Source organism: Halomonas sp. HNIBRBA4712 (genome assembly GCF_043558675.1).
GTDB lineage: Bacteria > Pseudomonadota > Gammaproteobacteria > Pseudomonadales > Halomonadaceae > Vreelandella.
Genome location: NZ_JBIFXR010000001.1, coordinates 1 through 55904 on the forward strand (window position 1 = coordinate 1; position 55904 = coordinate 55904).

Consider the following 55904-nt stretch of genomic DNA (forward strand, 5'->3'; position numbering starts at 1 on the left):
CCTTCGAAGAATCCCCCGTGGCCCCAGGCTGCGGGGGATTTTTCATGCGTGCGTGGAAAGTGTCGTGCGTGGAAGGCAGGTACGGGAAAGGGATTGTGTGCAGGGTGTGGGAGGGCGCTTCAGCTCGCGACGGGGGGCCCCGCCAGGGCACCTGACGGTGCCATTCGCGCGCTGAAGCGCCCCCCCACAGGAGAATCCTGCTGTGGGCAGGCTCCTGCCCGACCACCGGCGGCGCATCGCTGGCTGACACCTGCTCCCACCCTTATGCTCTGAACGATTCACGATTCACGATTCACGATTCACGATTCACGATTCACGATTCACGCCCTCACACCTTCTCACCACTCAATCCGCTCACCCGCCCAGTCCCAGAAACTACCCGTATCCTCTGGCGTGCGCTGATCGATAACGCTCAACAGGCTCTCGGCGACGAAAGCGGGGGTGAAAAGTTTGTTCTCAGGCACCCGGGCTTGAAACGGTTTGGAGAGCGCGGTATCGGTGGTGCCGGGGTGCAGGGATAACACGATGGCGTTCTTGTTGAGCCGGCCAAGCTCGATGGAGGCGGTCTTCATCAGCATGTTGTGCGCCGCCTTGCTGGCCCGGTAACTGTACCAGCCGCCAAAGCCGTTATCCCCGATCGACCCGACGCGCGCCGATAAACTGGCCACGATACAGGGGTGCGATCCTTTCACTGCGTTATGGAACGTCGCCAAAAGCCGTACCGGTGTGGCGGCGTTGACGTGCATGACGTGGGCGAAGGCATCGGCGTCGAACTGCTCGAGCCGCTTTTCCGGTTGGATATCGTGTGTATCGTCGTGAAGCACGCCCACGGCGTTGAAGAGAAAATCAAGCCTGCGCTCGCCGAGTGTTTCTTTCAGCTTCTCAAGGCCCTCCTCGGTTGTCACATCCGCCGCCAGCGCGGTCACGCGAGTATCCGATCTATCTATCGCGCGCCGACTAACGGCAATGACGCTGCCGACTTTGCTCGACGCGAGAAGCGCCTCGATAACGGCGTGGCCAATACCGCCGCTAGCGCCGGTTACGACCGCGGTAAAATCCTTCGGTAAGTAGTCGAGCATTCGGCGCTCCCTTTCAGAACGTGAGTGTTCCCAGTGAAGCGGCTTGGGCAGGGTTTGTCTATGTTTACAAGGGACGTCTGGTTTTACGAGGGGCGTCAGGCGGAGGTATTGAGACGGCTGGAGGGAGCCTTGTTTCGACCATTGGGCTGGTAAAGCGTTTTTTCAGCGATTTGCTGAATGTAGTTCAGCATATCCTGATTGTGCTGCATGCGCATCGAGAGCATCTCGCCGGTCAGCGCGTTCATGCGCGCGGCGCGCTCGGTTTTATCGAGAAAATGCGTCCAGCTCTGTTCACACTGGGCATCTGCCGCGGCCTCGAAAGCGCCGTTAGCATCGTCGTCGTAGCCCAGCCGCGTTTGAGTCGAGCGGCGCAGGGTTTCCATTCGATCCAGCGCGCTCAACAGAGTCTGTTTGGCGTCGGCGGTGGTTGCCAGCGCCTCGCCGTCGATTTCACCCTTCGCCAGCTGTGCCTGCTCGCTGGACAGCAGCTCGAGAAGCTCATCCAGACGCTGGTGCTGTTCCGAAAGCAAACGGGAAAGGCTCATGGTCTCAAGACTCTTTTAGCTGAGCGATCAGGCTGTCGGCGATACGGTCGGCGCGGATTTCAAGACGCCCTTCACGAATGGCGTCGCGAATCTCTTCCACCCTGGCCGTATCGATATCCTGGGAGTCGTCCATGTGCATCTGGCTCAGGCGCGTGGACTCGCGGGCGGTATGGCCTTCGGGTGAAGGGCGAGCACCGCTAACTTTTTGAGTGTCGTCGCGCTGCTGTGCCTGTTGGGTACGTAGCAGCGGATTCAGATTGTCAATTTTCACGTGAGAGGCCTCGTCGTCAACGTTAAGGCGCGTTAAACGCCCAAGCTCCATGCCGTTATATAGGGTATCGGCGCCATTCTGGAGGACTTTAGACGTTGACTCAAAAATCTACGGTCGCGACACCGTTGCCGGTAATGCGTGCGGTCACGAGCTCGCGGGTATCAAAACGCACGCGAATGCGCGCATCGAGCGCACCCCCTTCGAGCGCCTCCCCTTCACGCGTCACGCGAAAGCCAGCGCCCTGAGCTATGACCGTCACGCGCTGACCGCGTTCCACCATTTCCGGCGCCTGCAGCGCATGTGCCTGAAAGGCATCGCCGCTGCGAATGGGGCGCTGGGCCACCATGCCGATAATCGACTCTTCGTTGGTCAGCGCGTTGTTGGCCAGGTCGCCCAGATTACCCTGGCGGTGGGTGATCATGGCGCCGGTGATCAGCGTGCCGCGCGCGATATCCTGGGCGGCGACCACGTAGCTGCCGATCACGTCCACCTGCGCCTGCAGATAGCGCACCTGACGACGCGCTTCGCCGCAGCGTACGCCGACCGAAACCCGCCCCAGCGGTGCCTGGCTTGCGTTAGGAAGAAACGGCTCCGGCGCGACGCAAACGGGTAAATGAGGCGAAGGTGGTGATACGTCGATCGCCACTTCCTGCCCCAACGTCTGCGTCTGCTGATAAAGAAAATACTGTACCGCCTCGATGAGCGCCGTGTCATCAGCGCTTGCCCTGGCACTGCCCGCCAGGCAAAGCGCCAGGAAGAGTGCCAGCTTCATGACAGGTAACGCACGCCAAGGCGTGAGGAGCTTCGAACGGGGCATGAAGGCATCGCTTGAAAAGAAAAAGAAGGAGGCCGCCGGAAGCAGCGGCCAGTGAGCAAAATGTTAATGTAAAAGGCAATACCGAATCATGCGAAATGATGGGTTAAAAGGCATTTGTTCCATGCTTTAGGCTGAGAGCGCCTTGCCTATCATGCACCCTCAGAAATATCCGAATTATCTTTGCTTCCCGGCAAGCGGAGGACGCATGTTCGACCACCTGGAGTCTGCCTTCAACTTTCATCAGCGCGCGCTGGGCCTTCGTCAGGCGCGCCACGAAGTGCTGGCGGCCAATATTGCCAATGCCGATACGCCCAACTTCAAGGCGCGCGATATCGATTTTGCCAGCGAGCTCAAAAAAGCAGTCGATGCCGGATCGTCTGCCCAGCAGCGCGGCGGCGTATCGCTTGCGCGTACCTCCGAGCGTCATATCTCCGCTCAGGGGAGCGCTTGGCAGAGCACTAATACGGACCTTCTTTATCGAGTGCCCGACCAGCCCAGTCTCGATGGCAACACCGTCGACATGGATCGCGAGCGCTCGCAGTTCGCCGACAACGCTGTGCGCTACCAGGCGGCGCTGACGATGATGAACAGCCGCATTCAGGGTCTCAAGAACGCGATGCAGCCGGAATAATCCGGCTCAGGAGCCATAAACCACCATGTCGATGTTTTCAGCCTTTGATATCGCAAGCTCCGCGCTGAGCGCCCAAGCGCAGCGGATGAACGTGACCGCCAGCAACATGGCCAACGCCGACAGTATTGCTGGCCCCGATGGCGAAACCTACCGCGCCAAACAGGTGATGTTCGAAACCCAGGCACAGAACAACCGCTACGGCGTCGGCGGCGTGCGCGTCACCGACGTCGTCGAGGATGAGTCTCCCCTACGCCTGGCGTATATGCCAAACCACCCGGCGGCGGACGACGAAGGGTATGTCGCCAAGCCCAACGTCGAGCCGGTGCACGAAATGGTCAACATGATCTCCGCCTCGCGCTCCTACCAGGCCAACGTCGAGGTTTTCAACACCACTAAACAGATGATGATGCAAACGCTGTCACTGGGTGAGGGCTGAACATGAATACCTTTGATCCCAATGTATTGAACGCCATCAACGGCACTGGCAACGGCGCGCAACTGAAGCCTAAGCAGTCCGAAGAGCTGCGCAATAGCTTCATGACGATGCTGGTTACCCAACTGCAGAATCAGGATCCGCTCAATCCGATGGACAATGCGGAAATGACGTCGCAGCTCGCCCAGATCAATACCGTCAGCGGCATCGAGCAGCTCAACGCCACGCTTCAGGGTATCACCAGCCAGATGGAAGCCAACAAGGCGCTTCAGGCAAGCAGCCTGATCGGACAAGGCGTGATGGTGCCGGGTAGGCAGATCATGCTCGAACAGGATGGGGACGGTGTGCCCTACTCCACGCCGTTCGGTATCGAGCTTTCCCGGCCCGCCGCCAATGTGCAGGCCACGATCACCGGCCAGGGGGGCGAGGTCATTCGACGTTATGACCTGGGAGCGGTGGACGCAGGCGTTCAGTCGTTTAGCTGGGATGGCCGAAACGACCAGGGGATGGTGGTAGCGAGCAACCGCTACACCGTTCAGTTGACAGCGACCGATGGCGAAGGTGAGGCGATCGAGGCAGCACCGCTCAACTACGCTCTCGTCAATAGTGTCACGCCCAACAAGGGTGGCGATGTAAGGCTTGATCTGGGAGCGATATACGGCCAAGTCAGCCTGAATGATGTCAAACAAATTCTTTGATTTAGCAGTACTTAACGCTTCCAGGAGAACGAAATGAGCTTTTCACAAGCATTGAGTGGTCTTAATGCACAGTCACAGAACCTGAAAATTCTGGGCAACAACATTGCAAACTCCCAAACTGTTGGTTTCAAGAGTTCGAGCGCCATTTTCGCGGACGTCTTCGCCGGCGCTAACGGTCAAGTGGGATTGGGGGTCAAGATAGCCGATGTGCGTCAGGACTTTACCGCTGGAGATCTTGAGTCCTCAGGGCGTACGCTCGACCTGGCGGTCGCCGGTGAGGGATTTTACCGCGTTCAATTGACGAACGGTGAAACTGCTTATACCCGCAATGGCCAGTTCAGTCAGGATAACCAAGGGTATCTGGTAAATGCGTCTGGTCATCAGTTAACGGGCTATGGACTGTCGGATCCCGATGACCCTTTCTCTCCAGTGGTCGCAGGAGGTGCGCCTCAACCTCTTCAAATAGCGGCTGATGATATACCCGCTAATGCAACTGCAAGCGTAACGGCAACGTATAACCTCAACGCCAGTACGGTGGTTGGCCAAGGCGATGCCAATAGTCCAGTGCAGTCCGCAAGCATTGTTGGCGGTAACGGTCAGGAAATGAACGTTAATTACCATTATTCCAATAGTTACACTACTTACGATTCGCTGGGGAATAACCATACCGTATCGACCTACTTTCTCAAAAGTGCTAACAACCAATGGATAGCGCAAGTTGCGATTGACGGTAGAATCGACGGATTTTCCCGTGCGGTCGGCCCTAATGGGGGGGCGAACCAAGGGGCAGTCACCAATTATGGGAACAACGCCTTTGCGATCGACTTCACCAGTAACGGTCAGCTACCGCGTAATGCCGATAATGAAGTCGCCGCCATTCGTCCGGTTAATGGTATTGCCGTAGGCGGCACGGCTGGTCAGGGCGCGAGTCTCGCCACGATCAACTACCAGCCAGGCGGTGGCGCGGCAGCGGTCGAGTTTACTATCGACCTGGAGGGCACGACGCAATTCAATAATAACTCCGTGCAAAACACCTTGACTCAAGATGGCTATACCTCGGGAAGCTTGGCCGGTCTGGAGATCACCCGTGAAGGCCGCGTAATCCGCACCTATACCAACGAAGAGCGTCGCGATGCCGGTCAAATCGTACTGGCGAGCTTTGCCAATAACGAAGGCCTGCAGTCCATCGGTGACAACGCCTGGCGTGAGACCAACGCCTCGGGTATCGGCATCATCGGCACCGCCGGGGCGGGCGTTTTCGGTACGATCGAGTCCGGGGTCCTCGAGAACTCCAACGTCGATCTGGCCAAGCAGCTCGTGGACACCATCGTTGCCCAGCGTGCCTACCAGGCGAACTCGACCTCCATCAGCACCCAGGACGAGCTCCTGCAGACCATCATCAACCTGTGATGACAGCCGCCAGCGGGAGGGAGTAGCGCGTGGATAGAATGCTGTATACCGCCATGAGCGGAGCGAAGAACGCCATGGACCAGCAGTCGGTGGTGACGAACAACCTCGCCAACGTCTCGACCACGGGCTTTCGCGCCGAGCTGCAGGCGGCGCGCTCGGTGCCCGTGCTGGGCGCGGGGCCGCTCGAGACCCGCGTCTCGGCGGTCACCACGACGCCGGGCAGCGACTTCTCCCAGGGGCCTATCGAGTTCACCGGCCGCACGCTGGATGTGGCCTTGCAGGGCGGCGCCTGGCTTGCGGTACTCGCCGAGGACGGCAGCGAAACCTACACCCGCCGCGGCGATCTTCAGCTCGACAGCGACGGCGTGCTCTTGAACATGGGGCGGCCGGTAATGGGCGAAGGCGGGCCCATCGCGCTGCCCCAGGGGGCGCAGGTGTCGATCGGCGCCGACGGTACGATCAGCGCCATTCCTCAGGGGGAAGGCCCGAACGCGCTGGTGGACGTTGGCCGCATCAAACTGGTCACCCCGGATGAAGCGGCGCTTACGCGTGGCGACGATGGTCTTTTTCGCGCACCGCCGGGCGAGGAAGGTGAACCCGGCGTACTCCCCGCCGATGAAACCGCCCGGCTGGTGAGCGGAGCGCTGGAAGGCAGTAACGTCAGCGCCGTGGACGCCATGGTCTCGATGATCGACGTACAGCGCCGCTACGACATGCAGATGCGCGTGCTGGGCAATGCCGACGAGAACGCCCAGCGCGCCAACAGCATGCTCTCACTCCAGGGCTGACCCCAGCCGCCCGATTAAAGGACAGACACCATGATCAAGTCGTTGTGGACGGCAAAGACCGGCCTCGAGTCGCAGCAGACCAAGCTCGACGTCATCTCCAACAATCTGGCCAACGTCAGCACCAACGGGTTCAAGCGCTCGCGGCCGGTGTTCGAGGACCTTCTCTACCAGAACATGCGTCAGCCCGGCGCTCAGAACAACATTCAGGACCGTCTGCCCTCGGGCATGCAGGTGGGTACCGGCGTGCGCGCCGTGGCGACCGAGCGCCTGCATACCCAGGGCGGGCTTGAGCGAACCGATAACTCGCGCGATCTCGCCATCAACGGTGAAGGCTTTTTCCAGGTGCTGCTGCCCGACGGTACGATCGGCTATACCCGCGACGGCGGCTTCCAGCTCAACGAAAATGGCCAGATGGTCACCGCTAACGGCTACCCGCTGGAGCCGGCGATTTTCCTGCCGCCCAACGCTCTGTCGGTCGCCATTGGTGAAGATGGCACGGTCAGCGTTCGCCAGCCCGGTGTCGCTCAGGACACCGACGTGGGTCAGATTACCCTGACGTCGTTCATCAACCCCACGGGGCTCGAGAGCATCGGCGGCAACCTGTACTTGGAAACCGGTGCCTCCGGCGCGCCGAACCAGGACATTCCCGGCAACAACGGCGCCGGGCGGCTGTTCCAGGGATTCGTCGAAACCTCCAACGTCAACGTGGTGGAGGAGATGGTTGCCATGATCCAGACCCAGCGCGCCTACGAAATCAACAGCCGCGCGATCTCCACCAGCGACGAAATGCTGGCGCGGCTGAGTCAGCTCTAATCCCATGGGCCAGATCGTAAACCCGGGTCGCTCGATGCCGCTACAAACCGTTTTTTTTCGTCGCCTGGCGCAGCTCGCCGTGGCGCTCCTGGTGCTGCTGGTGGCCGGGTGTGCCCAGATACCGCGCGCTTCGGTGGTCGGCGAGCAGGAGTACATCAACATCGTCGACCGCCCCCCGGCGGTGGCCAACGGCGCCATCTATCAGTCGCGGCGTGGCTACCACCCGCTGTTCGAGGATCGCCGCCCGCGGGCGATCGGCGATATCCTGACCATCGTGCTCAACGAACAGGTCAGCGCCAGCCAGAACTCCCAGTCGAGTGCCAACCGCAGCGGCTCGAGCTCGCTCGATATCGCCCAGATTCCGGAGATCATCGACTTTCTCGAGGACTACGGTTTCGACGTCGCCGGCGACAACATTTTCGCCGGCAGCGGCAGCACCCAGGCGAACAACACCATGACCGGTACGATTACCGTCTCGGTGCTGGAGGTGCTCAACAACGGCTACCTGCGGGTGCGCGGCGAGAAGCAGATCGCGATCAACCAGGGCACCGAGTTCATCCGCTTCTCCGGCGTGGTCAACCCGCAAACGGTGACCGCGGCCAACACCGTGCCGTCCAACCAGGTGGCCGATGCGCGCATTGAGTACGTGGGCGATGGCTACATCAACGAAGCGCAGCACATGGGCTGGCTGCAGCGCTTCTTCCTCAACGTGTCGCCGTTCTAGGCGCTTGAGACGAGAGTGATGATGACGACATTCAACCTCAAGCGCCGGCTCAAGACCGTGGCGCTGGTCGCGCTTTGGCTGGTGGCGGGTAGCGCCCAGGCCGAAAGCGTGCGTGAGCTTGCCAATTTTGCCGGCGTGCGTGACAACCAGCTGGTCGGGTACGGGCTGGTGGTCGGCCTCGACAGCACCGGCGACCAGACCACCCAGGCCCCGTTCACCAGCCAAAGCCTGACCAACATGCTCTCGCAGCTCGGCGTAAGCGTGCCGCCGGGCACCAACCTGCAGCTGCGTAACGTCGCCGCGGTCATGGTCACGGCGGACTTGCCGCCGTTTGCTCGCCCGGGCCAGCGTCTGGATATCGTCGTCTCCTCGATCGCCAACGCGCGAAGTCTGCGCGGCGGCACGCTCTTGATGACGCCGCTGAAAGGCGCCGACGGCGATACCTACGCCATCGCTCAGGGCAACATGCTGGTCGGCGGCGCCGGCGCTCAGGCTGGCGGCAGCAGCGTGCAGATCAACCAGCAGGCGGCCGGGCGCATTCCGAACGGTGCGCTGGTCGAGCGCGAAGTAGCGCTCAACCTGGGGGCCAACGGCGGGCTTCTGGAGCTTCAGCTGAACACCCCGGATTTCGGCACCGCCCAGCGCGTGGTCAGCGCGATCAACAGTGAATTCGGCCAGTCGGTCGCCTACGCGCGCAACGGCGGCGTGATCGCCCTCGACGGGCCGATGGACGCCAATTCGCGGGTCAACTTCATGGCGCGGGTGGAGAGCGTGCAGGTCACGCCGATGGATGCGCCGGCGCGGGTGGTGCTGAACTCGCGTACCGGCTCGGTGGTGATGAACAGCGCCGTCACCCTGCGCCAGGCCGCCGTCGCCCACGGCAACCTGTCGATCGTCATCGATACCCAGTTCGGCGTCAGCCAACCCGCGCCGCTTGGCCAAGGCAACACCGTCGTGGTGCCCAATACGGATATCGATATCAACCAACAGGAAGCGTACCTGCAGATCGTCGAGGGCGCTCAGTTGAGCGAGGTGGTCAACGCCCTGAACGCACTCGGCGCCACGCCCCAGGATTTGATGTCGATTCTCGAAGCGCTCCGGGCCTCCGGGTCGCTGCGCGCCGAGCTCGAGGTGATTTGATGAGCGTCAACAGTCCGGCCAACCAGCTCGCCTTCGATATAAAAGGCTTTCAGCGGCTTCAGCACAATGCTCGCCTCGACCCGGAAGCCGGCGCCCAGGGGGCGGCCCAGCAGTTCGAAGCGCTGTTCGTGCAGATGATGATGAAGAGCATGCGCGACGCCATTCCCTCCGGCGGGCTTTTGAACAGCAGCGCCGGCGATACCTACCAGCAAATGCTCGATCAGCAGTGGTCCCAGGTCATCGCCGAAAAAGGCGTGGGCCTTGCCGACGTGCTGGTCGAGCAGCTCACGCGTCAGGGCGCGCTCAAGGGCAGCGCGCAAAACGATGACGAGCTTCAGGCGCTGATCGCCGGTATCCCCCGCGGCACCCCCCGCGTGCTGGACGACCCGCTTCAGCCCGGTGGTGGCGTAGGAGAGGAGAGCGGACGCTTCCTGCGAGAGCTCGAGGCGATTCGCCAGGGCCGAGTAGCGCCGGAGCAGACTGGCGGCGCACAAACGCCGTTGGCGAGCGCCGCGACCGCGCCGATCATCAATCCCAACGCGCCGGATCATGTGAAGCGGTTTCTGAGTACGCTGGCCGCGCCGGCCCAAGCGGCCAGCCGGGCCAGCGGTGTGCCTGCCGAGCTGATTCTTGCCCAAGCGGCGCTCGAAACCGGCTGGGGCCGCCACGAAATCGCTACCCATCAGGGCGGCAACAGCCACAACCTGTTCGGCATCAAGGCGGGCAGCCGCTGGCAGGGTGCGACCACCGATATCGCCACCCACGAATACCTCAACGGCCAGCGTACCCGCATGGTGGATACCTTCCGGGTGTATGACTCCTTCGAGCACGCCTTTACCGACTACGCCAGCCTGATCGGCAACAACCCGCGCTATAAAGGGGTGGTCGATGCTCCCAATGCAGAACAGGCCGCGCGCGCGCTGCAAAGCGGCGGCTACGCCACCGACCCGCGCTACGCCGAAAAGCTCGTCGCGATCATGAACACCATGGGCCCGCTCCCGGCCGGGCCGGAATTTCTCGCCGACGCGCGCTAACGCCGTTAAAGCTTTTTAACGAGCCGCCGATAAAAGAAGCATCGGCTTGAGGATTGAACCATGAGCATGTTTTCGACCGGCCTGAGCGGCCTGAACGCGGCGCAGCGAGCGCTGGGCGCCACCAGCAACAACATCAGTAACCTGTTTACGCCAGGCTACAACCGCGAGCTGCCCAAACTGAGCGAAACCGGCGTAGGCGGCGGCGTGCGCGTGGACGCCATCGAGCGTCAGTTCAACACCTACGTGGCCAACCAGCTGAACAACGCCAGAACTCAGTCGAGTGCGCTCGAAACCTACAGCAACCAGGTCAGCCAGATCGATAACCTGCTCGCGGATCGCGAAGCGGGGCTTTCGCCGCTGATGCAGGACTTCTTCTCATCGCTGGACGCCTTGGCAAGCGCGCCCTCGGACCCGGCGGCGCGCCAAGGCGTGATCGGTGCGGCAGATACCCTGAGCGCGCAGTTTCGCTCCTTCGATGGCTATCTGCAGGACATGCAAAGCAACATCAATGGCCAGATTCGGGATGAAGTTACCCAGATCAACAACACCGTCGATCAGATCGCCGATTTCAACCGCGAAATCTCGCTGGCCCGCGCCCGCAGCGGTGAAGCGCCCAACAGCCTGCTCAATCAGCGCGACCAGCTGGTCGCCGAGCTCAACGAGCGCATGGATTTACGGCTCAACGTGCAGGATGGCAAGTCCTATAATATCAGCCTGCCTAACGGCCAGCCGCTGGTGACCGGCACCGCGAGCTTCAAATTGGAGGCGATTCCGGCAGAAAACGACCCCCAGCGTACGGTGATCGGTTATCGAAACGGTACCAATAAAACCACCGTGCTCGATGAGGCCACCATTACCGGCGGTTCGCTCGGTGGACTAATGAGCTTTCGCGCTGAAACGCTGGATCGTACCCAGAACCAGTTGGGCCAGATAGCCGTATCGCTGTCGGTAGCCTTCAACGAGCAGCATAAGCAAGGGATCGACTTGAACGGTGAGCAGGGCGGCGACTTTTTTTCGGTTCGGGCGCCTCAGGGGTTTGCCCATGATAAGAACATTGGCTCGGCCGAAGCGACGTTGAGCTTCGATGCCGACAATATCGCCGAGCTGAAGGCGGTTGATTACTCCATAAAGTTTGACGGCGATGTACCCGTCGTGACTCGAAAGGATAATGGCCAAACGGTCGAGAGCGACTGGCAGAGCGGAACGCTCGCCTTCGGCGGTATCGAAATGACGTTCAGCAGTCAGCCCGCCAGCGGTGATCGCTTCGAGGTTCAACCCGTACGCCGCGCCGGCGCGGGGATGGAAACCGCCATTCGCGATCTGGACCGGATCGCGGCAGGCGAGGAAGACGCCAGCGGCGACAACCGCAACGCGCGCAAGCTGCAGGATTTACAGAGCGACAACATCGTAGGCGGGCGCGCCTCGCTCAGCGGTGCCTACGGGGCACTGGTATCGGATGTTGGTAACCGTACCAATATCACCCAGGTGAATCTGGAAGCGCGTCAAGGGCTGACCGATCAGCTGCGCGCGGTCCAGCAGTCCGAGTCCGGGGTGAACCTTGACGAGGAGGCGGCCAACCTGATCCGCTATCAGCAGTTCTACATGGCCAACGCTCGGGTCATCGATACCGCGGGCACGATCATGGATACCATCTTGAACCTGCGCAGCTAAGGGAGGCACCACCATGCGTATCAGCAGCGTCACCATGTTCGAGCAGAGCTCGGCCTCCATCAACCGCCAGCAGGCCGATTTCCTCAAGGTCGGTCAGCAACTGGCCAGCACTCGCAGAGTCGTGAATCCGTCGGACGACCCCCAGGCAGCCTCGCGCGCGGTCGGGGTGTCCCAGTCGATAGCGCTGACCGAGCAGTACACCAATTCGCGCGTGTCGGCGCGCACGTCGCTGGCCCAGACCGAAAGCGTGCTCAACAGCGTCGCCGATGTCGTTACGCGGGGCAAGGAACTGCTCATTCAGGCCTCCAGCGACACGCTCAGCGATGCCGACCGCCAGTCGATCGCCAGCGAACTCAAGGGCGTTTACCAGACGCTGGTCGGTCAGGCCAACGCCACCGATGGCAACGGCCGCTATCTGTTCGGCGGCAATCGAGACAATACGCCGCCGTTTGCCGCCAACGCCCAAGGTGCGATGCAGTATCAGGGCAGCGACAGCGTTCGCGAGCAGCGTATCGATGGCTCGCGCAATATGCCGGTAGCCGAAAGCGGCCGCTCGGTCTTCATGAGCGTGGCCAGCGGCGCGGGTTACATCGGCGAAGCGGTGCGCGGCGACGGCGAGCGCAACGCCGGCAGCGTCGTTTTCACCGGCCCGCAGGTCAGCGATGCCAATGACGAAGGGTACGGCGACGATTACCGTATCGTCTTCGGCGGCGAGGCCGAGGCCCCAACGTTGAGCGTTCAGCGCCGGGTAGAGGGCGAATGGGCGGAGGTGCCCGACCAAACCAATATCGCTTACACCGGCGGTGATGCGCCTCAGCGCCTCTCCTTCGGCGGGCTGAGTATTACCCTGAGCGGGCTGGGTGAAAACGCAGATGAAATCAGTCTCAGCCAGGCCAAAAACGGCCAGCGCCAGCCGGATCTGTTCAAGACCATGGAAAGCGCCATTCGCGTACTCGACCAGCCGGCCCAGAGCCATGTTGAGAAGGCTGATCTTCGCAACACGCTCAGCACCGCCATGCGCGATCTGGACAACGCCTTCGACAATGCGCTCACCGTGCGCGCTTCCGCAGGCGCCAGGCTCAACGAGCTCGACGTCATCGACTCGGTGGCCAGTAACCGCATGCTCAACTATACCCAGACCCTCTCGGATCTGGTCGATGTGGACATGGTCGAGGCGATTTCCGAGTACAGCCTGCGCCAGGTCGGGCTTCAGGCCTCCCAGCGCACCTTCGTCGATATGGGCAAGATGTCGCTGTTCAACTATATGTAAGGGCGGCGGTTTTATCGCCATGGGCCACCGCACGCGGTGGCCTTTTTTGTGCCCTGATCAGATGTCCGCCATCGTCTCGATCAACCCCTGCATGAACGCCAAGCCCTGGCTGAAAAGCGGCTGCAAAAAGCGGCCAATGTCGGTCATCAGCACCATCAATAGCACCAGCCCCACGGTGAGCGAGGCGGGAAAGCCGATGTTGAACACGGTGAGCTGCGGTGCGGAGCGATTCAGAATGCCCAGCGACAGGCTGATGATCAAAAGCGAAGCGACTAGCGGCAACGCGAGCAAAAGCCCCGAGGCGAAAATGGTACCAGCGTAGCGCGCCAGTAGCTCGAAGGCGTTGGGGTTCAAGCCGGCAAACCCTACCGGCAGCGTCTGAAAGCTCATGACCAGCGTTTCAAGCACCATCAAATGGCCGTTGAGCGCCAGAAACATCAAAAGCGTCACCATGTAGAGAATGCGCGAGAGCACCATGATGTTGGTGCCGCTGGAGGGGTCGAAGAAGCTGGCGAAGGCCAGGCCCATCTGCAGGCCGATGAACTCGCCGGCTGCCTGCACCACCGCAAACACGATGTGCATGACCAGCCCGATGGCGAGCCCGATCACGATCTGCTCGACCATGATGCCGAAACTCGCCCAGGAGAAGATCGGCGCCTCGGGCATGGGCGGCAGCAGCGGCGCGATGGTGATGGCCACCAGCGCGGCGAGCCCCGCCTTGGCCTGGTTGGGAATGCTCGAGTGCCCCCACAGCGGCGCCACCGCCATGAACGAAGTGATGCGCACGAAGGGCCAGAAAAACAGCGTCAGCCAGAGCTGGAGCTGGTCCGAGGTGACCTCGACCACGCTACATCACCATTTGCGGGATATTGACGAACAGACGGTGGGTGAAGTCAGTGATCAGCCCGATCAACCAGGGGCCGGCGAGCACTAGCACGGCGAACACCGCCAGAATCTTCGGGATGAAGGTCAGCGTCATCTCGTTGATCTGGGTCGCGGCCTGAAAAAGGCTGATGATCAAGCCGGTGAACAGCGCCGCCAGCAGTACCGGGGCGCCCATGAACAGGGTCAGGCGCATGCCCTGGTAGGCGATGCTCATTACGGTCTCGGGGGTCATGATCGCTCCTTGAGCCGAGGGTTAACCTGCGTCAAAGCATGTAGAAGCTTTCGGCCAGCGAGCCGATTAAAAGCTGCCAGCCATCGACCAGCACGAACAGCATCAGCTTGAACGGCAGCGAAATGGTCACCGGTGGCACCATCATCATGCCCAGCGCCATCAGCGTGCTGGCGACCACCAGGTCGATGATCAGAAACGGAATGAAGATGGTGAAGCCGATCTGAAACGCGGTCTTGAGCTCGCTGGTGACAAACGATGGCAGCAGCACGCGCATGGGCAGATCCTCGGGGCCCTGCATCGGGCCGACATCGGCCAGGCGCACGAACAGCGCGAGATCCGGCTCACGCGTCTGCGCCAGCATGAACTCGCGAAAGGGAATCTGGGCGCGCACCAGAAACTCCTCGAAATTGATCGTCTCGTTGGAAAGCGGCTGCCAGGCCGTGTCGTAAACCTGCGAGAGCACCGGCGACATGATGAAAAAGGTCAGAAACAGCGCGATGCCCAACAGCACCTGGTTGGGCGGCGTGGACTGGGTGCCCATGGCGGTGCGTAGCAGGCTCAGCACGATGATGATGCGCGTGAAGCTGGTCATCATCAAAAGCATCGCGGGCAGAAACGCCAGCGAACTCAGCAACAAAAGCGTCTGCAGCGACAGCGACCACTGCTGGCCGCCGCCTTCCAGAGGCTGCGAGACGATGCCGGACGGCAGCTGCTGCGCCGCGACGGGCACGGCCAAGCCAAGCAGTATCAGCGCCAGCGGGATGAGTCGCAAAAGCACCTCGAGGCGCCGCGTATGAAAAGGGAGCCGAAAGCGGGGCATGGCATCTCTCATGACGATGATGAAGGAGGCTCGGCAGAAGAGGCGGTGCGCTTGGAAAGCGCGCCGGCCAGGCGTTTCGAGAAGCCGGCGGAGGCGCGTGCCTGCGGAGCCGGGCGATCCGGCGGGGCGGGCCGTTCGTGCAGTCGCGTGATGCGACCGCCGCCGACGCCCAGTACCAGCCAGGTATCCTCGATCTCGACCACCACGACGCGCTCGCGCCCGCCCACGGCGGTCGAGCCGACTACCTTCAGCCGGGCGCCGCTGTCGAAGCGCTTTTGCTGCACGCGCTTCAAGAGCGCCGTGCAAGCAATGATGATCGCGATCACCAGCGCCAGGGCCGCGGCGGTCTTGCCGAGCGCGGCCATACCGATCAGGGCGTCGGAACCCAGCGCATCGACCGCGCCGGTCTGGCTGGTGGGGGCGGCGACACTCATCGGTTGAGCTTGTGGATACGCTCGGAGGGCGTAATGATTTCGGTGATCCGGATACCGTACTTGTCCTCCACCACCACGACCTCGCCCTGGGCGATCAGGTAGCCGTTGATCAGAATGTCCATCGGCTCGCCGGCCAGGCCTTCGAGCTCGATGACCGAGCCCTGGGCAAGCTCTAAAAGCTGCTTGATGGTGAGTTTGGTGCGGCCAAGCTCGACGGTGAGCTTGACCGGAATGTCCATGATCATTTCCAGATCGCGCGACGCGCCCACCGGGCTTTCACCGCTGAGCGGGCGAAACACGTCGTCGCTCGCCGCTTTTGCCGCCGGGGGCGCGCTCGGCGCCGGCGCTGGCTCGTTGCCTGACTGCTCGGCGGCCTCCTGCTCGGCCATGGCGGCCGCCCAGGGGTCCTCTTCGCCTGCTGGGTCGCTGTCGTCGGCCTGCTCGGCCATGGCGCTGGCCCAATCGTCGTCGGATATGGATGGATCGGGCTTTTGGGGATCAGTCATGCGTTGGTTCCTTGGCTTGGCGTCGCGGCGGGCTCTTGACGAAGTCCACGGACGGGGCGTTGTTCATGGCGCCGTGATCGATCATGTGGAGCACGCGCAGCGCGCGATGCTGCTGTTGGCTGCCGTATTCGCACTCCATGACCGGCACACCATCGACACTGGCGGTCACGGTAGGCGGAATCTCCATGGGCAGCACGTCGCCCTTTTTCAGCCCCATCACCTGAGCGATGCGGCTGGGGATGCTGGCGAACTCGGCGACCAGTTCCACCTCGGACTGGCGCAGTTCGCCCGCCATGCGTCGCGTCCAGCTGCCGTCCTGGTCGTGGTTACTGTCGTTGATCGGGTTGGCGAGCAGGTCTCTGAGCGGCTCGATCATGGCGTAGGGCATGCAGATCTGAAAGCTGCTGGAGAGGTTGCCCACGTCGATATTGAACTTGGTGTTCACCACGATCTCGTTGGGCGAGTTGGTGATGTTGGCGAACTTGGACTGCACTTCGGAGCGCAGGAAGTTGACCTCCAGCGGGTAGACCACCTTCCAGGCCTCCTGGTAGGCATCGATCGCCAGGTTGAGCACGCGCTGAATGATGCGCTGCTCGGTATTGGTGAAGTCGCGCCCATCGGATTTGGTCACAAAGCGGCCGTCGCCGCCGAACAGGTTATCCACCACCATGAAGACCAGGTTGGGCGGAAAGACTACCAGCGCCGAGCCGCGCAGCGGCCGCAGGGAAACGATGTTCAGGTTGGTGGGCACCGGCACGTTGCGCGAAAAATCGCTGAAGCTTTGATAGCGCACCGACTCCACCGTGATATCGGCGCTGCGGCGAATCAGGTTAAAGAGCCCGCTTCGGAAATGGCGGGCAAAGCGCTCGTTGATGAAATCCAGTGCGTGAAGGCGCTCGCGAATGACCCGGTGCTGGGTGGCCGGGTCGTAGGGGCGAACGCGATCGTCTCGTGAGGCCGACGAGCCGCTGCTTGCGGGCTCATCGTCTCCGCTGACGCCCTTCAACAGGGCGTCGATTTCTTCCTGGGACAGTAGATCGTCCTGTGACATGAACGGCTCCCGCGCCCGAGGTTATTGCACGATGAAATCGGTGAACAGCACTTCCTGAAGATCCAGCGGCGGCTGATTCTCCGTCAGCGGCACGGTCAGCCGGTTGATGATCGCTTGGGCCAGCGCCTCCTTGCCCTCGGTCGAGGTCAGCTCGCTGGCCTGCTTGCCGGAAAGAAGAATCAGAAGGCGGCTGCGCACCTGAGGCATGTGCTCTTCGATGATCTTTTTGCTCTGCTCGCCGCCGACGCGCAGGGTAATCCCGGTGTACAAAAGGCGCGACCCATAGCGGTCATCGGCCAGGTTGACCGTGAACGGCTCGATACGGGTGAAAACCGGCGGCTCAGGTTTGGCGGTTTGCTGGGTCTGGCCCGCTTCGCCCTCGTTTGAGTGGCCGAGCACCATATAGACCGCAGCGCCCGCGCCCAGTAACGAAAGCACGACCAGCGCGATCATGATGTAGAGCAGTTTTTTCGACCCGCCGCTTTTTTCTGCCATGGAGTGTTCCCGTGATGCTTGCGTCTGACGCGTGCCCTGCATTATGCCTAACGCGCTCAGTGCTTAATAAATGAACAGGCTCAACGGGTGAGCCTATCTTTTGGTTTAGCTATTTAATCCCGCTGCCACGACATTCGGCTTAGGCGTAGAGGTCGACCCGGCCATCCAGCGTCAAGCGCACCGGCGTAGCCAGGCCGCCTTCGATAGGCTCGCCGGCGTCATCGCCGGGTGCCCGCCCATCGCTCCGGGCGCCACCGCGGGCGTTGGCGAAGGCGCCCTGCTCACCGGGGCGGCCCTGCTCGCCTACCGAGGTCTCACCGAGTGAAATTCCCTGCTCGGCCAGCGCTTCGCGCAGCTGAGGGATGGCCTGTTCGACGATCTGGCGTACCTGGGCGTGGGCCGAGAAGAACTGCGCTTGGGTGTGCTGCTCGCCCACCTTGAGCGTGATCGTCAGCGGGCCAAGCTCGGCGGGGTGCAGCTCGAGCTTGACCTGCTGCTCGCCGCCGCGCTGGGTCAATTGAATCAACTGTTGGCCGAGCTTCTCGGGGAAGGCGGAGCTGGCGAGCGGCAAGCCGGGGGTGTTCGCCGCCGGTGCTGAAGCGGCGATGGTCGGCGCGGTGGCCGCTAGCGTCTGCTCGCCGTTCGCGCCGGTTTGGCCAAGCGCGCCCTGGAGCGCGCTGGTGCTCACGCTCGAAGTGAGAGTGGCGGGCAGCGGGTCCGCGTCCAGCGGCTCGCTGTTTGTCGTGGCGGCGCTGGCGTAAAGCGACATCAGCGGCTGAGTGCTCCAGGTTGGACGCTCGCTGGCGGACCACGCGCTGGCGCTTGGCTCTGTGCCGCTACGCAGAGCGCCCGACTCGGGGCGAAGACCCTCAAGTGCGCTCAATAGACGCGCGGCGGCATCGCCCAGGGCCGGGGCCCTGGACGATGCAGCTGCCGCCTCGGCGTTCGCCGGGCCGGTAAAGGCCGCCACCAGCGCCAGCCGCGCCTGTACGTCGAGCAGCGCATCGTCAGCGGGGAGTGCGCTTTGAAAGTCGATACCGCTTTCCTGCGCACGTCGAGTCTGTTCATCGGCCAGTAGGGCTGGCTCGTTAAGGCTTGGTGCCGAAGCGGCCGGTATTTGATCGGATTCGGCGCGTGTCAGCAGCTGTGCAGCGCTGGCGAGATTTAATTCGGGTGGGGCGGCCGCGCTCGAAAGCGCTTGCTCTGTCGCGTGAAAGAGGGCGTTCAGGTCGGCATCATCGAGCGCCTCGACACCTGCGCCGAGCGCGGCCAGCGCATCGTCGACCGGCTCTTGAGCGGGCCTGGCCTGTGTAAGCGCTTGCATAACGTTAGCGAGATTGGTCTCGGGCGAGGCGGCCTCGCTCGAAGAAGCTTGCTCGGTCGAGTGAAAGATTGCTTCCAGGTCGGCATCATCGAGCGCTTCGGCTTCGGCACCGAGCGCGGCCAACGCGTCGATGGGTTTGGCCTGTGCCAGTAGTTGCGCGATGCTCTCGAGATTTGATTCGGGCGAATCGACCTTACTCGAAAGCGCTTGCTCGGTCGCATCGAAAAGCGCCCGTAGCTCGTTGTCATCGAGCGTATCGACATCGGCGCCGAGCGCGGCCAGCGCGTCGCGAAACGCCTCGAGCGGCGCGGTCTCCGGTGCGGCCTGCGAGGGGGCGCTACCCGCGCGGGTATCGAAGGCCTGGCGCAGCGCCGATTGAAAGCCCGCCGGCGCACTCTGACTCTGGGGTGTCTGCCCGCCGTTGAGGGTGGAGAGCGCGCCGCGCAGATTCTGAAGCGGTTGAAGCAGTAACGTCATGGTCATGGGTGAACTCCTCGCGATTACTGCGAACTGTCCGGAGAGCGCCGCGCGGTGCGGGCGCTGACGAACTCATCGTTGGCCTTCTGGTCGGCGCGCTCCTGGCGGCGATGCTCTTCGAGCAGCCGACGCGAGGCCAGGGTATCGAACGAGGAGAGCTTGCGCTGCTCCTGCTGCCAGTGCTGCTGGCTTTGCTGCACGCGCTTTTGCTGCGCGGTCAGCGCCTGGCGGGCGCGGCCGAGCGCGGCGTCGAGCGAGGCCAGAAACTGCTGGTAGTTGAACATGGTGGCCGGGTCGATGCCGTCGCGCATGGCACTTTGCAAACGCTCGGCGTACTCGGCGCGGTAGCGGCTGAGCGAGTCGAGCTGCGCTTGGGTCTGGTGCTGGCTCTGGCGCTCTTCGGCGAGCAGCTTGCCCGCCTGGTCGCGCGCGTCCCGGGCCAGATCGGTCAGGATATCGAGCTGTGAATGCTGCATGTCAACCTCCCACTACCTGCGCTAGCGCCTGCCTCGACTCATCGAGGGTGGCGCGTTCATCGATACGCTGTTGCAAAAAACCTTCGAGCGTTGGAAACAGGTTCACCGCCTCGTCGAGCCTGGGGTCGTGTCCGGGCGTGTAGGCGCCGACGCTGATCAGGTCGCGGTTACGCTGATAGCGTGAAAAAAGCTGCTTGAAGGCACGCGCCCGGTTGATCTGCTCGTCGGTGGCCACCGCGTTCATCGCCCGGCTGATCGAGGCTTCGATATCGATCGCCGGGTAGTGGCCCGCTTCCGCCAGGCTGCGCGAGAGCACGATATGGCCATCCAGAATCGCCCGGGCGGAGTCGGCGATCGGGTCCTGCTGGTCGTCGCCTTCGGTCAATACGGTGTAGAACGCCGTGATCGAACCGCCGCCGCGCTCGGCGTTGCCGGCGCGCTCGACAAGCCCCGGCAGCTTGGCAAACACCGACGGCGGATAGCCCTTGGTCGCCGGCGGCTCGCCGATGGCGAGTGCGATTTCGCGCTGGGCCATGGCGTAGCGGGTGAGCGAGTCCATGATCAAGAGCACGTTGCGCCCGCTGTCGCGAAACCCTTCGGCCAAACGTGTGGCGTAGGCGGCGCCCTGCAAACGCTGCAGCGGCGAGGTGTCTGCCGGGGCGGCGACCACCACCGAGCGGCGGCGCCCCTCCGGGCCGAGAATGTTGTCGATGAAATCCTGCACCTCGCGCCCGCGCTCGCCGATAAGGCCGACCACGATGACATCGGCCTGGGTGTAGCGCGCCATCATCCCCAGCAGCACCGACTTGCCCACGCCGGAGCCGGCGAACAGCCCCATGCGCTGGCCCTTGCCGACGCTCAGCAGGGCGTTGATCGCGCGGATGCCGACGTCGATCGGGGTGTCGATCGGCGCCCGCGACAGCGGATTGAGGGGCGCGGTGTGCAGCGTCGCCCGAGTGATGTCGTCGGTCGCTTCGCGATCGTCGAGCGGGTTGCCGTTGCCGTCGAGCACCCGGCCCAGAAGCTCCTCGCCGACGGGAAAGCGCCGCGCGCTGTGGCCGCCGTCGGAAAGCGGCGAGACGCGGGCGCCGGGCATCAGCCCGGAAATCTCCTCGAGTGGCATCAGAAAGAGCTTGTCCCCGGCAAACCCGACCACTTCGGCCTCGGCGTGCTGCGCGCTCTCCCCCAGACGCCCGTCGGCGCCGGGCAGCTCGATACGACAGGCGCTGCCCACCGCGACCTGCAGACCCACGACCTCGATCACCATGCCGGTGGCGCGTACCACGCGGCCGCTGCGCCGGTAGGTGGGCACCTGGCTCACCCGCTGGGTGGTGCGGGTCAGCGCCTTGCGCCAGCGCTGGGCGTGCAACATCGGGGCGGCGCTCATGGGCTCTCCTGGGCCTGCCCGGGCTCAGCGGGCTTGTGGCGCTTGCGCATCTGGGCGGCGATGGCCTGCCAACGGCTTTCGAAGGTGGCGTCGAGCTCGCCCTGGGCGCTGGTTACCCGGCAGCCGCCTCGGGCGAGCTGATCGTCGGGCTGCAGCGCCCAGTTCGCGGCGCGAAGCTCGTCGCCCAGATGCTCCTCGACCAGCGCATGGTCGTCGGGATTGAGCCACAGCCGCTGCTGGCCGGTAAGCGGCGGCTCGGTGTGCAGAAGCTCGCGCACCAGCGCAAGAACCTGCTCCGGGTGCGCTGTGAGCGTATCGAGCGCCAGCTGGCGCCCGGTCATCATGGCAAGCTCCACCAGGTCGTCGGCAATGGTGTCGTCGAGCCGCTCGAGGGCGCTGGCAAACTGGCGGGCCAGCGCCTCGAGCGGTGCCACGGCTTGGTGTATCTGGTCGTTCAACGTGGCCTGCGCCTGCTCGCGACCCTCTTTCAGGCCCCGTTCGAGCCCTTCCTTATGGCCCTTGGCGAGCCCGGCCTGGTAGCCCTGCTCCTCGGCGTCACGGCGCACGCGGGTAAGCAGCGCCTCGCGCTCGTGCTGTTCACGCTGGCGCGCCTGCTCGGCGGCTTTTTGCGCGGCGGCGACCCGGCGCTGGTGAGGACTCGAGGCAGCATTGTCCTTATCGGCCCGTTGGGCGTCGCTCTTTAATTCATCCATCTGCCAGCGCTGCCACTGGCCGTGACGGTCGAACTCGCTGGTGGGTGAATTAGACATACTCGTCGTCTCCGCCGGCCAGCACTATCTCGCCGGAGTCGGCCAGGCGGCGCACCACCTGCAGGATGGCTTTCTGCTCGGTTTCGACCTGGGAGACGCGAACCGGGCCGCGCGCTTCCATGTCCTCGCGCACCAGATCCGCGGCGCGCTGGGACATGTTGCGCAGGAACTTGTCCATCAGCGCTTCCGGCGCGCCCTTCAGGGCGATGACCAGCGAGTTGGTTTCCACTTCCTGAAGGACCAGCTGGATCGCGCGGCTGTCCAGGTCGATCAGGTTCTCGAACAGGAACATCTCGTCGATGATCTTCTGCGCCAGGTCCTCGTTGTGAGCGCGTACGGTGTCGATCGCCCCCTCTTCCTGAGAAGAGTTCATCAGGTTGAGGATCTCCGCGGCGGTTCTTACGCCGCCCATCTTGCTGCGCTTGAGGTTCTGACCGTCCAGCATGCTGGTCAGCACTTCGGTCAGCTCCTGAAGGGCGGCGGGCTGCACGCCGCTGAAGGTGGCGATGCGCAGCACTACGTCGTTGCGCAGCTTCTCGTCGAACAGCTCGAGAATGTTGGCGGCCTGGTGGCGCTCCAGATGAATCAGGATGGTGGCGATGATCTGCGGGTGCTCGTCGCGGATCAGCTCGGCGACCATCGAGGCTTCCATCAGGTTCAGCGAATCGATGCCGGTGCTATTGCCGGTACTCTCGAGGATGTCCTCGATCAGGCTGGAAGCACGTTCGCTGCCCAGCGCCTTGGTCAGCACCGAGCGAATGTGGTCGCTCGAGTTGAGGTTGAGCGCGACGAAATCCTCGGTTTCGCGATGGAAGGCGTCGAGCACCGCTTTCATGTCCTCGTGAGAGATCTGATCGAGCTTCGCCATCTCGAGACTGATCGCCTGCACCTCGGCGGCGTTGAGGTACTTGAATACCTCTGCGGCGCTGTCTTCGTCCAGGGTCAGAAGCAGAATGGCGCTTTTACGGGCGCCGCTCATCTGTGCAATGGCGCTACTCATTGGCATTCATCCAGCTGCGAATAATCATGGCGACCATGCGCGGGTCGTCCTTGGCCATGTCCTGCAGGTCCTTGAGATTGTTCTCGTAAAGCGACGTCTTGCGGCGTCGCTTGGGCCGCTCGGCAGCGCCTTCGTCATCCAGTAGCTCGTCGGTTTCGACGCTTTCGTCCTCGTCGTCGCCAACGCTGACCCGGAACGTGCTGCCCGGCGCTGCCGGCGCCGCGGCGGGCGGTGTTTGGGTGTAGCGCTTGATCAGCGGACGCAGAATCAATAGATACAGCAAGAGCGCAACGAGCAGCACCATCAGGTAGCGGCCCAGGGTGGCGGCGAGCGACAGCGTTGCCGGCTGCTGCCACCAGGTGGTCTCTTCTTCGCTCTCTTCCGCGCCGCGTACGAAGGGCGTATTGACCACTTCGATCTGGTCGCCGCGACCCTCGGAGAAGCCCATCGCCTGCTGTACCAGCCGTTCGAGCTGATTGATTTCGTCCTGGGTCAGCGCCACCTGCTCGGCTTCGCCGTCGCTGTTGATCACGGTTCTAAAGTCGACCACGACCGCGGCCGATAGACGCTGTATCTGCCCCAGACGCTGCTGCACATGCTCGATGCTGCGATCCACCTCGTAGTTGACGATATCCTCCTGGCGCAGGTTGGAAAGCGTCGGCTCGTCGGTGCCTTCGCCTTCGTCGCCCTCTTCGTCGGGCTGGTTGATCAGCGAGGCCGCCACGCCCGGCGGAGTGTTGCTCAGTGCGCCGGGAATGCCGCCCGCGAGCGGGTTTTCGCCATCAAAAGAGAGGTTGAGCTGGCGACTTCTCAGCGCGGCTTCGTTGGGCGGCTGGTTCGGCCCGTAGCGCTCGGAGGTCTGCTCGCGGCGCGAGAAGTCGATTTGGGCCGCCACTTGGGCGCGCACGTTGTCGCTACCCAGAATCGGCGTCAGGATATTTTCGATGCGCCGCTGGTAGGAGCGCTCCACCTCGGCGATGTACTCGAGCTGGCTGCCGTCCAGGTCGTTACCACCGCGCGCGGCCTGGGCCGAAAGCAGGCGGCCGCTCTGGTCGACCACGGTGACGGCTTCGGCGGCGAGTTCCGGCACGCTGCTCGACACCATGTGTACGATAGCGCTGACCTGGCCCTCGCCGAGCACGCGCCCGGGGGCCAGGGTCAGCACCACCGACGCCTTGGCCGGCTCGCGGTCGCGGATGAACACCGACGGTTTGGCCATCGAGAGGTGCACGCGCACACGCTCGACCGGCCCCAGGGATTCGATGGAGCGGGCGAGCTCGCCCTCCAGACCGCGCTGAAAGTTGACCTGTTCGGCGAACTGGCTGATGCCGAAGGCCTGATTGTCCATCAGCTCGAGGCCCAGGTTGCCGCCCCGCGGCAGGCCCTGTTCGGCGAGCTGCAGGCGCAGCATATGCACCTGGTCGGCGGGCACCATCAGCGCCTGGCCACTGTCGCTGAAGCGGTACGGCACGGCGCGGCTGTCGAGCTCGGTGATGATGCGCCCGCCGTCCGCCTCGTCGAGGTTGCTGTAGAGCACGCGGTACTCGGGGCTGCCCGCCCACATGAACAGCGCCGCCACCAGCGCGATCGAGGCCGCGCCGGCAATGAGCAGCACGACCAGGGGGCTTGCGCGCATCTGTCTGACCAGGCGCGACAGCGTAGCGTTGTCTTTCGAGGCGTTTGCTGCGCCTTGCGAAGCGTTGGGAGTCGAGCCGGTTTGGCGACCTGCCGTGGCGCCACTCTCGCTCATGAAGGCCTCCGGGAGGCTGAGCAAGGCAGGGCACGGCCCAGGCGCATCATCATCGAAGGCATAGGCGATATCCGTCAATCACGGTGAGTCGTTACACAGGCGTTCAGCTGGGTGAACGGGTGCGGAACTTTGATGAGCGCCATTATCCTTAGGGGCGTCCAGCGTGAAGGAGGGAAAAGCTCAGCTTTTATGACGTATTTGTGCGTATGATGGTTTTAGTGCCAGTGGTAGGGTGGCAACATTATTTTAGTCGTTTATCCAGTGAGGTTTACGTATGAGCTCACCCGCCATTCAGTCGGCGCTGGCGCAGATGCAGGGGCTTGCTTCCCAAGCGGCGGCCCCCATGAAAAACGACGCCGCGGCGGTTGGTCAAAGCGGTTTCGGCAGCGAGCTTCAGGCGTCGATTCGGCGCATCAACGAGCTACAGCAGGGGGCCAACGCCAAGGCGATGGCGTTTCAGGCGGGCGACTCGAACCTCGAGCTCAACGACGTCATGGTCGATATGCAAAAGGCGAGCGTGGCCTTTCAGATGGGGCTTCAGGTGCGCAACCGAATGGTCAGCGCCTACCGCGACGTCATGAACATGCAGGTGTAACCTCTTTTCTTGTTTTTCCTTACTCGCAAGCGGCCGACCGCGCTTTTTCCACGGCCGGCCGTGCTTTGGCTTCAAGCCTCGAGCGAGATCAGCCCGCTCTGTAACTCCTCGAAGCGCTTGATCACCGCCAGCACCTCTTCGCCGGGAATCTGACGAATCACCTCCCGGGTTTCCCGATCGATCACCCGCGTAATGATCCTCGAGGACTCTTCGCTGATCTCGAACTCCAATCCGCGCTCGCGCAGCGTTTCGTTGATACGCGCCACCGGCTCCTCCAGCGCTTCGCGAGGAACGTTGGCGGACTCATCGCTTTGGGGTGCCGGTATCCGGGGCGTCTGCAGTAGACGTTCGACGAGTTCGTGACGCGGCGTCGAAGGTGTCGCGGCACCGGTCGAGGGCGTCAGGGAACTATCCAGGGATAAAGAGTCCATACGTGTGTTCTCCAAAGGGCTGTCTCGATAAAAGCGCTCGTTCAAGAGGCGATCGGAAGGCGGGCAACGCTCTCGCAGGCCTCGAAGCCCCGGCTTGCACACACGGGCCTCGATACAGGCTATCGACCGCCGCGGCGCGATCTTTAGCGGTTTAGAACGCAAAAATCGATTAGCCTCCTAACGCCCAAAATAGCCGTTGGCGGTGCGCTATATAGGCCGATAGCCTTCAGCTGCCCTTGATATGCTGGGCGGCAAAGAGCGACGTTGACTCGGGCGTCGACTGTGAAGAGGTGGGTAATGGAAGTGGAGCAGGATGGATTTGAAAGCGTTGACGATCACGCCTCGATCAGCGACTTGCTGGACTTGATGATCGAAAACGGCGGCGTGTCGCTCTGTTTGACGACCCCGAATGCTACCCCTGAACCCATCGTGCTGATGGAACAGCACCCGGGCGAGGCGCTGGTCATGGATCTATCGCCGGTCAGCTATCTGCTGCACCGATTGCAAAGCGGTGAGCCTTTCTTCCTGCGCGGCCAGTTCGAGGGCAAGGTCATTCGCACGACCGCGCTGACGCTGGTGCAAACCCGCCGCTCCGGCGGTCGATTTCTGTGTGAGAGCGACTACCCCGGGGCGCTTTGGGTCTTGCAGCGCCGGGAGTCGTTTCGCGCCCAGCTACGTCTGGGCATGACCGTCGCGGTCACGGTGACCAACGACCAGGGCCAGAGTGCTCAGGGCGAGCTGCGCGATCTTTCCCAGAGCGGCTGCCAGGTGGAGCTGCCGCTCAATGCCAGCGGTATCCTCACTCAGGCCCACTCGCCGCTGCGCCTCGCGTTCACCTTCCCGGACGGCACATCGTTTGCGATCGATGCCGAGGCGCGCCATCAACAGGTCGACGCCGAACATCACCTGCTACGCGTCGGCTTCGAGCTGGTCGATCACAGCGCCGAGCAGTCACGCAAGATCTGGTATTTCGTGTGCGAAATCGAGCGCGAGGCGATCCGCTACGACAAGGAGGCCGAGGCTTCGGCGCGCCAGGCCTCGCCGCTTTTTACCTCCCAGGGCATCGCCAGGAGCCAGCAGGATCAGGTGGGTCGGCGCGATCTGAAGCACTACGCCACACCCGCCGCCCGGCGGCTGGTCAAGGTGGCGGCGTACCTCGATGCACAGCTTCTGCTACTGACTCAGGGCAACGACATCGATTCGCGCCAGCTCTCGCTCAATGCCGATCGCATCATCAGCCTGCACGAAGAGGACCGCCAGGCGCTGCTGTTCGCCTCGCGCTGTCTGTCGCTCGAGCCGGAGCTGGTGCGCCATGGTATCGCGGTGGCGATCCAACTGCTCGACTGGATTGGCGCGGACCTGCCTCCGGATGCGCGCAAGGCCATGGTCGCCAGCGCCCTGGTTCACGATCTGGGCAAGGCGCTGATCCCCCAGGTGGTATATACCGCGCCGCACTTCGAAGCCTCTCACTTGAAAGTGCTCAGCGAGCATCCCGGGCTGTTGCTAGAGCGGCTCAAAAGCTGCCAGTGGCTTTCGCAGAGCGTGGCCCACGCCGTGATCAAGGGCATCAACGAGCGTATCGACGGTAGCGGCTACCCCGACCGGCTCGACGGCCAAGCGGTCGGCGAGCTGTCGCGCGCCTGCGCGATCATCGACGTGGTCGAAGCGATGCGCCGCGATCGCCCGGACCGTCCGGCGACCACTACTCAGCAGATCTATCGCTACCTGCTCAGCCACCCCGAGCAGTTCGACCCGCGCTGGGTCAAGCGCTATATCGACCACTTCACGGCGCTACCGGTCGGCACGCTGGTGCTGTTTTCGAGCGAGCAGCTGGCCTGGATCGTGCGTATCGACGAGCGGGGGACACCGCTTGAAGTGGTACTGACCGACCAGGCCGCCGCGCCGCTTCGCGCAACGCTGAAGTACAGCGTTTCAGGCGATGTGGCCGAGCGTTTGGGCTCGCCGGTGCGCGAGCTGGCGGTCTCCACTTGAGGCTTTCGATTTCGCGCGCAAAAAAACCAACAAGGGTTAAAGTCGCGCCGGGCTGCGCCGATTTAAAAACCATGCCGATACCGCTTCAATGCGCGCATCAAACGCCGGGCAGGGCGGCTTTTTTTAACTACGGAGTACCCTTATGACCTATTCACGCAGCGCGAGCGCTTACGGCCGGGGTGCCAGCGCCTATGCTCGGGTCGGTGTAGAGAGCGGCGTCATGTCCGCGGACCCGCATCAGCTCATCGTCATGCTGTTCGACGGCGCCCAGGCGTCGATTCGCGCGGCGCGCATTCACATGCAGGCGGGCAACATCAACGAAAAGGGGCGTGCGATTTCGAAGGCGCTGGATATCGTCAACAACGGCCTGGCCGCCGCGCTCGATGCGGAGAAGGGTGGAGCGATCGCCGAGCGGCTGGGGTCGCTGTACGACTACATCGCCAGGCTCCTGCTGACGGCCAATCTGCGCAACGACGAGGAGAGCTTGACCCAGGCGGAGCGTCTTCTGGAGGACATCGCCTCGGCCTGGCGGGAAATTGGCCAACCACAAAGTGCGTGAGGCTCATCATGGCGGCTATTGACACGGCGCATGCCGATAACCAACAAATCCTGCTCGAAACCTACGGTGAACTGCTGTCGCGTGCAGCGCAAATGCAGTCGTTGGCGAGTACCGAGCAGTGGCCGGAGTTGATCGAACAGCGTACCCACTACGTCGTGCTGGTCGATAAGCTGCGCGAGCTCGACGAGCGGGTCGAGCTCGACGATGCCGGCAAGGCGCAAAAGGCCGATCTGCTGGAGCGTATTCTCGAGCACGATGTCGAGATCCGCCGGCGCCTGGTGACCCGGCGTGACGAGCTCGGCAAGCTCATCGGTGTTTCCCGAAAGCAGCGCGATCTTCACCGCGCCTACGCGCCTCAGCAGGGCGATCCTTTTCAGGATGAGCCCGCGCCGTGAGCGGCATCACGCCGCTGATCGATACCCTGATGCACCAGGTGTTGGGGCGTCAGGCTAACGTTTCGCAGCGTCCCATCGATGCGCCGGTTCAGCCGGTCACCCCCGGCGACGGACCCAGGGCGCTCTCGCGTGATGCCGGCCTCGACGGCCGCCCGACCCACCAGCCGCTGATCGACGAGCTGCGCCGGCTGCCGCCGTCGATCGACCCCAAACAGCCGGCCCCGCCCACCGCGCGGGGCGGTGACGCCTCACCTGACTCCACCCAGACCCACTTCAGCCCCGCCGCGCGCAGTATCGCCGATGTGCTGCTGCGCTTTCCCGCGCCCGCCGCCGCGCTGCGCCCGGCCGCTGCGCTCATGCAGCCGGGGGAGCCGATCAGCGCCGATACGCTCTCCCAGCGCCTGAACGCCAGCATTCGCGACAGCGGCCTGTTCTATGAATCTCATCTTAAGCGCTGGTTTCAGGGCGACGTGCCGCGGCTGCAGCTGATGCGCGAGCCCCAGATGCAGCTGGCCAGGCCCCTGGCCGCCGGCCAGGCGCCGGCGCTTTCCGCCTTTACGGGTCCCGGCACCGCGCCCGCCACGACGAACTCCATTCTGCCCGGCACGCCGCTGGTGTTCGTGCCCACGCCTACGTCTGGAGCGATTGGCGCCGGCACGCCTGCGCTTGGCGCCTTGCCAACCCCGCCCGTGGCAACGCCGGGCGCTCCTCAAGCTGGCGGCATCAAGACGGGCGCGTTCGAGCGGCCTGCGACAAGCCTGGCCTCGACCCCGGCGCCACTGACCGAGGGCCAGCGCGGCGCGGCGGCGCTCGCCGCCGGCGAAGCCGAGGGCGCTCGTGACGTTGACTCGATGCTGACGCTCAAGCGCGAGATCGTACATGAAAGCCTTCAGCCGCTGGTACGCCAGCAGCTCGAGATGCTGGCCACGCCTTCCCTTCGTTGGGAAGGCGACGTCTGGGCGGGCATTTTCATGGCGCTGATCATCAAGCTGCCCGGCGGCGACCGGTCGCAGGAGTCCGGCGGTGAAGGCGAGCACGCCGAGCAGCGCTGGCACTCGCAGATGCATCTCAACGTCCCGGACGTTGGCGCTTTTGATGTAGCGCTCACGCTCGTTCAATCGACCCTTGGCGTCGATGTGATGACCCGCGATAGCGACACCCATCAACGCCTGGCGCCTGCCGTGGAGAGCCTTCGCACCCGCCTCGAAGCGCTCGATTTTCAGCACGTGCGCGTCACCCTCAAACCGCCCGTGGGTGAACCCTAGTGGACGCCTCCCAGGAGCGGCGCCGCCAGGCCGTTGCGCTGGCCTATCAGGAGAACGACCAAGCGCCGCGCGTCGTGGCCAAGGGCTACGGGGAGCTTGCCGAGCGCATCATGGCCGAAGCCGCGCGTCAGGGCATTTACGTTCACGACGCGCCGGAACTCGTCGCGCTTTTAATGCAACTTAATCTGGATAGCGAAATTCCTGCTAGCCTGTATCAGGTAGTGGCTGAGCTCCTGGTATGGGTTTTCGAGCTTACGGAGACTGACTCGACTCATATCGAAAGGCGCAAGTAGCCAATACAGACGTTGTATGTAACCATGGCCGTTGTCACACATCAGCCATTAACTTGCGTTAGTATTGCGGATTTTGATCGCCCGACGTTCGATGGACCTCTATGAGTCAAACCAGTCTTTTCGATGAAATTCAGGAAATAAATCTCGCTTATCTGCTACTGGCCCAGCGCCTTTTGAGCGAGGATCGCGAAGCCGCGATGCTGCGATTGAAGGTCGACAACGAACTCGCCGATCTGATCATCGCCATGAACGCGCGCCAGCTTTCAAGGCTGGCGCGATCCAATCAGCTGGTGTGCCGCTTCAGCCAGGTCACCGCCGCGCAGCTTAAGCAGGTGATGGAAAACCCGCGCGATCAGGGGCTTTCTGGACTACACGCGTCGCTACTGATGGCCAGCGAGTCCTTCGAGTCGCTGCCCAGAGGAGAGCGCGAGTGACGCAAAAGAGCCTGGTCGATGAAATGCATCAGGTGCAGCTGGCGATCGAGCTTATCGAACTCGGCGCGCGCCTGCAGGTGCTGGAAACCGAAACCGAGCTTAGCCGCACACGGCTGATCAAGCTCTACAAGGAAGTGCGCGGGGTTTCCCCGCCCAAGGGGATGCTGCCGTTTTCAACGGACTGGTTCGTGACCTGGTTGCCCAACGTCCACTCGTCACTTTTCTACAACATTTACCTGAGCCTGCGAAAGAATACCGACTGCGAGCGCATCGACGCCTTCGTCAAGGCCTACCGTCTTTATGAAGAGCAGATCAAGCTTGAAAGCGTCGACCCGGTCCTGGGGCTGACCCGCGCCTGGACACTGGTGCGCTTTTTCGAAAGCGACCTTTTACAGCTCACCACCTGCACACGCTGTGGCGGCCACTTCGTCGCCCACGCCCATAGCCCGACCCGCGACTACGTCTGCGGTATCTGTCAGCCGCCTTCGCGCGCCGGCAAGACCCGCAAGTCCTCCTGATCGACCGCTGCGACTTTTGCGTCCCGTTACCCGCCTCTCACTCAAGTTAATCCTGGGATAAGGCTCAAAGGCGGCGGTACTTTATCATTAAGAATCGCACCCGGACCGGTATGATACGCCTAAGCGTCATTCAGGCGAGGCTGCCTACGTTCGTCATCGCGTGCGGCACTGGCCTCTCGAATTGTTCATATCATCATAAGGAAGGGTCGTGTGCTGATTGCCTTGGGTTATCTGGTGGTACTGCTATCGGTGTTTGGCGGGTATATGTTGGCGGGAGGAAGCCTTGGACCGATTTATCAGCCCCTCGAGCTATTGATTATCGGGGGCGCGGGCGTGGGGGCTTTCATTGCGGCCAATAACGGCAAGGCGATCAAGGCGACTTTCAAGGTGCTACCCAGGCTCAAGCGGGCCAAAAAGTATAACAAGACGCTCTACATGGAGCTCATGGCGCTGCAGTTCAAGATTCTCTCAAAAATTCGCCGCGAAGGGATGCTCGGAATCGAGCGCGATATCGACGCCCCGCAGGAGAGCCCGCTTTTTCAGGAGCACCCAACGGTGCTCGCCGACCCGCACATCATGAACTTTCTCACCGACTATCTGCGCCTGATGGTCAGCGGCGGCATGGAGCCGATGGAAATCGACGAGCTGATGCTGCACGAAATCGAAGTGTTCGAGCAGGAGATGCACGTGCCGATCGACGCGATCAGCAAGGTCGGTGACGCCATGCCGGCCTTTGGCATCGTGGCCGCGGTCATGGGTGTGGTAAAGGCGCTGACCTACGCCGACGCCAGCCCGGAGCAGCTGGGGGAAATGATCGCCCACGCGCTGGTCGGTACCTTCCTCGGTATCCTGATGGGGTACGGATTCATTAGCCCCGTTGCCAGCTACGTAGACCGTCAGGCCAAGGAGGCGGAGAAGATGCTCCAGTGCATCCGCGTGACGCTTCTGGCGAGCCTGCACGGTTACGCGCCGCAGCTGGCGGTGGAGTTCGGCCGCAAGGCGCTGCACACCGCCGAACGGCCGAGCTTCAGCGAGCTTGAAGAGTACGTGCGTGACGCCAAGAAGAGTGGCAGTGCATGAGTAAGGGGGCCGACAAGCGTCCGATCGTCATTCGGCGCAAGAAAGTGGTGCACGCCCACCACGGCGGGGCGTGGAAGATTGCGCTGGCGGACTTCATGACCGCGCTGATGGCGCTTTTTCTGGTGCTCTGGATTCTGAGCGTGTCCAGCGAAGAGCAGCGCCAGGGCGTGGCGGACTACTTCAGCGCGCCGCTGGTCACCGCGATCACCGGCGGCGACCGCTCCGGCAGTACGCGGGTGATTCCCGGCGGCGGCCCCGACCCGACCCATACCGACGGCGAACGCGCACGTATCGATACTCGCCAGCACACCCGCCCCAGCAGCCAGGAGCGGCGTTTTTTCGAAGAGCTTCAGGAGCGTATCGAGCGCGCGATCGAACAGGACCCGGAGCTTCGCCAGTTGCGATCCCAGATGCGTTTCGATTTGACCCGCGAGGGGCTGCGCATCCAGCTACTCGACACCGACCAACGGCCGATGTTCGAGCTTGGCAGTGACCAGGTCGCCTCCTATATGCGAAGCCTTTTGCGCACCATGGCGCCACTTTTGAACGAATTGCCCAACGATCTGAGCATCAGTGGCCACACCGACAGCGTGCCCTACGCCGGCGGCTATCGTGGCTACAGCAACTGGGAACTCTCCAACGACCGCGCCAACGCCTCGCGCCGCGAGCTGGTCGCCGGTGGGCTCGACCCGGACCAGCTGTTGCGCGTCTCGGGCTTTGCCGACCGGGTGCTCTTGCCCGACACCACGCCGATGGACCCGCGTAACCGGCGTATCGAGCTCGTGGTGCTGCTTCCGGAGATCGCCGATGCGATTCGCAATCCCGGCGTTCTGGAGTCCAATGAGCCGCTTTCTGACGAAAATAGCGTGATCGAGACTTTAGAAAACATGCCCGAGGCCGATATAGCGCAGTAAGCAGGGCTTGCCGTCACGACGATAGCGCTAATGTGGAGCAGTGCATGGATATAGCGGATTTTTTTGACACCTTTTTCGAAGAGGCCGAAGAGCTTCTCGCCGACATGGAGCAGCACCTGCTCGAGCTGGATGTCGACGACCCGGACAGCGAGCAGCTCAACGCCATCTTCCGCGCCGCTCACTCGATCAAGGGCGGGGCGGGCACGTTCGGCTTCGGTGTGCTGCAAAAGACCACGCACATTCTGGAAAATCTGCTGGACAGTGCCCGCAAGGGCGAGCTTTCGCTGCGCGCCGACCTCGTGGATACGTTTTTAGAGGCCAAGGACATCATGCACGAACAGCTCAACGCCTACCGCAACGAAGAAGAGCCCAACCAGGAGGCTTACGAGCGCATCTGCCAGACCCTTCAGCAGATCGCGCTCGAAGAGATGGGCGAGCCGCTGGAGGTGCCCACGGTCGCGCCCGCCCAACCCGCGGCGCCCGAGCCGGCAACTACCGAGAACGCGCCGGCAGCGGAAAATCGACTCGTCGTATCGTTTATCAACGTCAAGGAGAAAGACCGCGCCCTGCTCATCGAGGAGCTCGAACAGCTGGGCGACATCCTCAGCCAATCCGGCGACGAGCAGCGCTTTGAAGTAGCGCTCACCGCCAGCGTCAGCGCCGACGATATCGAAGCGGTGATGTGCTTCATCATCGAGCCCGAGCAGATCCAGATCAGCGCCGCGCCTGCCGCCGCCCAAAGCGCGCCAGCGCCTGTCGCCGAGCCCGCCGCCAAGTCCATCAAGCCTGAAGCACCCGCGCCAGCGGAAAAGCCGGCGGCGTCGAAGGCCGCCGATGAGAAGTCCACGGCGAAAAAGGCCGCGCCGGAGTCGAGTTCGATCCGTGTGTCGGTGGACAAGGTCGACCAGATCATCAACCTGGTGGGCGAGCTGATCATCACCCAGTCGATGCTCGACCAGACCGTGAATGATTTGGGCGAACGCTCGACGGGCAACAGCTCGCTGCAAAACGGCATGAGCCTTCTGCAGCGCAACGCCCGTGATCTGCAGGAAGCGGTGATGTCGATTCGCATGATTCCCATGGAGTTCGTTTTCAGCCGCTTTCCCCGCGTGGTGCGCGACACCGCTGGCAAGCTCGGCAAGGAGATCGAGCTGGTCACCGAAGGCAAGTCCACCGAGCTCGACAAGAGCCTGGTCGAACGCATCACCGACCCGCTGACCCACCTGGTGCGCAACAGCCTCGACCACGGCATCGAAATGCCCGAAGTACGCGAGGCGCTGGGCAAGCCGCGCCAGGGCAAGCTGACGCTGGCCGCGCGCCACCAGGGCGGCAACATCCTGATCGAAGTGAAGGACGACGGCGCTGGCATGGACCGCGAGCGGCTGCTCGCCAAGGCTCGCGAAAACGGCATGAACGTCTCCGATACCCTGTCCGATGAAGAGGTGTATCAGCTGATTTTCGCCCCGGGCTTCTCCACCGCCGCCGAGGTGACCGACGTCTCCGGGCGCGGGGTGGGCATGGACGTGGTCAAACGCAACATTCAAGGCATGGGGGGGCGCGTCGAGATTCAATCGACGCTGGGCGAAGGCACCAACACCCGCATCGTACTGCCGCTGACGCTGGCCATTCTCGACGGTATGTCGATCAAGGTGGGCGGCGAAACCTTCATTCTGCCGCTCTCCACGGTGCTCGAGTCGCTTCAGCCTGCCAAAAATGACATGTACGCCATGGCCGGCGACGACGTGGTGCTCAAGGTGCGCGACGAATACCTGCCGGTGATCGCCATTCACGAGGCGCTGGACGTCGAGAACGCCATTACCGATCCGACCCGCAGCATCGCCGTGATCGTCCAGGGCGAGGGCCGGCGCTATGCGCTGCTGGTCGACGAGCTAATCGGTCAGCAGCAGGTGGTGGTCAAGAACCTCGAAGAGAACTACCGCAAGGTGCCCGGCGTCTCTGCCGCCACGATCCTCGGCGACGGCAGCGTGGCGCTGATTCTGGATATCACCGGGCTGCACCGCTTGAGCCGCGCCAAGAAAGAAGCGGGCAAGAGCGCCTCCCTTACCCCCTATTCCTACGACAAGGAGATCGCACTGTCATGAGTCAGCCCCAAAGCGACGCGGTGTTGAAGGCCGCCGAAGCGGATAACCGCGAATTTCTGGTGTTCTCGCTCGGCGAGGAAGAGTACGCCATCGACATCCTCAAGGTGCAGGAGATCCGCGGCTACGAAAACGTCACCCGCATCGCCAACGCGCCGGCCTTCATCAAGGGGGTGACCAACCTGCGCGGCGTGATCGTGCCGATCGTCGATCTGCGGATCAAGTTTCACCTGGACCGCGTCGAGTACGGCGGCCAGACCGTGGTGATCGTGGTCAACGTGGCCAGCCGCGTGGTGGGTATCGTCGTCGACGGCGTATCGGACGTGATGAGCCTGACGCCAGAGCAGATCAAACCCGCGCCGGAGTTCGGCGTCACGCTCTCCTCGGATTTCCTCAGCGGGCTCGGTAGCCTCGAGGATCGCATGCTGGTGCTGGTGGATATCGATAAATTATTGACCAGCGAGGAGATGGCGCTGGTGGACTCCACCAAAAGCGCCTGACCCCGTGGTCAGACGCTAAACGGCGACCTCCAGGTGCGACTATGCGTGGGGTGTCGAGACGAACATCGCAAAAGAACAAGGCCGCAGCATGCGCAATAACCAGCCCGTCACCCAGCGTGAAGTCGAACTCGAAAGCGACGATTTTCTCGTCTCGCGCACCGATCTCGAAGGCAACATTACCTACGCCAACCCGGCATTCGTCGCGATCAGCGGTTTCGCGCGCGAGGAGCTGATCGGCGCGCCGCACAACATCATTCGCCACCCGGACATGCCGCCGGCGGCGTTCGAGAACCTGTGGCAGACCGTCAAGGGGCAGAAGACCTGGCGCGGGCTGGTCAAGAACCGCTGTAAAAGCGGCGATCACTACTGGGTCGAGGCGAGCGTGACGCCGATCATCGAAAACGATGAGGTAGTGGGCTACGCCTCGGTGCGCGTGCAGGCCAGCCGCGAGGCGATCGCTCACGCCGAGAGCGTTTATGCCGAGTTTTCCGCCGGGCGCGGCGCGAAGGCGTTCTACCTGGATCAGGGGCTCATTCGTCGGCGCGGCATGGCCCAGCGATTGAAGCGTCTGCGCCCGGATACGCTGCGCGCCAAACTCGTCGGCATGATCGTGATCGGCAGCGCCCTGCTGCTGGCCAGCGGGGGCATCGGGCTATTTGGCCTTCATACCGCCGGCGAGCGGCTGACCCAGCTCGACCGCGACGGCCTGCGCGACGTCATTCGCCTTCAGCGTATCGATCAAAGCATCGCCCAGGCGCGCCAGTCGCTGGTGGAGCCCGGGCGCATGGCGCTCGTTGGCCAGCGCTTCGAGGTGAGCGAGTCGATCGAGCAGCGCGCCGAGTCGATCGACCAGACCTGGCAGGCCTACCTCGGACGCGAGATCAACGCCACGCCGCTGGCGGCCACCTTCGATAGCCGTCTGCAGGCGTTTTTGAACGAGGGGTTGGGGCGCGCCGCGGAGCTTCTGCAGTCCGAGGAGGTGCTCGATGTACTGACCGGTCTGGACGACATCACCGCGCTCATGAACAGCGAAGGGCGCGAGCTCTCCCAACTGGTCAACGATCTGATCGCGCAGAAACAGGACGCCGCCGAGGCCATGGCCGACGACGCCGGACAGGCGCAGCTCGCCATGCTCGCCACCCAGGCCAGCGTGCTGGGGATCGGGCTGTTGGCGCTGATTCTGCTGGGCACGGTGATTCTGCGCTCGATTCTCAAGCCGCTTAACGACGCCTCGCGCTTCACGCTCCAGATCGCCGGCGGCAACCTGGCGGCCCGCGCGCCGGCGATGCGCCGCGATGAGATCGGCCATCTGCTGGGCTCGCTGAACACCATGCGCAAGAGCCTTGGCAGCATCATCGGCGACGTCAAGGAAGGGGTCGAGGTGGTCACGCCGGCGGCGCGCTCCATCGCCAGCGGCAACGAGGAGCTGGCGGCGCGCACCGAGCAGCAGGCCGCCTCGCTGACCCAGACCGCCTCGAGCATGGAGGAGATGACCGCCACCGTCCGCCAGAACAGCGACAACGCGCAGAAAGCGCGTCGGCTGGCCGACAGCAACGCCGAGCGGGTCGGCGACACCGGCGAGCTGATGAGCCAGCTGGTCAGCAACATGCAGCGCATCACCCAAAGCTCGCAGAAGATGACCGATATCATCGACACCATCGATGCCATCGCGTTTCAGACCAATATTCTGGCGCTCAACGCCTCCGTCGAGGCGGCGCGGGCCGGCGAGCACGGTCGCGGCTTCGCCGTCGTCGCCGAGGAGGTGCGAAACCTCGCCGGGCGCTCCGCCGCGTCCGCCCAGGAGATTCGCGGGCTGATCGACAGCTCCCACCAGGACGTCTCGACCGGCGCCCGGCTGGTCGAGCAGGCCGAAGGCGCGATCAACGAAGTGGTCGAGGCGGCGCGTAGCGTCACCGAGATCATGCATCAGATCTCCTCGGCTTCCGAAGAGCAGAGCAGCGGCATCGGCGAGGTCAACCAGTCGGTTGCCGAAATGGACCAGGCCACGCAGCAAAACGCCGAGCGCGTGCAGCAAACCGCTCAGGCGGCGGCGGCGCTCGAGCGCCGGGCAAGCCTGCTGGCGATATCCGTCGAGGCGTTTCGCCTGCAAAGCCGGCCAATGAGTACCGGCCGAACCGAGCCGCTCGCCTCACCCCAGCGGGTGGCGCTGCCGGCCGGTGAATCAACGCCGCGACCGGCAAAACGCCAAGCCGTGACCGAACAGGAGTGGCAGGAATTTTGAACGAACCACGCATCGAGTCGGGAGAGCAGAGCCTTTGGATATCGGGCTCTCGGATCGAACGCGATCTGATTCTCACGGACGCCGACTTCTTGCGCGTCAGGGAGCTGATCTATCAGCGGGCCGGCATCGTGCTGGCCGAGCACAAGCGTGAGATGGTCTATAGCCGTCTGGCGCGACGGCTGCGCCATCACGGGGTGACGCGCTTCACCGACTATCTCACGCGACTCGAGCGCCAGCCCGACGCCCAGGAGTGGGAGGCGTTCACCAACGCGCTGACCACCAACCTGACCGCGTTCTTTCGCGAGGCACACCACTTCCCGCTGCTGGCCGAGCACGTTCGCCAGCATTCCGGGCCCGTGACCATCTGGTGCGCGGCGGCCTCGACCGGCGAGGAGCCCTACTCGATCGCCATGACGCTGCTGGAAACGCTCGGGCCGAAAGCGTCGAACGCCCGAGTGATCGCCACCGATATCGACACCGATGCGCTGGCGAAAGCGCGGGCAGGCATCTACCCCCAGGAGCAGGTGCGAAAGCTCGACGAGGCCCGGGTGAAGCGTTTTTTTCAGAAAGGGACGGGAAACCAGGCGGGCCTGGCCCGGGTGCGCCCGGAGGTGGCGGAGCTGGTGGAGTTTCATGCGCTCAACCTGCTGGCGCCGAGCTGGCCGTTCAAGGGCCCTTTCGATGCCATCTTCTGTCGCAACATCATGATCTATTTCGATAAATCGACCCAGACGAAAATTCTGTCCCGATTCGCGCCGCTGCTCAAAAGCGATGGCCTGCTGTTCGCCGGCCATTCGGAGAATTTCTCCTACATCAGCGATGCGTTCAAGCTGCGCGGGCAAACGGTTTACACCCGGAGCGCACGCCCGTGACCCCCGAAATTTCACAGAGGCTTATAGCGGTGAGTGCAATGACAGGAGGCGGCCTTTGAGTAGCGCCAAAATCAAGGTGTTGTGCGTGGACGACTCAGCGCTGATTCGCGATCTGCTCGCCACCATCATCAACGAGCAGCCGGACATGGAAGTCGTCGCCACCGCGCCGGACCCGCTGGTGGCGCGGGATCTGATCAAGCGCCACAACCCGGACGTGCTGACGCTGGACGTCGAGATGCCGCGCATGGACGGGCTCGATTTTCTCGACCGGCTGATGCGCCTGCGCCCCATGCCGGTACTGATGGTCTCGTCGCTGACCCAGAGTGGCTCGGAGATCACCCTGCGCGCCCTCGAGCTCGGCGCGCTCGACTTCGTCGCCAAGCCGAGTCTGGGCGTGAGAAGCGGCATGATGGAGTACGCCAGCGAAATCGCCGACAAGCTTCGCGCCGCCGCGCGCTCTCGCCCCTACCAGGCGCGCAAGTCGGCAAGCCCCCCAGCGGCGCTGAAGGCGCCGATGGTCTCGAGCGAAAAGCTGATCATCATCGGTGCCTCGACCGGCGGCACCGAGGCGATTCGCGCCGTGCTCGAACCGCTGCCGGCCAACTCACCGGCAATCCTGATCACCCAGCACATGCCCGGCGGCTTCACCAAATCCTTCGCCGAGCGCCTTGACCGGCTCTGCCGGATCACCGTCAAGGAAGCCACTGACGGCGAGCGGGTGCTGCCCGGTCACGCCTACATTGCCCCGGGCGGCCACCACCTGGAGCTTGCCCGCAGCGGCGCCAACTACGTGGTGCACCTGCACGACGGCGAGCCGGTCAACCGCCACCGCCCCTCGGTGGACGTGTTGTTTCACTCCGCCGCCAAATACGCCGGCAAGAACGCTATCGGCGTGATTCTCACCGGCATGGGCAAGGACGGCGCGGTAGGGCTTTTGCAGATGCGCCAGGCCGGCGCCCCGACCATTGCCCAGAACGAGCAGAGCTGCGTGGTGTTCGGCATGCCGCGTGAGGCGATCGCCGTGGGCGGTGCGACCGAGACCCTGGCGTTGAACGACATTCCCGCGCGCGTACTGGCGCTTGTCGCCGCTTCGGGCCGCGCGCAGCGGGTTTAACCCTGAAACAGCGGCATTAAACGACATCGAGAAGGATCATTCACATGGCGCGGTTTGCAAGAAATCTGAGTATTCATACGGCGGTGGTGGTGGCACTGGGCTGTTTCAGCGCGCTGGTCCTGGCGCTGATCGCACTTAATATCATGACCGACCGCTCCACCGAAAAGAACGTGAACACGCTGACCACCATCAGCCGCGAGCAGCTCAACGAACTCAATCGTGGAGATTCGCTGCTCTACCAAGGCATGCTGGCGCTGGAGATGGCCGCCAATTACCTGATGGTCGGCGAAGTCACTATGTCCCGTGATGTGAGCGAGATCGCGGCCAACCGTCTCGAGCGTTCGGAAGTGCGTTTCAACAACTTCATCAGCACACCGCGAACGCCTCAGGGCGAAGAGCTGGCCGTACCGCTGATCGAGAGCTATCAGCGCTTGCTGCCGTTGGTCAGGCAGCAGCTCGCAAGCCTCGACGAAATGGATACGGGAGGCTTCAACCAGTTGCGCGACGAGCTGCGCGAACCGCTATCAGCGTTGACCTCGAGCATCACTGCCTTCACCGAGTATGGTTTCTCAAGGGTCGACGGTATCCACGCCGATATCCAGGATCAGCGCCACCTATTCACTATCCTCTACATCGTCGCGGTACTGGTGACGCTTCTGGCCGTCTTGCTGATCTACCTCGGGTTGCGCCGCACCGTGACCTTGCCGCTCAACGACGCCGTGCGCCGACTCAACAAGATCGCCGAGGCGGATCTCACCGAGCCGCTGCCCGCGTCGGGCAACAACGAAATCGGCCGGCTGTTCACTGCCATGGGCGCCATGCAACATAACCTGACCGGGCTGGTCGGGCGGGTGCGCGGCGGTAGCCGCGAGATTCATCACGGCACCCGGGAGATCAGCCAGGGCAACAGCGATCTTTCATCGCGCACCGAGCAGCAGGCTGCCTCCATCGAAGAGACCGCGGCGAGCATGGAGCAGATGACCGCCACGGTGAAGCAGAACGCCGATAACGCGCGCCAGGCAAGCGTTCTAGCCGGCGAGGCCTCGACCACCGCCGAGCGTGGCGGCCAGGTGGTGGAGCAGGTGGTACAGACCATGCACGGCATCTCGCAAAGCTCGCAGAAGGTGGCGGACATCACCAGCGTGATCGACTCGATCGCCTTTCAAACCAACATCCTGGCGCTGAACGCCTCGGTCGAAGCGGCGCGGGCCGGGGAGCAGGGCCGAGGCTTTGCGGTCGTCGCCGGCGAGGTGCGAAACCTTGCCAGCCGCAGCGCCGACGCCGCCCGCGAGATCAAGGCGCTGATCGACACCTCGGTCACCCAGATCAGCGAGGGCTCGACGCTGGTCGAACAGGCAGGCGCCACCATGACCGACGTGGTCAGCGCCGTACGCCGGGTGACCGACATCATGGATGAGATCTCCGCGGCCTCCCAGGAGCAGAGCGACGGTATCGAGCAGGTCAGCCAGGCGGTCGGGCAGATGGACGAGGTGACCCAGCAAAACGCCGCCCTGGTGCAGCAGGCCGCCGCCGCTGCCGCCTCGCTCGAAGAGCAGGCCAGCCGTCTGGAAGAAGCGGTCGCGGTGTTCAAGGTATTGGAGGGCCAGTACGACGCCAGCGCGCGCCGCGATGCCCGGTACGTTACGCCCAAACGCGACGCCGTGCCTGCACCAAAGGCTAAACAAATCGCGCCGCGTACCGATACTACTAAACGCGAAAGCCAGCTCGAGGAGTGGGAGTCCTTCTGATTCCGCAGGATCCACTCAACGGTTACACGGCGGCTTGAAAACGGGTTTCAAGCCGCTTTCAAAAAACGTTTTACGCACGTTGTTCACATGACGAGGTAGAGAATGGCCGACAAGAACATGAGCTTTCTGGTGGTGGACGATTTTCCCACCATGCGCCGCATCGTACGCAGTCTGCTCAAGGAGCTGGGTTTCACCAACGTCGAAGAGGCCGAGGATGGCCAGGACGCGCTCAACAAGCTGCGCGCGGGCAGCTTCGAGTTCGTCGTCTCCGACTGGAACATGCCCAATCTCGACGGACTCGAGATGCTCAAGGAGATCCGCCAGGACGACGCGCTCAAGGCGCTGCCGGTGCTGATGGTGACCGCCGAGGCGAAGAAGGAGAACATCATCGCCGCCGCCCAGGCCGGTGCCAACGGCTACGTGGTCAAGCCGTTCACCGCCGCAACGCTCGAAGAGAAACTCAACAAGATTTTCGAAAAGATGGGGCAATAGGGTGCCAGGCTTCCCGCCTGGGCTCTAGAGGAGTACACCATGAGTCACAATGAGCAGTCGGGTACTCACCAGCTGCAGGACGATAACACCGAGGATCTGATTCACCGGATCGGCAAGCTCACCCGTATGCTGCGTGACAACATGCGCGAGCTGGGGCTCGACAAGGAGATCGAGAAGGCCGCGGTGGCGATTCCCGACGCCCGCGACAGGCTGCACTACGTCGCGACGATGACCGAGCAGGCCGCCGATCGCGCGCTCAACGCCATCGACCGCGCCCAGCCGCTGCAGGATCAGCTCTGTGAGCGCGCCGAAGCGCTCGACACGCGCTGGGACGAGTGGTTCGCCGCGCCTCAGGAACTCGACGAGGCGAAGGCGCTGGTCAAGGAGACCCGCGGCTACCTGGGGGAGGTGCCTACGATCACGGCGGCCACCAACAAGGAGCTGATGGAGATCATGATGGCCCAGGACTTTCAGGACCTGACCGGCCAGGTGATCAAGAAGATGATGGACGTGATCCGCGAAATCGAGCAGCAGCTGGTGCAGGTACTGATCGATAATTCGCCCAGTAGCCGGGCGCGCGACAATTTGCAAAAAGTCCAGGCTACGCCGGAGAAGAGTAACCCTCCCCGAAAGGAGGAGCTGCTCAACGGCCCGCAGGTCAACGAAAGCGCTGCGGATATCGTTACCGGCCAGGATCAGGTGGACGACTTATTGGACGAATTAGGCTTTTAATGCCCGGTTATTGAGACATTGTAAGACGTCTCGTCTGGCACACTAGTCACCTTATTCAGCCGCCCTTCGGGGCGGCTGACGTTTGGTGCGTCGTCCAGAATCAGCCGGGCCCCTCATGGCAGACAACGATAGCGATCAGGAAAAGACCGAAGAGGCCACGCCCAGGCGCAAGGAGAAGGCCCGGGAAGAGGGTCAGGTACCCCGCTCGCGCGAGTTGACCACGTTTCTTTTGCTGATGGCCGGCGTGATCGGGCTCTGGGGCATGGGGCAGATGCTCTACGCCCAGCTCGGCCTGGTGATGGAGCGGGCGTTTCTGTTCGACCGCCACCAGGCCTTCGATCCCACGCCGATGCTGACCAACGCGCTGGATCTCGGTGAGCGCACGCTGATCTCGATGGTGCCGCTGTTCGTGCTGCTTGGCGCCGTGGCGCTGGTGGCGCCGGCGCTGCTGGGCGGCTGGCTGGTGTCGGCCAAATCGATGCAGCCGAAGTTTTCCAAGCTCAACCCGATCTCGGGCGTGAAGCGCATCTTTTCGACCCAGGCACTGATCGAGCTTGCCAAGGCGATCGCCAAATCGGTGCTGGTCGGCGGCATCGCCAGCGCCTTCATCTATTTCAATATCGACCGGCTGCTGGGGCTTCCCGATCTGCCGGTCCATCAGGCGCTGGCCAGTGCCTTGAACATGGCGGCGCTGGCCGCGGCGCTGGCGATCTTTTCGCTGGTGGTGGTGATTCTGATCGACGTGCCTTTCCAGCTCTGGAGCAACGCCAAAAAGCTGCGCATGAGCAAGGAGGAGGTCAAGCGCGAGCACAAGGAGTCCGAAGGCGACCCCCACGTGAAAGGGCGCATTCGCCAGCAGCAGCAGGCGATGGCGCGCGGGCGGATGATGAGCAAGGTGCCCGAGGCCGACGTCATCATTACCAACCCGACCCACTACGCCGTCGCGCTCTCCTACCAGGAGGGGCAGATGGGCGCGCCGCGGGTGGTTGCCAAGGGCGCTGACGCGGTGGCCGCGCGCATTCGCGACGTCGCACTCGAGGCCGGCGTGCCAAGGCTCGAGGCCGCACCGCTGGCCCGGGCGCTTTATCACCACGTCGATCTTGACGCTGAGGTGCCGGAAACGCTCTACACCGCCGTGGCCGAGGTCATGGCCTGGGCGTACCGCTTGAAAAGCGTGGCGCAAGACGGTGGCGAAGCGCCGCCAACCCCCGATAACTTACCGGTTCCCGACGAGATGACCCATCCCGCCCGAGGCCCCGGTGCTTTTGAGGCACGTTCATGAAGGCGTTTAGCCAGTTGATCAGTCGACGCAACCCCTTTGGCGATGTGCCGATCAAGCTGTTGGCCGGGCCGCTCTTGATCCTCATGATCCTCGGCATGATGATCGTGCCGCTGCCGCCCTTTGCGTTGGATCTGCTGTTCACCTTCAATATTGCGCTGGCCATCATGGTGCTGCTGGTGAGCATGTTCGCCGAGAAGCCGCTCGATTTCGCCGCCTTCCCGGCGGTGCTGCTGTTCACTACGCTGCTGCGGCTATCGCTCAACGTCGCCTCGACCCGGGTGGTGCTGATGGAGGGCCACCAGGGCGGCGCCTCGGCGGGCAAGGTGATCGAGGCCTTCGGCACGTTTCTGGTCGGCGGCAACTTCGCCGTGGGTCTGGTGGTGTTCCTGATTCTGGTCATCATCAACTTCATGGTCATCACCAAGGGCGCCGGGCGTATCGCCGAGGTCGGCGCGCGCTTCACCCTCGACGCCATGCCGGGCAAGCAGATGGCGATCGACGCCGACCTGAACGCCGGGCTGATCGGTGAGGAGGACGCCAAGAAGCGCCGCGCCGAGGTCGCTCAGGAAGCCGACTTCTACGGCTCCATGGACGGTGCCAGCAAGTTCGTGCGCGGCGACGCCATGGCGGGGCTCGTCATTATGGTGGTCAACATCATCGGCGGGCTGATCATCGGCATGATGCAGCACGACATGAGCTTCGCCGACGCCGGGCGCACCTACACGCTCTTGACTATCGGCGACGGCCTGGTAGCGCAGATTCCGGCGCTGGTGATCTCCACCGCCGCCGGCGTCACGGTGTCACGGGTCAATACCGAGCAGGACGTCGGCCAGCAGATGCTCAGCCAGCTGTTCGTCAACCCCCAGGTCATGGTGCTCGCCGCCGCGGTGATGGGGCTTCTCGGCATGGTGCCGGGGATGCCCAACCTGGTGTTTCTGATCTTCACCGCGCTTCTCGGCGGGCTCGCCTGGTACCTCAAGCGCCACCAGGAGAAGGTGCTGGTCACCGAAGAGATGGCGGACGCGCCGGTACCGGTGCAGGAGACGCCGGAGGCGAGCTGGGAAGACGTGCAGCTGGTCGATACCCTGGGCCTCGAGGTCGGCCACCGGCTGATTCCGCTGGTCGACTCGCGCCAGAAGGGCGAGCTTCTGGCGCGTATCAAGAGCGTGCGCAAGAAGTTCGCCCAGGAGGTCGGCTTTCTGCCGCCGGTGGTGCACATTCGCGACAACCTCGAGCTTTCGCCCAACGCCTACGTGCTCTCGCTCAAGGGCGCCGAGATCGGGCGCGCCGAGGCGCAGCCGGGCAAGTGGCTGGCGATCAACCCAGGCCAGGTCTCCGGCGAGCTTGCCGGCACGCCCACCGAGGACCCGGCCTTCGGGCTACCGGCGGTGTGGGTCGATGCAAGCCAGCGCGAGCACGCCCAGGTCTTTGGCTACACCGTGGTCGATGCCAGCACCGTGATCGCCACCCACCTCAATCACCTTTTGCACCGCCACTCGCCGGAAATGCTCGGCCGCCAGGAGGTGCAGAAGCTGCTCGACAAGCTCGGCGACGAACAGAAATCCCTGGTCGAGGAGGTCGTGCCCAAGGCGATCTCGCTCACCGTACTCCAGCGCATCCTGCAGAACCTGCTCGAAGAGGACGTCTCGATTCGCGACATGCGCACCATTCTCGACACCCTGGCCGAGTTCGCCGGTAACCAGAAGGACCCGGGCGAGCTGACCGCGCTGGTGCGCGTGAGCCTGGGCCGGGCGATCACCCAGCAGTGGTTCGCAGGTCAGGAGACGCTCAACGTCATCGGCCTGGACGCCCAGCTCGAGCAGGTGCTGATCCAGGCCATGAACGGCAACGGCGCCATGGAGCCGGGGCTGGCCGACACCCTGATGAATCAGACCCAGCAGGCGCTGGAGCGCCAGGAAGCCAGCGGCGAGCCGCCGGTGCTGGTGGTGCAGCACTCGCTGCGCCCGGTGGTCGCGCGCTTTCTGCGCCGCCGGCTGCGCCACCTGGTAGTGATGTCCCAGGCCGAGATTCCCGACGACCGGACGCTTCGAATCTCGACGCTGGTGGGCGGGTCGCGATGAGCCTTGACCGCGCCGCTTCGAACAACGCGAGAGGAGACGTATGAGCGTAAGACGCTTTGTGGGAACGAACAGCCGCGATGTCATGCGCCAGGTGCGCGCCGCGCTCGGCGACGAAGCGCTGATCGTGGCCAACCGGCGCAGTGACGACGGCGTGGAGATTCTGGCCATGGCCGACGACGCCGCGCTCGACCACGCCGAGCCGAGCCCGCCCGCGCCGGCCCCCGCCGAACACCCTTTCGATGCGCTCAGCGAACGCCTGCTGCGCGAAATGCAGGACATGCGCGCGCTGCTGTCGCGCACCCACCCCGAGTCCGCGCCGAGCACGGACGCTTCGCTCAAAGCACTGCTCGCCGGGCTCGGCTTTGGCGCCGAGCTTGGCGAGGAGTTAAGCGAGGCGCTGCCCGCTGCGCTGGCCGCGCGCGACGTTCGTGACGCGCCGGTCATGGCGTGGCTGCGCGACCAGCTGATCGCGCGGCTTGCCGTGCTCGAGCGTGAAGCGGACTTTTTCGAGCAGAGCGGAATCGTCGCGCTGGTCGGGCCCACCGGGGTGGGCAAGACCACCACCACCGCCAAGCTCGCCGCGCGGTTCGTCATGCGCCACGGTACCCGGCCGGTGGCGCTGGTCACGACCGACAGCTTTCGTATCGGCGCTCACGAGCAGCTGCGCATCTACGCCCGCCTGCTCGACACACCGATGTACGCCCTCGACCAGGAGCAGCCGATCGACGAGCTGCTCGGGCGGCTGGGCGGCAAGCAGTGGGTGATCGTCGACACCGTCGGCATGAGCCAGCGCGACCAGCGCGTGATCGAGCAGGTCGACCAGCTCCAGGGCGGTGGCTCGAAAGTGCGCCTGGTGCTGGTGCTCAACGCCGCCAGCCAACCCGACACCCTCGAGGAGGTGGTGCTGCGCTACCGTCAGGCCGCCCGCGCCGCCGGCGCGGAGCTCGACGAGTGCATCATCACCAAGCAGGACGAGGCCGGCCGGCTCGCGCCGCTTCTGGATATCGTCATGCGCCATGGCCTGCGCGTGCTGTTCTGCTCCCACGGCCAGCGGGTGCCGGAGGACATGGCGCTGGCCGACCCGGCGACGCTGGTCGATCAGGCGCTGGCCGCCGCGATGCCCACCGCTACCGCGCCCCAGGCCTGGGCTGTCGATACGCTGTCGCCGCGCTGGTCAAGAGACGTGCTGGGCCAGGGGCGGCGGCTGAGCCTGCTGCTGGCCGGGCTGCGAAAGCGCGTGGCCGGCTTTGCGCTGCTCGAGGCGGCCTGGGACATCGCCGCGCTGCCCGGTGTGCTGCACGACCGGCGCCTGGAGGCGCTGGCAGATCGCGCCCGGGAGCAGAACGCGCTGGGCGTGGCGTGGTCGCCGCGGCGGGCCGAGCGCGGCGTGGCCTGGGCGATGCCGGATATGGCGCTCGACGCCGACGGCCGGCTCTGCGCGCTGACGCTGTTGCAACACCGCCAGAACGCCGGCTGGCAAGCGCGCATCGAGGCCCAGCACCAGGCCGCGGTGCATCTGCTGCCGACCCTGGCCGAGGCTGACACGCTGGACGCGCTGGAAGCCGAACGTTTGACCTGGATCAGCCGCGTCAGCGGCAGTCAGCGGGTAGAGTGGCAGGGTGAGCGCCACGCGCTGACGGCGCTGTTCGCCGATAGCGCCCTTGCCCACCGCGAGGCCGTGCGCTTTCGCGGCCAAACGCTTGAACTCTACAGCGCCCACGCCGAGGTCGATGATCGCGAAGGGCGCCGCTTGATCGCCTGGGTGGGGGAGCTTCGCGACCCGGAAACCGCCCAGCGCGTGGCGCGGCGCTACTGGCTGACCCCGGCCCGGCTCGGCACCGAAACGTTTTCGCTGCTGGTGACCCAGCTGCAAAGTGAAGGCGCGACCGCGCTGACCAAACGCGCCTGGCAGACGCTGAAGGAGGCCGACGGCGGCGAGGTGAGCGTGCCGCTGCGCCTTCTAATGGCCAGCGGCGCGGCGGCAGTCGCGACTCACCTGGACAACGCCGAGGATGAGCAGGCGCAGGCGCTCAGACAGCAGCTGCTGCGCCTGGCGCGTACCTCGCGCAAGCGCCGCGACGCGGCGCTGCTGGAGGCGCTTTTGCACACCCTGATGACTCGTGACGCCATCCGCCAGCTCGGCAGCGTCAGCCGCGAGGCCCTGGCGTGAGTGACAATGACCAGGCCGCGGGCCTGCGTCAGTGGGCGAGCCTGCGCGCCGGCGCCGCGGAAAAAAACGCCGAGGTTCAGAAGGCCGAAGCGCCCGCCCCGCGCCGGCCGCTGGCGGTGGTGGGACTGGCGTCCACCAGCCCCGAGCCGGTCAAGGCGCGGCTTTGTGAGTGGGCGGCGCTCGGCCGGCGCTGGGCGGCCACGCCGGAGAGTTGGGACATCGTGGCGGTGGACGCTACCGCGCCGCTCGACGCGCTGACCGCCCGCTACGCCCGCTGGGCGCTCTGGGTGCAAAGCGACGCCGACGCCTTCGCGCCCATGTACCGAACGCTTCGGCTTTTGCACGATAACGGCGGCCCGCATCGGCTTTTGGCGCTGCACGAACCGGGGCTGCCGCGCCGGGGGCTGCTGGAGAATCTGCAGAAAACCGCTGCGAACTACCTGAATATCGAGCTTTTGATCCTCGCCAGGTAAGTCATAATGGCCAGGTCGATTTAGCGAGGTGCGGGATGAAAAACATCGTTGCCAGACTGCTTGCCGGCTTGCTCGTGGCGTTAATCGCCGCCTCGCTGCCGCTTGCGGCGCTGGCCGGAAGCGGCAGCTGGAGCACCCAGGCGAGCGGGCTGATGGTGGCGATGAGCGACCGGGCGAGCGAAAGCCAGGCGCTTTCGCCACCGGCGCTGGCCGAGGTCCAGCGCGGGCGCATCGAGCGGGTGAACTGGCGCTTCGAGGCGCCGCCGGGCGCTGCTATTCGCGCCTGGCTTTGCCACCCGGAGCGCTGTGTGGCCCTCGACGGCCAGCGCGGAAGTGTCACCGGGCTTGCCGGGCTCTCCGCCGGGGCGCCGCTTGCGTTTCGCTTCGCGCTGGCACCCCACCAGCGCCCGGTACAGGTGAAGGGGCTTCACGTCATCGTGAACTACCAGTGACTAGCCACAGGGCACGCCGATGTATACAGCACAGGGCAGAATTCAACACAGCGAGATGATCTCCCAGCACATGCCGCTGGTGCGTCGTCAGGCGCTGGCGTTGCAGGTTCGCCTGCCCGCCAGCATCGAGCTCGATGATCTGATCCAGGCGGGCATGGTCGGTCTTCTGGAGGCGCTGGGGCGCTTCGACGCCGGCCAGGGCGCAAGCTTTGCCACCTTTGCCAGCCAGCGCATTCGCGGCGCGATGGTCGACGAGCTGCGCACCCGCGACTGGCTGCCGAGAAGCGTGCGCCGCTCGGCCCGCGCCATGGACGAAGGCATTCGCCATCTCGAGCAGAGCCTTGGGCGCGCCCCGGAAGAGAGCGAAATCGCCCGCCACCTGGAGATGCCGCTGACCGAGTACCAGCAGCTGCTCGCCGACACCAACAGCGGCCACCTGCTGCCTTTCGAGGAGCTTCTGGAAGAGGGGGGCGAGCCGATTCAGGAGGCGCAGAACGCGCCCTTCGAGGAGCTTCTGGATGGCCAGCAGCGCGACGTGCTGATCGCGGCGATCGAGGCGCTGCCGGAGCGCGAGAAGCTCTTGATGGCGCTCTACTACCAGGAAGAGCTCAACCTCAAGGAGGTCGGCGCCGTGCTGGGCGTCACCGAGTCGCGGGTGTCGCAGCTGCACAGCCAGGCCATCGGCCGGCTGCGCGCGCGCCTCTACGAGGCGGACTGAGCCGCCGTTTACCGTCCACTTCAACCGGCGAGGAGCCGTCGATGAACCCCTCTACCCTGATCGGAATAGGCGCCAGCATTCTCCTGCTGGTGAGCGTGCTGTTTTTCACCGCCGAGACCCCGGAAAGCTTCATCAACCTGCCCGGCCTTGCCATCGTGGTGACCGGTACGCTGGCGGCGACCTTCATCAGCTACCCGCTCAAGGAGGTAGTGCGGGTGGTGCGCCTGGTGGGGCTGGTGTTTCGCCGCGAGAACACCTTCGTGCGCGACGACATCGAGGAGCTGGTATCGATGGCCAGGCTCTGGTTCAAGGGCGACGTGCGCGCGGTCGAGCGCGAGCTCGAGCACACCCGCAACCCGTTTCTACGCACCGGTATCCAGCTGGTCATCGCCAATACCAAGGAAGATGAAATCTTCGACATGCTGCGCTGGCGCATCGCCCGACTCAAGGCGCGCGAGCACGCCGAGGCGCAGATCTTTCGCACCATGGCGACCTATGCCCCGGCGTTTGGCATGATCGGCACCCTGGTGGGGCTGGTCAACATGCTCGAGATAATGGACGCGGGCAATCTCGAGGTGATCGGCCCGCGCATGGCGGTAGCGCTGCTGACCACCTTCTACGGCATTTTGCTTGCCAACCTGGTGTTCAAGCCGATCGCGGTGAAGCTCGAGCGGCGCACCGAGGAGCGCCTGATCACCATGAATATGGTGCTCGAAGGTATCTCGCTGATCACCAAGCGCCGCCTGCCGTCGTTCATCGAAGAGACGCTCAATTCGTTTATCGCCAACTACCACGACGAGATCAACGACCCCCACGTGAAGCCGCGCCCGGGCGGCGGCGTAACGGCGAAAGGGTAGCGCCATGCTCAACCGCGACGCCCGCCACGCGCTGGAGTCACCGTTCACGGCAGGCGAGGGCGATGAAGGGTGGCTGACCAGCTACCTTGACGTGCTGACGCTCTTGATCACGCTGTTCGTGCTACTGCTGGCGCTGACCCCGGTAGGCGGCGACGGCGAGGCTGCACAAACCGGCGGCGGGCTTGAGCCGCTCTCTTCAGGGCTGTTACCCCGCCAGAGCGGGCTGTCGCCTGCGATGGCGGCGCTCGATATTCAGGGCGTGAGTGTGAGCCAGGGCCGCGAAGGCGTGACGCTGCGCGTTAACGACAGCCTGCTGTTCGCCAGCGGCGACGCCGAGCTGACCGCCCAGGGCGAAGACGTGCTCGAGCGGTTGGGCGAGGTGATCGACACCTTCGACGGCGAGGTGTCGGTGGAGGGGCATACCGATAACGTGCCCATTGCCACCGCGGCGTTTGCTTCCAACTGGGAGCTTTCGACCGGGCGGGCGATCGCGGTGGTGCGTCATCTCGAGGAGGACGGCGTAGCGCGAGCGCGGCTGCGCGCCGTGGGCTACGCCGATACGCGCCCACTCGAAGGCAACGACACCGCCTCGGGGCGCGCCGCCAACCGGCGCGTCGAATTCGTACTGCGCAAGCCCGCGCCCTAGGGGCGGTGTGTAAAGTCGACGAGCGTCATACAGAGCCTAAGCGCTTTCGCAGCGCCGCTGCATTTCGCTGATCGCTTGGCCTGCGCCGTCGAGCGTGAAGGTCATGGTCCAGGGCGCGCCGTCCTCCTGCTCGAAGCCGATGAAGAGCTTTTCGCCCTGGCTCATTCGCGAAAGCAGCGCCGCGAGATCGCCCAGATAGAAGTGGCTGTAGAAGCCGTCGTCGCCCTCTTCGACGATGAACTCCGCCATCGTCTCCAGCATCGGCGTCTGGTCGACGCGCAGCCGCGCCGGTACCAGCCGGGTGGTACGGCTCTCGGTTTGCGACTCGGCCAGCGTCACGCGCATTTCGAGCCAGGGCAGGTGGCAGATACCGGCGGTGGCGTTCACGCTCAGCGTGGCGTCCGAGTAGCTTTCGCTTTCCAGCGCGCGAAAGTGGCGCTTATCGCCATCCTCGAGAGTCGCGCTCTGCCAGGCGCCGAAGCGCACCTGGTCGCTGACGGGAAAGCTGGCCGCCTGGGCGCCGGCGGCGAAAGCGAGCCCCGCCGCGCCGAGCGCGAGCAGCAAGGAGAAACGGTGGATCATGGAAAAAGCGCCAAACGGTGAATGAAACAAGTCGGTCAAAACGGGCCCGGGTCAGCCGGTCTGGCCAAGCAGGGGCCGCACGTTATCGCTCAGGTAGCAGTCGTCGAACTCGCCTTCGGCGGCCAGCGCCTTGAGGTCGGGAACGTTGACATGATGGCGGTCGCGATAAACCAGCCCCGCCTCGCTGAGCGCGGTGAAGGTGCGGCTGACGTGCACCGGGCTCAGCCCCAAAACGTCAGCAAGCTGCTCCTGGGAGAGCGGCAGGCGAAACTGCCCGGTCAGATCCGGGTTGGTCTGGCTCAGGCGCACGTACATTTCATGGATGAAGTGGGCCATTTTCTGGCGCGCGCTGCGCCTTGCCAGATTTACCAGCCGCTCGGTCAGAAGCGACTGCTGGCGGCTGCTGATGGCGAACATGACCGAGGTCAGCGGAAGCGACTGGCTGAACAGATCGATCATGCGCTTGTGGGGAAAGCGGCACACCACACAGTCGGTGATGAAGCGCACGTTCTCCAGGCGCTGGGAAAAAGCGAACTCGCGAAGGCCGATGATATCGCCGGGCAGAAACACTTCCATGATGTGACGATCGCCGTTTTCCAGGTGGCGATAGGAGTAGGCCCAGCCGCTGCTCAGGGTGCAGAACTCGGTGGCGGGCTCCTTCATCTCCCATAGAAGCGAGCCGGCCTTTTGATCGACCGGACTCTCTTCCAACGAGTCAAGCAGCTGCTCTTCGTCTTTCGACAACGAATAGTAGTGGTTGAAGTGGCGAACGATACAGCTCTTTTCCTGACTCATGATTTTCTCCTCTGCTAGCCGCGCGGGCGGGCCCGGGAAGCGACGATACGTTCACACCAAACGAATGTCCTTATCGTTTTTTTATTTCTTTACTTCTTTTTTTGCAACAGCGGCCCGAGAAACTCGCCGGTGTGCGACCCCGCCTGCTTGACCAGCTGCTCCGGGGTGCCCTCGGCGATGATACGCCCGCCGCCGGAGCCGCCTTCCGGGCCAAGATCGACGATCCAGTCCGCGGTCTTGATCACGTCGAGGTTGTGCTCGATCACCACGATGGTGTTGCCGTGATCGCGCAGGCGGTGCAGCACCGTCAGAAGCTGGCGAATATCCTCGAAGTGTAGCCCCGTGGTCGGCTCGTCGAGAATGTAGAGCGTCTGGCCGGTGTCGCGCTTGGCGAGCTCCCGGGCGAGCTTGACCCGCTGCGCCTCGCCGCCGGAGAGCGTGGTCGCGCTCTGGCCCAGGCGAATATAGGAGAGCCCGACGTCCATGAGCGTCTGCAGGCGCCGGGCGATGGCCGGCACCGGGCTGAAGAACTCGAGGCCCTCCTCGACGGTCATCTCGAGCACGTCGTGGATGGTCTTGCCCTTGTAGTGGATGTCCAGGGTCTCGCGGTTGTAGCGCTTGCCCTTGCACACATCACACGGCACGTAGATGTCCGGCAGAAAGTGCATCTCTACCTTGATCATGCCCTCGCCCTGGCACGCCTCGCAGCGCCCGCCCTTGACGTTGAAGCTGAACCGGCCCGGCTTGTAGCCCCGCGAGCGCGCCTCCTGGGTGCCGGCAAAGAGCTCGCGAATCGGCGTAAAGATACCGGTGTAGGTAGCCGGGTTGGAGCGCGGCGTGCGCCCGATCGGGCTCTGGTCGATATCGATCACCTTGTCGAGCTGGTCGAGCCCTTCGATGGCCTGGTAGGGCGCCGGGGTCAAGGTGGATGCGCGGTTCAGGTCGCGCGCGGCGATCGGCATCAGGGTGCCGTTGATCAGCGTCGACTTGCCCGAGCCGGACACGCCGGTGATGGCGATGAATAGCCCCAGCGGAAGTGTGAGCGTGACGTCCTGCAGGTTGTTGCCGGTAGCGCCGCGCAGCACCAGCTGCTTTTCCGGATTGCCGGGAATGCGGTGCGGTGGCACGGCGATTTCGCGAGTGCCGCACAGGTACTGTCCGGTGAGCGAGTCCTTGTTCGCCATGATATCCGAGGGCGTGCCCTGAGCGACGATCTCGCCGCCGTGAACGCCAGCGCCGGGGCCGATATCGAGCACGTGGTCCGCGGCGCGGATAGCGTCCTCGTCGTGCTCGACCACGATCACGGTGTTACCCAGATCGCGCAGCCGCTCCAGGGTTTTCAGCAAGCGGTCGTTGTCGCGCTGGTGCAGCCCGATCGAGGGCTCGTCGAGAATGTACATCACCCCGACCAGCCCGGCGCCGATCTGGCTGGCCAAACGGATACGCTGGGCTTCACCGCCGGAGAGCGTATCGGCGCTGCGCTCCAGCGTCAGGTAGTCGAGGCCGACGTTGACCAGAAACTCGAGGCGCGAGTGGATCTCGCTGATGATCTTCTCGGCGATCTCGCCCTTGCGGCCAGGCAGCCCCAGGGTCGAGAAGTACCGCCACGCCTCGCCGATCGGCGTGCGCACGATGTCGGCGATGTTGCGATCGTCGACGAACACGTGACGCGACTCGCGGCGCAGGCGTGAGCCGTGGCAGGACGAGCAGGTCTTGACCGCGATGTACTTGGCCAGATCGTCGCGCACCATGTTCGACTCGGTTTCGCGGTAGCGGCGCTGCATGTTGGGCAGCACGCCTTCGAAGGCGTGCTCGCGGGTTACCTTGCGCCCGCGGTCGCTGACGTAGCTGAACGGCACCGGTTCATTGCCGCTGCCGTTGAGGATGATGTCGCGCTGGCGCTTTTCGAGCTCGTTCCAGGGCGTTTCGAGCTTGAAATCGAAGTGTTTGCCCAGCGCCTGGAGCTGGGTGAAATAGTAGATGTTGCGCCGGTCCCAGCCCTTGATCGCGCCTTCGGCCAGGGAGAGTTCCTCGTGGCTGATCAGCTTCTCCGGGTCGAAGAATTGCTGAACTCCGAGGCCGTCGCAGGTCGGGCAGGCGCCGGCGGGGTTGTTGAACGAGAACATGCGCGGCTCGAGCTCGGAGAGCGAGTAGCCGCACACCGGGCAGGCGAAGCGCGAGGAGAACGCAAGGTCTTCGCGCTCGCCGTCCATGAAGTGGATCATCGCCGTGCCGTCGGCCAGGTTGAGCGCGGTCTCGAAGGACTCCGCCAAACGCTGGGCGATGTCGTCGCGCACCTTGAAGCGGTCCACCACCACGCTGATGTCGTGCTTCTTGCGCTTGTCGAGCGGAGCGATGTCGTCGAGTTCGAGCACCTGGCCGTCGATCTGCACGCGCACGAAGCCCTGGGCGCGCAGCTCCGCCAGAAGCTGGAGATGCTCGCCCTTGCGGCCCTTGACCACCGGCGCGAGCAGCATCAGCTTGGTGCCTTCTTCCAGGTTCATCACCTGGTCGACCATTTGCGAGATAGTCTGGGCCTCGAGGTCCTCGCCGTGTTCCGGGCAGCGCGGCGTGCCGGCGCGGGCGAACAAAAGGCGCAGGTAGTCGTAGATCTCGGTGATCGTGCCGACGGTGGAGCGCGG

The 55904-nt window shown here is 63.8% G+C and carries 58 protein-coding genes (1 of these 58 running past the window's edge); 37 read left to right on the top strand and 21 right to left on the bottom strand.

Translation table 11 applies throughout. From position 1 onward, the window contains the following. Positions 1-338 precede the first annotated feature (338 nt). The 4 genes from ACGK9R_RS00005 to flgA all read right to left on the bottom strand — a co-directional run bounded on the left by ACGK9R_RS00005 (position 339) and on the right by flgA (position 2667). Positions 339-1079, bottom strand: coding sequence for an SDR family NAD(P)-dependent oxidoreductase (locus tag ACGK9R_RS00005; protein ID WP_394577514.1), 741 nt, complete (start codon positions 1077-1079; stop codon positions 339-341). Positions 1080-1174: 95 nt separating this feature from the next. Beyond that, entirely contained in the window at positions 1175-1624 is a 450-nt protein-coding gene (flgN, locus tag ACGK9R_RS00010; protein WP_394577515.1) for a flagellar export chaperone FlgN, read from the bottom strand. 4 nt (positions 1625-1628) lie between these two features. Then, the gene (gene flgM / locus ACGK9R_RS00015; protein ID WP_394577516.1) at positions 1629-1895 is read right to left on the bottom strand and encodes a flagellar biosynthesis anti-sigma factor FlgM; all 267 of its coding nucleotides are present in this window, start codon (positions 1893-1895) and stop codon (positions 1629-1631) included. A gap of 100 nt (positions 1896-1995) precedes the next feature. Continuing rightward, complete coding sequence (gene flgA, locus ACGK9R_RS00020) at positions 1996-2667, bottom strand: flagellar basal body P-ring formation chaperone FlgA (protein ID WP_394577517.1); 672 nt, start codon at positions 2665-2667, stop codon at positions 1996-1998. 250 nt (positions 2668-2917) lie between these two features. On the opposite strand from flgA, the gene flgB reads away from it, so the two are divergent. The 11 genes from flgB to flgL are packed head-to-tail and all read left to right on the top strand — an operon-like array spanning position 2918 to position 13324. After that, positions 2918-3343: a flagellar basal body rod protein FlgB gene (gene flgB / locus ACGK9R_RS00025; protein WP_394577518.1), complete on the top strand. Its 426-nt coding sequence runs from the start codon at positions 2918-2920 to the stop codon at positions 3341-3343. Between the two features lie 25 nt (positions 3344-3368). Then, a complete protein-coding gene (gene flgC / locus ACGK9R_RS00030; RefSeq protein ID WP_394577519.1) occupies positions 3369-3779 on the top strand; it encodes a flagellar basal body rod protein FlgC in 411 nt (136 codons plus the stop codon). Between the two features lie 2 nt (positions 3780-3781). Beyond that, positions 3782-4474: a flagellar hook assembly protein FlgD gene (locus ACGK9R_RS00035; protein WP_394577520.1), complete on the top strand. Its 693-nt coding sequence runs from the start codon at positions 3782-3784 to the stop codon at positions 4472-4474. A gap of 33 nt (positions 4475-4507) precedes the next feature. Next, on the top strand, positions 4508-5884 hold the full coding sequence (flgE, locus tag ACGK9R_RS00040) for a flagellar hook protein FlgE (RefSeq protein WP_394577521.1): 1377 nt from the start codon (positions 4508-4510) through the stop codon (positions 5882-5884). A 29-nt stretch (positions 5885-5913) separates the two neighbouring features. Further along, the gene (gene flgF, locus ACGK9R_RS00045) at positions 5914-6672 is read left to right on the top strand and encodes a flagellar basal-body rod protein FlgF (protein ID WP_394577522.1); all 759 of its coding nucleotides are present in this window, start codon (positions 5914-5916) and stop codon (positions 6670-6672) included. A gap of 30 nt (positions 6673-6702) precedes the next feature. Then, on the top strand, positions 6703-7485 hold the full coding sequence (gene flgG / locus ACGK9R_RS00050; protein WP_394577523.1) for a flagellar basal-body rod protein FlgG: 783 nt from the start codon (positions 6703-6705) through the stop codon (positions 7483-7485). A gap of 34 nt (positions 7486-7519) precedes the next feature. Beyond that, positions 7520-8209, top strand: a complete 690-nt coding sequence (locus tag ACGK9R_RS00055) for a flagellar basal body L-ring protein FlgH (RefSeq protein ID WP_394577524.1) — start codon at positions 7520-7522, stop codon at positions 8207-8209. Positions 8210-8230: 21 nt separating this feature from the next. Next, entirely contained in the window at positions 8231-9349 is a 1119-nt protein-coding gene (locus ACGK9R_RS00060) for a flagellar basal body P-ring protein FlgI (RefSeq protein ID WP_394577525.1), read from the top strand. Beyond that, positions 9349-10383 carry a flagellar assembly peptidoglycan hydrolase FlgJ gene (flgJ, locus tag ACGK9R_RS00065; protein WP_394577526.1) on the top strand — a complete coding sequence of 345 codons (1035 nt, stop codon included), beginning with the start codon at positions 9349-9351 and terminating at the stop codon, positions 10381-10383. Before ACGK9R_RS00060 ends, flgJ begins: the two co-directional genes overlap by 1 nt. 60 nt (positions 10384-10443) lie before the next feature. Next, positions 10444-12054 carry a flagellar hook-associated protein FlgK gene (gene flgK, locus ACGK9R_RS00070; RefSeq protein WP_394577527.1) on the top strand — a complete coding sequence of 537 codons (1611 nt, stop codon included), beginning with the start codon at positions 10444-10446 and terminating at the stop codon, positions 12052-12054. Between the two features lie 13 nt (positions 12055-12067). Next, complete coding sequence (gene flgL / locus ACGK9R_RS00075) at positions 12068-13324, top strand: flagellar hook-associated protein FlgL (protein ID WP_394577528.1); 1257 nt, start codon at positions 12068-12070, stop codon at positions 13322-13324. 57 nt (positions 13325-13381) lie between these two features. On the opposite strand, the gene fliR is transcribed toward flgL, so the two are convergent. The 13 genes from fliR to fliF all read right to left on the bottom strand — a co-directional run bounded on the left by fliR (position 13382) and on the right by fliF (position 24931). Further along, positions 13382-14170, bottom strand: coding sequence for a flagellar biosynthetic protein FliR (gene fliR, locus ACGK9R_RS00080; protein WP_394577529.1), 789 nt, complete (start codon positions 14168-14170; stop codon positions 13382-13384). Position 14171: 1 nt separating this feature from the next. Further along, positions 14172-14441, bottom strand: coding sequence for a flagellar biosynthesis protein FliQ (gene fliQ / locus ACGK9R_RS00085; RefSeq protein WP_263585768.1), 270 nt, complete (start codon positions 14439-14441; stop codon positions 14172-14174). Positions 14442-14472: 31 nt separating this feature from the next. After that, entirely contained in the window at positions 14473-15261 is a 789-nt protein-coding gene (fliP, locus tag ACGK9R_RS00090; protein ID WP_394577530.1) for a flagellar type III secretion system pore protein FliP, read from the bottom strand. Between the two features lie 8 nt (positions 15262-15269). Beyond that, positions 15270-15695 (bottom strand): flagellar biosynthetic protein FliO, encoded by a 426-nt coding sequence (gene fliO, locus ACGK9R_RS00095; protein ID WP_394577531.1) that lies wholly within the window; start codon positions 15693-15695, stop codon positions 15270-15272. Beyond that, positions 15692-16201: a flagellar motor switch protein FliN gene (fliN, locus tag ACGK9R_RS00100; protein ID WP_394577532.1), complete on the bottom strand. Its 510-nt coding sequence runs from the start codon at positions 16199-16201 to the stop codon at positions 15692-15694. Before fliN ends, fliO begins: the two co-directional genes overlap by 4 nt. Further along, positions 16194-17252 (bottom strand): flagellar motor switch protein FliM, encoded by a 1059-nt coding sequence (gene fliM / locus ACGK9R_RS00105; RefSeq protein WP_394577534.1) that lies wholly within the window; start codon positions 17250-17252, stop codon positions 16194-16196. Before fliM ends, fliN begins: the two co-directional genes overlap by 8 nt. A 21-nt stretch (positions 17253-17273) precedes the next feature. Further along, entirely contained in the window at positions 17274-17747 is a 474-nt protein-coding gene (gene fliL / locus ACGK9R_RS00110) for a flagellar basal body-associated protein FliL (RefSeq protein ID WP_394577535.1), read from the bottom strand. A gap of 139 nt (positions 17748-17886) precedes the next feature. Beyond that, positions 17887-19554, bottom strand: coding sequence for a flagellar hook-length control protein FliK (locus ACGK9R_RS00115; protein ID WP_394577537.1), 1668 nt, complete (start codon positions 19552-19554; stop codon positions 17887-17889). A gap of 17 nt (positions 19555-19571) precedes the next feature. Then, a complete protein-coding gene (gene fliJ, locus ACGK9R_RS00120; protein ID WP_394577538.1) occupies positions 19572-20024 on the bottom strand; it encodes a flagellar export protein FliJ in 453 nt (150 codons plus the stop codon). A 1-nt stretch (position 20025) separates the two neighbouring features. Beyond that, the gene (gene fliI / locus ACGK9R_RS00125) at positions 20026-21411 is read right to left on the bottom strand and encodes a flagellar protein export ATPase FliI (RefSeq protein ID WP_394577539.1); all 1386 of its coding nucleotides are present in this window, start codon (positions 21409-21411) and stop codon (positions 20026-20028) included. Continuing rightward, on the bottom strand, positions 21408-22181 hold the full coding sequence (fliH, locus tag ACGK9R_RS00130; protein WP_394577540.1) for a flagellar assembly protein FliH: 774 nt from the start codon (positions 22179-22181) through the stop codon (positions 21408-21410). Before fliH ends, fliI begins: the two co-directional genes overlap by 4 nt. Then, positions 22174-23181 carry a flagellar motor switch protein FliG gene (fliG, locus tag ACGK9R_RS00135; protein WP_394577541.1) on the bottom strand — a complete coding sequence of 336 codons (1008 nt, stop codon included), beginning with the start codon at positions 23179-23181 and terminating at the stop codon, positions 22174-22176. Before fliG ends, fliH begins: the two co-directional genes overlap by 8 nt. Next, on the bottom strand, positions 23174-24931 hold the full coding sequence (gene fliF, locus ACGK9R_RS00140) for a flagellar basal-body MS-ring/collar protein FliF (protein ID WP_394577542.1): 1758 nt from the start codon (positions 24929-24931) through the stop codon (positions 23174-23176). The genes fliG and fliF overlap by 8 nt, the downstream gene beginning before the upstream one ends. A gap of 274 nt (positions 24932-25205) precedes the next feature. Here fliF and fliE point away from each other — a divergent pair, with 274 nt between their 5' ends. Beyond that, a complete protein-coding gene (fliE, locus tag ACGK9R_RS00145) occupies positions 25206-25526 on the top strand; it encodes a flagellar hook-basal body complex protein FliE (protein ID WP_394577543.1) in 321 nt (106 codons plus the stop codon). A 71-nt stretch (positions 25527-25597) separates the two neighbouring features. On the opposite strand, the gene ACGK9R_RS00150 is transcribed toward fliE, so the two are convergent. After that, positions 25598-25957: a flagellar protein FlaG gene (locus ACGK9R_RS00150; RefSeq protein ID WP_394577544.1), complete on the bottom strand. Its 360-nt coding sequence runs from the start codon at positions 25955-25957 to the stop codon at positions 25598-25600. A gap of 297 nt (positions 25958-26254) precedes the next feature. Here ACGK9R_RS00150 and ACGK9R_RS00155 point away from each other — a divergent pair, with 297 nt between their 5' ends. The 25 genes from ACGK9R_RS00155 (at position 26255) to ACGK9R_RS00275 (ending at position 51885) form a co-directional block, all read left to right on the top strand. After that, entirely contained in the window at positions 26255-27949 is a 1695-nt protein-coding gene (locus ACGK9R_RS00155; protein ID WP_394577545.1) for an HD domain-containing phosphohydrolase, read from the top strand. Between the two features lie 142 nt (positions 27950-28091). Next, positions 28092-28508 (top strand): flagellar export chaperone FliS, encoded by a 417-nt coding sequence (fliS, locus tag ACGK9R_RS00160; RefSeq protein ID WP_394577546.1) that lies wholly within the window; start codon positions 28092-28094, stop codon positions 28506-28508. Between the two features lie 8 nt (positions 28509-28516). Then, on the top strand, positions 28517-28903 hold the full coding sequence (gene fliT / locus ACGK9R_RS00165) for a flagellar protein FliT (protein WP_394577547.1): 387 nt from the start codon (positions 28517-28519) through the stop codon (positions 28901-28903). Further along, positions 28900-30168, top strand: coding sequence for a flagellar hook-length control protein FliK (locus ACGK9R_RS00170; RefSeq protein WP_394577548.1), 1269 nt, complete (start codon positions 28900-28902; stop codon positions 30166-30168). The genes fliT and ACGK9R_RS00170 overlap by 4 nt, the downstream gene beginning before the upstream one ends. Continuing rightward, entirely contained in the window at positions 30168-30461 is a 294-nt protein-coding gene (locus ACGK9R_RS00175; RefSeq protein ID WP_394577549.1) for an EscU/YscU/HrcU family type III secretion system export apparatus switch protein, read from the top strand. Before ACGK9R_RS00170 ends, ACGK9R_RS00175 begins: the two co-directional genes overlap by 1 nt. A gap of 101 nt (positions 30462-30562) precedes the next feature. Further along, positions 30563-30895 (top strand): flagellar transcriptional regulator FlhD, encoded by a 333-nt coding sequence (flhD, locus tag ACGK9R_RS00180; protein ID WP_394577550.1) that lies wholly within the window; start codon positions 30563-30565, stop codon positions 30893-30895. Continuing rightward, on the top strand, positions 30892-31413 hold the full coding sequence (flhC, locus tag ACGK9R_RS00185; RefSeq protein WP_394577551.1) for a flagellar transcriptional regulator FlhC: 522 nt from the start codon (positions 30892-30894) through the stop codon (positions 31411-31413). Before flhD ends, flhC begins: the two co-directional genes overlap by 4 nt. A 210-nt stretch (positions 31414-31623) precedes the next feature. Further along, the gene (gene motA, locus ACGK9R_RS00190; RefSeq protein WP_394577552.1) at positions 31624-32493 is read left to right on the top strand and encodes a flagellar motor stator protein MotA; all 870 of its coding nucleotides are present in this window, start codon (positions 31624-31626) and stop codon (positions 32491-32493) included. Beyond that, positions 32490-33407 carry a flagellar motor protein MotB gene (gene motB / locus ACGK9R_RS00195; protein WP_394577553.1) on the top strand — a complete coding sequence of 306 codons (918 nt, stop codon included), beginning with the start codon at positions 32490-32492 and terminating at the stop codon, positions 33405-33407. Before motA ends, motB begins: the two co-directional genes overlap by 4 nt. Positions 33408-33451: 44 nt before the next feature. Further along, on the top strand, positions 33452-35509 hold the full coding sequence (gene cheA / locus ACGK9R_RS00200) for a chemotaxis protein CheA (protein ID WP_394577554.1): 2058 nt from the start codon (positions 33452-33454) through the stop codon (positions 35507-35509). Beyond that, positions 35506-36006, top strand: a complete 501-nt coding sequence (gene cheW / locus ACGK9R_RS00205; RefSeq protein WP_394577555.1) for a chemotaxis protein CheW — start codon at positions 35506-35508, stop codon at positions 36004-36006. The genes cheA and cheW overlap by 4 nt, the downstream gene beginning before the upstream one ends. An 88-nt stretch (positions 36007-36094) precedes the next feature. Continuing rightward, positions 36095-38248: a methyl-accepting chemotaxis protein gene (locus ACGK9R_RS00210; RefSeq protein WP_394577556.1), complete on the top strand. Its 2154-nt coding sequence runs from the start codon at positions 36095-36097 to the stop codon at positions 38246-38248. Next, positions 38245-39120, top strand: coding sequence for a CheR family methyltransferase (locus ACGK9R_RS00215; protein WP_394577557.1), 876 nt, complete (start codon positions 38245-38247; stop codon positions 39118-39120). Before ACGK9R_RS00210 ends, ACGK9R_RS00215 begins: the two co-directional genes overlap by 4 nt. A 55-nt stretch (positions 39121-39175) precedes the next feature. Further along, positions 39176-40234: a chemotaxis response regulator protein-glutamate methylesterase gene (locus ACGK9R_RS00220; RefSeq protein WP_394577558.1), complete on the top strand. Its 1059-nt coding sequence runs from the start codon at positions 39176-39178 to the stop codon at positions 40232-40234. Between the two features lie 44 nt (positions 40235-40278). Beyond that, complete coding sequence (locus ACGK9R_RS00225) at positions 40279-41982, top strand: methyl-accepting chemotaxis protein (protein WP_394577559.1); 1704 nt, start codon at positions 40279-40281, stop codon at positions 41980-41982. A 102-nt stretch (positions 41983-42084) separates the two neighbouring features. Continuing rightward, positions 42085-42474 (top strand): chemotaxis response regulator CheY, encoded by a 390-nt coding sequence (gene cheY, locus ACGK9R_RS00230; RefSeq protein WP_394577560.1) that lies wholly within the window; start codon positions 42085-42087, stop codon positions 42472-42474. A 39-nt stretch (positions 42475-42513) separates the two neighbouring features. After that, positions 42514-43206, top strand: a complete 693-nt coding sequence (cheZ, locus tag ACGK9R_RS00235; RefSeq protein ID WP_394577561.1) for a protein phosphatase CheZ — start codon at positions 42514-42516, stop codon at positions 43204-43206. A gap of 115 nt (positions 43207-43321) precedes the next feature. Then, the gene (gene flhB / locus ACGK9R_RS00240) at positions 43322-44488 is read left to right on the top strand and encodes a flagellar biosynthesis protein FlhB (RefSeq protein ID WP_394577562.1); all 1167 of its coding nucleotides are present in this window, start codon (positions 43322-43324) and stop codon (positions 44486-44488) included. After that, positions 44485-46569, top strand: coding sequence for a flagellar biosynthesis protein FlhA (flhA, locus tag ACGK9R_RS00245; protein ID WP_394577563.1), 2085 nt, complete (start codon positions 44485-44487; stop codon positions 46567-46569). The genes flhB and flhA overlap by 4 nt, the downstream gene beginning before the upstream one ends. A 40-nt stretch (positions 46570-46609) precedes the next feature. Beyond that, positions 46610-48739, top strand: a complete 2130-nt coding sequence (gene flhF, locus ACGK9R_RS00250) for a flagellar biosynthesis protein FlhF (RefSeq protein ID WP_394577564.1) — start codon at positions 46610-46612, stop codon at positions 48737-48739. Continuing rightward, the gene (locus ACGK9R_RS00255; protein ID WP_394577565.1) at positions 48736-49212 is read left to right on the top strand and encodes a hypothetical protein; all 477 of its coding nucleotides are present in this window, start codon (positions 48736-48738) and stop codon (positions 49210-49212) included. The genes flhF and ACGK9R_RS00255 overlap by 4 nt, the downstream gene beginning before the upstream one ends. Before the next feature lie 35 nt (positions 49213-49247). After that, the gene (locus ACGK9R_RS00260; RefSeq protein ID WP_394577566.1) at positions 49248-49664 is read left to right on the top strand and encodes a flagellar protein FlhE; all 417 of its coding nucleotides are present in this window, start codon (positions 49248-49250) and stop codon (positions 49662-49664) included. A gap of 19 nt (positions 49665-49683) precedes the next feature. Continuing rightward, positions 49684-50382 carry an RNA polymerase sigma factor FliA gene (locus ACGK9R_RS00265; RefSeq protein WP_394577567.1) on the top strand — a complete coding sequence of 233 codons (699 nt, stop codon included), beginning with the start codon at positions 49684-49686 and terminating at the stop codon, positions 50380-50382. A 41-nt stretch (positions 50383-50423) separates the two neighbouring features. Further along, positions 50424-51239, top strand: coding sequence for a motility protein A (locus tag ACGK9R_RS00270; protein ID WP_394577568.1), 816 nt, complete (start codon positions 50424-50426; stop codon positions 51237-51239). A 4-nt stretch (positions 51240-51243) separates the two neighbouring features. Next, positions 51244-51885 carry a flagellar motor protein MotB gene (locus ACGK9R_RS00275; protein WP_394577569.1) on the top strand — a complete coding sequence of 214 codons (642 nt, stop codon included), beginning with the start codon at positions 51244-51246 and terminating at the stop codon, positions 51883-51885. A 36-nt stretch (positions 51886-51921) separates the two neighbouring features. On the opposite strand, the gene ACGK9R_RS00280 is transcribed toward ACGK9R_RS00275, so the two are convergent. From ACGK9R_RS00280 to uvrA, 3 genes are all read right to left on the bottom strand, one after another. Further along, positions 51922-52467 carry a hypothetical protein gene (locus ACGK9R_RS00280; RefSeq protein ID WP_394577570.1) on the bottom strand — a complete coding sequence of 182 codons (546 nt, stop codon included), beginning with the start codon at positions 52465-52467 and terminating at the stop codon, positions 51922-51924. Positions 52468-52518: 51 nt separating this feature from the next. Continuing rightward, positions 52519-53262, bottom strand: a complete 744-nt coding sequence (locus ACGK9R_RS00285) for a Crp/Fnr family transcriptional regulator (protein ID WP_394577571.1) — start codon at positions 53260-53262, stop codon at positions 52519-52521. 89 nt (positions 53263-53351) lie between these two features. Beyond that, positions 53352-55904 carry the 3' portion of an excinuclease ABC subunit UvrA gene (gene uvrA / locus ACGK9R_RS00290; RefSeq protein WP_394577572.1) on the bottom strand. It continues 279 nt past the right edge of the window, so 2553 of the gene's 2832 nt are visible here — the last part of the coding sequence; the start codon falls outside the window, past its right edge; its stop codon occupies positions 53352-53354.

Excerpts from the sequence above, each read along its gene's own strand:
- cheA (WP_394577554.1), top strand. The coding sequence starts at position 33,452 with ATGGATATAGCGGATTTTTTTGACACCTTTTTCGAAGAGGCCGAAGAG.
- motB (WP_394577553.1), top strand. The coding sequence starts at position 32,490 with ATGAGTAAGGGGGCCGACAAGCGTCCGATCGTCATTCGGCGCAAGAAA.
- flhD (WP_394577550.1), top strand. The coding sequence starts at position 30,563 with ATGAGTCAAACCAGTCTTTTCGATGAAATTCAGGAAATAAATCTCGCT.
- fliP (WP_394577530.1), bottom strand. The coding sequence starts at position 15,261 with ATGCCCCGCTTTCGGCTCCCTTTTCATACGCGGCGCCTCGAGGTGCTT.
- fliN (WP_394577532.1), bottom strand. The coding sequence starts at position 16,201 with ATGACTGATCCCCAAAAGCCCGATCCATCCATATCCGACGACGATTGG.
- cheW (WP_394577555.1), top strand. The coding sequence starts at position 35,506 with ATGAGTCAGCCCCAAAGCGACGCGGTGTTGAAGGCCGCCGAAGCGGAT.
- cheZ (WP_394577561.1), top strand. The coding sequence starts at position 42,514 with ATGAGTCACAATGAGCAGTCGGGTACTCACCAGCTGCAGGACGATAAC.
- ACGK9R_RS00060 (WP_394577525.1), top strand. The coding sequence starts at position 8,231 with ATGACGACATTCAACCTCAAGCGCCGGCTCAAGACCGTGGCGCTGGTC.
- fliL (WP_394577535.1), bottom strand. The coding sequence starts at position 17,747 with ATGGCAGAAAAAAGCGGCGGGTCGAAAAAACTGCTCTACATCATGATC.
- flgN (WP_394577515.1), bottom strand. The coding sequence starts at position 1,624 with ATGAGCCTTTCCCGTTTGCTTTCGGAACAGCACCAGCGTCTGGATGAG.
- ACGK9R_RS00280 (WP_394577570.1), bottom strand. The coding sequence starts at position 52,467 with ATGATCCACCGTTTCTCCTTGCTGCTCGCGCTCGGCGCGGCGGGGCTC.
- flgE (WP_394577521.1), top strand. The coding sequence starts at position 4,508 with ATGAGCTTTTCACAAGCATTGAGTGGTCTTAATGCACAGTCACAGAAC.
- flhF (WP_394577564.1), top strand. The coding sequence starts at position 46,610 with ATGAGCGTAAGACGCTTTGTGGGAACGAACAGCCGCGATGTCATGCGC.
- flgB (WP_394577518.1), top strand. The coding sequence starts at position 2,918 with ATGTTCGACCACCTGGAGTCTGCCTTCAACTTTCATCAGCGCGCGCTG.
- flhB (WP_394577562.1), top strand. The coding sequence starts at position 43,322 with ATGGCAGACAACGATAGCGATCAGGAAAAGACCGAAGAGGCCACGCCC.
- flgL (WP_394577528.1), top strand. The coding sequence starts at position 12,068 with ATGCGTATCAGCAGCGTCACCATGTTCGAGCAGAGCTCGGCCTCCATC.
- ACGK9R_RS00265 (WP_394577567.1), top strand. The coding sequence starts at position 49,684 with ATGTATACAGCACAGGGCAGAATTCAACACAGCGAGATGATCTCCCAG.
- ACGK9R_RS00005 (WP_394577514.1), bottom strand. The coding sequence starts at position 1,079 with ATGCTCGACTACTTACCGAAGGATTTTACCGCGGTCGTAACCGGCGCT.
- fliG (WP_394577541.1), bottom strand. The coding sequence starts at position 23,181 with ATGAGTAGCGCCATTGCACAGATGAGCGGCGCCCGTAAAAGCGCCATT.
- fliT (WP_394577547.1), top strand. The coding sequence starts at position 28,517 with ATGGCGGCTATTGACACGGCGCATGCCGATAACCAACAAATCCTGCTC.
- flgC (WP_394577519.1), top strand. The coding sequence starts at position 3,369 with ATGTCGATGTTTTCAGCCTTTGATATCGCAAGCTCCGCGCTGAGCGCC.
- ACGK9R_RS00285 (WP_394577571.1), bottom strand. The coding sequence starts at position 53,262 with ATGAGTCAGGAAAAGAGCTGTATCGTTCGCCACTTCAACCACTACTAT.
- ACGK9R_RS00035 (WP_394577520.1), top strand. The coding sequence starts at position 3,782 with ATGAATACCTTTGATCCCAATGTATTGAACGCCATCAACGGCACTGGC.
- ACGK9R_RS00225 (WP_394577559.1), top strand. The coding sequence starts at position 40,279 with ATGGCGCGGTTTGCAAGAAATCTGAGTATTCATACGGCGGTGGTGGTG.
- fliO (WP_394577531.1), bottom strand. The coding sequence starts at position 15,695 with ATGAGTGTCGCCGCCCCCACCAGCCAGACCGGCGCGGTCGATGCGCTG.
- ACGK9R_RS00155 (WP_394577545.1), top strand. The coding sequence starts at position 26,255 with ATGGAAGTGGAGCAGGATGGATTTGAAAGCGTTGACGATCACGCCTCG.
- ACGK9R_RS00115 (WP_394577537.1), bottom strand. The coding sequence starts at position 19,554 with ATGACCATGACGTTACTGCTTCAACCGCTTCAGAATCTGCGCGGCGCG.
- fliS (WP_394577546.1), top strand. The coding sequence starts at position 28,092 with ATGACCTATTCACGCAGCGCGAGCGCTTACGGCCGGGGTGCCAGCGCC.
- fliI (WP_394577539.1), bottom strand. The coding sequence starts at position 21,411 with ATGAGCGCCGCCCCGATGTTGCACGCCCAGCGCTGGCGCAAGGCGCTG.
- flgA (WP_394577517.1), bottom strand. The coding sequence starts at position 2,667 with ATGAAGCTGGCACTCTTCCTGGCGCTTTGCCTGGCGGGCAGTGCCAGG.
- fliM (WP_394577534.1), bottom strand. The coding sequence starts at position 17,252 with ATGTCACAGGACGATCTACTGTCCCAGGAAGAAATCGACGCCCTGTTG.
- ACGK9R_RS00270 (WP_394577568.1), top strand. The coding sequence starts at position 50,424 with ATGAACCCCTCTACCCTGATCGGAATAGGCGCCAGCATTCTCCTGCTG.
- flgG (WP_394577523.1), top strand. The coding sequence starts at position 6,703 with ATGATCAAGTCGTTGTGGACGGCAAAGACCGGCCTCGAGTCGCAGCAG.
- ACGK9R_RS00150 (WP_394577544.1), bottom strand. The coding sequence starts at position 25,957 with ATGGACTCTTTATCCCTGGATAGTTCCCTGACGCCCTCGACCGGTGCC.
- fliQ (WP_263585768.1), bottom strand. The coding sequence starts at position 14,441 with ATGACCCCCGAGACCGTAATGAGCATCGCCTACCAGGGCATGCGCCTG.
- ACGK9R_RS00055 (WP_394577524.1), top strand. The coding sequence starts at position 7,520 with ATGCCGCTACAAACCGTTTTTTTTCGTCGCCTGGCGCAGCTCGCCGTG.
- fliE (WP_394577543.1), top strand. The coding sequence starts at position 25,206 with ATGAGCTCACCCGCCATTCAGTCGGCGCTGGCGCAGATGCAGGGGCTT.
- flgK (WP_394577527.1), top strand. The coding sequence starts at position 10,444 with ATGAGCATGTTTTCGACCGGCCTGAGCGGCCTGAACGCGGCGCAGCGA.
- flhA (WP_394577563.1), top strand. The coding sequence starts at position 44,485 with ATGAAGGCGTTTAGCCAGTTGATCAGTCGACGCAACCCCTTTGGCGAT.
- flgJ (WP_394577526.1), top strand. The coding sequence starts at position 9,349 with ATGAGCGTCAACAGTCCGGCCAACCAGCTCGCCTTCGATATAAAAGGC.
- ACGK9R_RS00275 (WP_394577569.1), top strand. The coding sequence starts at position 51,244 with ATGCTCAACCGCGACGCCCGCCACGCGCTGGAGTCACCGTTCACGGCA.
- cheY (WP_394577560.1), top strand. The coding sequence starts at position 42,085 with ATGGCCGACAAGAACATGAGCTTTCTGGTGGTGGACGATTTTCCCACC.
- ACGK9R_RS00210 (WP_394577556.1), top strand. The coding sequence starts at position 36,095 with ATGCGCAATAACCAGCCCGTCACCCAGCGTGAAGTCGAACTCGAAAGC.
- ACGK9R_RS00260 (WP_394577566.1), top strand. The coding sequence starts at position 49,248 with ATGAAAAACATCGTTGCCAGACTGCTTGCCGGCTTGCTCGTGGCGTTA.
- fliJ (WP_394577538.1), bottom strand. The coding sequence starts at position 20,024 with ATGCAGCATTCACAGCTCGATATCCTGACCGATCTGGCCCGGGACGCG.
- fliH (WP_394577540.1), bottom strand. The coding sequence starts at position 22,181 with ATGTCTAATTCACCCACCAGCGAGTTCGACCGTCACGGCCAGTGGCAG.
- fliF (WP_394577542.1), bottom strand. The coding sequence starts at position 24,931 with ATGAGCGAGAGTGGCGCCACGGCAGGTCGCCAAACCGGCTCGACTCCC.